The sequence below is a fragment of the Micromonospora qiuiae genome, from assembly GCF_016863555.1.
GTDB lineage: Bacteria > Actinomycetota > Actinomycetes > Mycobacteriales > Micromonosporaceae > Micromonospora > Micromonospora qiuiae.
The window spans coordinates 1-55,469 of record NZ_BOPC01000041.1; the positions used below are offsets into that span (position 1 = coordinate 1).

The 55,469-nt window shown below is 72.7% G+C and carries 58 protein-coding genes (1 of these 58 running past the window's edge); 21 read left to right on the plus strand and 37 right to left on the minus strand.

The annotated features are described in order from the left end of the window. On the minus strand, positions 1-582 hold a 582-nt coding region (locus tag Vqi01_RS15785; RefSeq protein ID WP_204035554.1), incomplete at its 3' end, for a GNAT family N-acetyltransferase. 71 nt (positions 583-653) lie between these two features. Between Vqi01_RS15785 and Vqi01_RS15790 the strand changes: the two genes are divergently transcribed. The 4 genes from Vqi01_RS15790 to Vqi01_RS15805 all read left to right on the plus strand — a co-directional run bounded on the left by Vqi01_RS15790 (position 654) and on the right by Vqi01_RS15805 (position 4,666). Continuing rightward, on the plus strand, positions 654-1,925 hold the full coding sequence (locus tag Vqi01_RS15790) for a sensor histidine kinase (protein ID WP_239098424.1): 1,272 nt from the start codon (positions 654-656) through the stop codon (positions 1,923-1,925). Beyond that, positions 1,922-2,641: a response regulator gene (locus tag Vqi01_RS15795; protein ID WP_204035555.1), complete on the plus strand. Its 720-nt coding sequence runs from the start codon at positions 1,922-1,924 to the stop codon at positions 2,639-2,641. Before Vqi01_RS15790 ends, Vqi01_RS15795 begins: the two co-directional genes overlap by 4 nt. 82 nt (positions 2,642-2,723) lie before the next feature. Then, positions 2,724-3,617: an ABC transporter ATP-binding protein gene (locus Vqi01_RS15800; protein ID WP_204035556.1), complete on the plus strand. Its 894-nt coding sequence runs from the start codon at positions 2,724-2,726 to the stop codon at positions 3,615-3,617. After that, positions 3,614-4,666, plus strand: coding sequence for an ABC transporter permease (locus Vqi01_RS15805; RefSeq protein WP_204035557.1), 1,053 nt, complete (start codon positions 3,614-3,616; stop codon positions 4,664-4,666). The genes Vqi01_RS15800 and Vqi01_RS15805 overlap by 4 nt, the downstream gene beginning before the upstream one ends. 78 nt (positions 4,667-4,744) lie before the next feature. On the opposite strand, the gene Vqi01_RS15810 is transcribed toward Vqi01_RS15805, so the two are convergent. The 5 genes from Vqi01_RS15810 to Vqi01_RS15830 form a co-directional block, all read right to left on the minus strand. Beyond that, the gene (locus Vqi01_RS15810; RefSeq protein WP_239098425.1) at positions 4,745-5,332 is read right to left on the minus strand and encodes a ribonuclease FAU-1 family protein; all 588 of its coding nucleotides are present in this window, start codon (positions 5,330-5,332) and stop codon (positions 4,745-4,747) included. Positions 5,333-5,373: 41 nt separating this feature from the next. Next, the gene (locus tag Vqi01_RS15815; RefSeq protein ID WP_204035558.1) at positions 5,374-5,562 is read right to left on the minus strand and encodes a hypothetical protein; all 189 of its coding nucleotides are present in this window, start codon (positions 5,560-5,562) and stop codon (positions 5,374-5,376) included. A 609-nt stretch (positions 5,563-6,171) separates the two neighbouring features. Further along, positions 6,172-6,921: a YebC/PmpR family DNA-binding transcriptional regulator gene (locus Vqi01_RS15820; RefSeq protein WP_204035559.1), complete on the minus strand. Its 750-nt coding sequence runs from the start codon at positions 6,919-6,921 to the stop codon at positions 6,172-6,174. A gap of 222 nt (positions 6,922-7,143) precedes the next feature. Next, a complete protein-coding gene (locus Vqi01_RS15825; protein WP_204035560.1) occupies positions 7,144-7,440 on the minus strand; it encodes a hypothetical protein in 297 nt (98 codons plus the stop codon). A 2-nt stretch (positions 7,441-7,442) separates the two neighbouring features. Then, positions 7,443-8,057 (minus strand): NADPH-dependent FMN reductase, encoded by a 615-nt coding sequence (locus Vqi01_RS15830; protein WP_204035561.1) that lies wholly within the window; start codon positions 8,055-8,057, stop codon positions 7,443-7,445. 105 nt (positions 8,058-8,162) lie between these two features. Between Vqi01_RS15830 and Vqi01_RS15835 the strand changes: the two genes are divergently transcribed. After that, the gene (locus Vqi01_RS15835; RefSeq protein ID WP_239098429.1) at positions 8,163-9,050 is read left to right on the plus strand and encodes a helix-turn-helix transcriptional regulator; all 888 of its coding nucleotides are present in this window, start codon (positions 8,163-8,165) and stop codon (positions 9,048-9,050) included. A gap of 59 nt (positions 9,051-9,109) precedes the next feature. Here Vqi01_RS15835 and pdxT read toward each other — a convergent pair whose 3' ends face one another. From pdxT to pgsA, 6 genes are all read right to left on the minus strand, one after another. Further along, on the minus strand, positions 9,110-9,715 hold the full coding sequence (gene pdxT / locus Vqi01_RS15840; RefSeq protein ID WP_204035563.1) for a pyridoxal 5'-phosphate synthase glutaminase subunit PdxT: 606 nt from the start codon (positions 9,713-9,715) through the stop codon (positions 9,110-9,112). A gap of 115 nt (positions 9,716-9,830) precedes the next feature. Then, the gene (gene pdxS / locus Vqi01_RS15845; protein WP_204035564.1) at positions 9,831-10,748 is read right to left on the minus strand and encodes a pyridoxal 5'-phosphate synthase lyase subunit PdxS; all 918 of its coding nucleotides are present in this window, start codon (positions 10,746-10,748) and stop codon (positions 9,831-9,833) included. A gap of 133 nt (positions 10,749-10,881) precedes the next feature. Then, positions 10,882-11,379, minus strand: a complete 498-nt coding sequence (locus Vqi01_RS15850; protein ID WP_204035626.1) for a hypothetical protein — start codon at positions 11,377-11,379, stop codon at positions 10,882-10,884. Between the two features lie 35 nt (positions 11,380-11,414). Beyond that, on the minus strand, positions 11,415-12,575 hold the full coding sequence (locus Vqi01_RS15855) for a glycosyltransferase family 4 protein (protein WP_204035565.1): 1,161 nt from the start codon (positions 12,573-12,575) through the stop codon (positions 11,415-11,417). Positions 12,576-12,588: 13 nt separating this feature from the next. Then, the gene (locus Vqi01_RS15860) at positions 12,589-13,467 is read right to left on the minus strand and encodes a phosphatidylinositol mannoside acyltransferase (RefSeq protein WP_204035566.1); all 879 of its coding nucleotides are present in this window, start codon (positions 13,465-13,467) and stop codon (positions 12,589-12,591) included. A gap of 13 nt (positions 13,468-13,480) precedes the next feature. Continuing rightward, positions 13,481-14,113 (minus strand): phosphatidylinositol phosphate synthase, encoded by a 633-nt coding sequence (pgsA, locus tag Vqi01_RS15865; protein WP_204035567.1) that lies wholly within the window; start codon positions 14,111-14,113, stop codon positions 13,481-13,483. A gap of 245 nt (positions 14,114-14,358) precedes the next feature. Between pgsA and Vqi01_RS15870 the strand changes: the two genes are divergently transcribed. Further along, positions 14,359-16,509 carry an elongation factor G-like protein EF-G2 gene (locus Vqi01_RS15870; protein WP_204035568.1) on the plus strand — a complete coding sequence of 717 codons (2,151 nt, stop codon included), beginning with the start codon at positions 14,359-14,361 and terminating at the stop codon, positions 16,507-16,509. 38 nt (positions 16,510-16,547) lie between these two features. On the opposite strand, the gene Vqi01_RS15875 is transcribed toward Vqi01_RS15870, so the two are convergent. The 3 genes from Vqi01_RS15875 to thrS form a co-directional block, all read right to left on the minus strand. Then, positions 16,548-17,606: an aldo/keto reductase gene (locus Vqi01_RS15875; RefSeq protein ID WP_204035569.1), complete on the minus strand. Its 1,059-nt coding sequence runs from the start codon at positions 17,604-17,606 to the stop codon at positions 16,548-16,550. A 389-nt stretch (positions 17,607-17,995) separates the two neighbouring features. Then, positions 17,996-18,508 carry an HIT family protein gene (locus tag Vqi01_RS15880; RefSeq protein ID WP_204035627.1) on the minus strand — a complete coding sequence of 171 codons (513 nt, stop codon included), beginning with the start codon at positions 18,506-18,508 and terminating at the stop codon, positions 17,996-17,998. Positions 18,509-18,570: 62 nt separating this feature from the next. Next, a complete protein-coding gene (gene thrS, locus Vqi01_RS15885; protein ID WP_204035570.1) occupies positions 18,571-20,574 on the minus strand; it encodes a threonine--tRNA ligase in 2,004 nt (667 codons plus the stop codon). Between the two features lie 200 nt (positions 20,575-20,774). Here thrS and Vqi01_RS15890 point away from each other — a divergent pair, with 200 nt between their 5' ends. Further along, positions 20,775-21,575, plus strand: coding sequence for a DUF1775 domain-containing protein (locus tag Vqi01_RS15890; RefSeq protein ID WP_204035571.1), 801 nt, complete (start codon positions 20,775-20,777; stop codon positions 21,573-21,575). Here Vqi01_RS15890 and Vqi01_RS15895 read toward each other — a convergent pair. Further along, positions 21,555-22,475 (minus strand): ADP-ribosylglycohydrolase family protein, encoded by a 921-nt coding sequence (locus tag Vqi01_RS15895; protein WP_204035572.1) that lies wholly within the window; start codon positions 22,473-22,475, stop codon positions 21,555-21,557. The two genes, Vqi01_RS15890 and Vqi01_RS15895, sit on opposite strands and share 21 nt — an antisense overlap. Positions 22,476-22,548: 73 nt before the next feature. Between Vqi01_RS15895 and Vqi01_RS15900 the strand changes: the two genes are divergently transcribed. Together Vqi01_RS15900 and Vqi01_RS15905 are read left to right on the plus strand one after the other, a co-directional pair. Further along, the gene (locus Vqi01_RS15900; protein WP_204035573.1) at positions 22,549-23,238 is read left to right on the plus strand and encodes a response regulator transcription factor; all 690 of its coding nucleotides are present in this window, start codon (positions 22,549-22,551) and stop codon (positions 23,236-23,238) included. Positions 23,239-23,267: 29 nt separating this feature from the next. Further along, a complete protein-coding gene (locus Vqi01_RS15905; protein ID WP_204035574.1) occupies positions 23,268-24,668 on the plus strand; it encodes a HAMP domain-containing sensor histidine kinase in 1,401 nt (466 codons plus the stop codon). 261 nt (positions 24,669-24,929) lie between these two features. On the opposite strand, the gene Vqi01_RS15910 is transcribed toward Vqi01_RS15905, so the two are convergent. Together Vqi01_RS15910 and Vqi01_RS15915 are read right to left on the minus strand one after the other, a co-directional pair. Further along, positions 24,930-25,952 carry an adenosine deaminase gene (locus tag Vqi01_RS15910; RefSeq protein WP_204035575.1) on the minus strand — a complete coding sequence of 341 codons (1,023 nt, stop codon included), beginning with the start codon at positions 25,950-25,952 and terminating at the stop codon, positions 24,930-24,932. A 31-nt stretch (positions 25,953-25,983) separates the two neighbouring features. Then, entirely contained in the window at positions 25,984-26,769 is a 786-nt protein-coding gene (locus tag Vqi01_RS15915) for a trans-aconitate 2-methyltransferase (RefSeq protein WP_204035576.1), read from the minus strand. A gap of 93 nt (positions 26,770-26,862) precedes the next feature. Here Vqi01_RS15915 and Vqi01_RS15920 point away from each other — a divergent pair, with 93 nt between their 5' ends. Then, positions 26,863-27,846 carry an aldo/keto reductase gene (locus Vqi01_RS15920; RefSeq protein WP_204035577.1) on the plus strand — a complete coding sequence of 328 codons (984 nt, stop codon included), beginning with the start codon at positions 26,863-26,865 and terminating at the stop codon, positions 27,844-27,846. Beyond that, positions 27,840-28,082: a hypothetical protein gene (locus Vqi01_RS15925; RefSeq protein ID WP_204035578.1), complete on the plus strand. Its 243-nt coding sequence runs from the start codon at positions 27,840-27,842 to the stop codon at positions 28,080-28,082. Before Vqi01_RS15920 ends, Vqi01_RS15925 begins: the two co-directional genes overlap by 7 nt. Before the next feature lie 122 nt (positions 28,083-28,204). Here the strand turns inward: Vqi01_RS15925 and Vqi01_RS15930 are convergent, their stop codons facing one another. The 6 genes from Vqi01_RS15930 to Vqi01_RS15955 all read right to left on the minus strand — a co-directional run bounded on the left by Vqi01_RS15930 (position 28,205) and on the right by Vqi01_RS15955 (position 32,108). Next, on the minus strand, positions 28,205-28,408 hold the full coding sequence (locus tag Vqi01_RS15930) for a cold-shock protein (RefSeq protein WP_013732668.1): 204 nt from the start codon (positions 28,406-28,408) through the stop codon (positions 28,205-28,207). A 296-nt stretch (positions 28,409-28,704) separates the two neighbouring features. Further along, on the minus strand, positions 28,705-28,977 hold the full coding sequence (locus Vqi01_RS15935) for a DUF4235 domain-containing protein (RefSeq protein WP_204035579.1): 273 nt from the start codon (positions 28,975-28,977) through the stop codon (positions 28,705-28,707). Beyond that, the gene (locus Vqi01_RS15940) at positions 28,974-29,303 is read right to left on the minus strand and encodes a DUF3618 domain-containing protein (protein WP_204035580.1); all 330 of its coding nucleotides are present in this window, start codon (positions 29,301-29,303) and stop codon (positions 28,974-28,976) included. Before Vqi01_RS15940 ends, Vqi01_RS15935 begins: the two co-directional genes overlap by 4 nt. Next, positions 29,300-29,734, minus strand: a complete 435-nt coding sequence (locus Vqi01_RS15945; RefSeq protein ID WP_204035581.1) for a phage holin family protein — start codon at positions 29,732-29,734, stop codon at positions 29,300-29,302. The genes Vqi01_RS15940 and Vqi01_RS15945 overlap by 4 nt, the downstream gene beginning before the upstream one ends. A 244-nt stretch (positions 29,735-29,978) precedes the next feature. Continuing rightward, on the minus strand, positions 29,979-31,175 hold the full coding sequence (locus tag Vqi01_RS15950; RefSeq protein ID WP_204035582.1) for a mechanosensitive ion channel family protein: 1,197 nt from the start codon (positions 31,173-31,175) through the stop codon (positions 29,979-29,981). 111 nt (positions 31,176-31,286) lie between these two features. After that, entirely contained in the window at positions 31,287-32,108 is an 822-nt protein-coding gene (locus Vqi01_RS15955; RefSeq protein WP_204035583.1) for a DUF1206 domain-containing protein, read from the minus strand. 124 nt (positions 32,109-32,232) lie between these two features. Between Vqi01_RS15955 and Vqi01_RS15960 the strand changes: the two genes are divergently transcribed. Then, positions 32,233-32,514 (plus strand): GNAT family N-acetyltransferase, encoded by a 282-nt coding sequence (locus tag Vqi01_RS15960; protein WP_239098431.1) that lies wholly within the window; start codon positions 32,233-32,235, stop codon positions 32,512-32,514. On the opposite strand, the gene Vqi01_RS15965 is transcribed toward Vqi01_RS15960, so the two are convergent. Next, entirely contained in the window at positions 32,498-34,006 is a 1,509-nt protein-coding gene (locus Vqi01_RS15965; protein ID WP_204035585.1) for a glycoside hydrolase family 3 protein, read from the minus strand. The genes Vqi01_RS15960 and Vqi01_RS15965 overlap by 17 nt on opposite strands. A 197-nt stretch (positions 34,007-34,203) precedes the next feature. On the opposite strand from Vqi01_RS15965, the gene Vqi01_RS31310 reads away from it, so the two are divergent. The 5 genes from Vqi01_RS31310 to Vqi01_RS15980 all read left to right on the plus strand — a co-directional run bounded on the left by Vqi01_RS31310 (position 34,204) and on the right by Vqi01_RS15980 (position 38,038). Continuing rightward, a complete protein-coding gene (locus tag Vqi01_RS31310) occupies positions 34,204-34,326 on the plus strand; it encodes a hypothetical protein (protein ID WP_275408814.1) in 123 nt (40 codons plus the stop codon). Positions 34,327-34,600: 274 nt separating this feature from the next. Next, entirely contained in the window at positions 34,601-34,723 is a 123-nt protein-coding gene (locus tag Vqi01_RS31315) for a hypothetical protein (RefSeq protein ID WP_275408815.1), read from the plus strand. Between the two features lie 73 nt (positions 34,724-34,796). After that, positions 34,797-35,747 (plus strand): TIGR03557 family F420-dependent LLM class oxidoreductase, encoded by a 951-nt coding sequence (locus tag Vqi01_RS15970; RefSeq protein WP_204035586.1) that lies wholly within the window; start codon positions 34,797-34,799, stop codon positions 35,745-35,747. Between the two features lie 57 nt (positions 35,748-35,804). Beyond that, a complete protein-coding gene (locus Vqi01_RS15975) occupies positions 35,805-37,436 on the plus strand; it encodes a RecQ family ATP-dependent DNA helicase (RefSeq protein WP_204035587.1) in 1,632 nt (543 codons plus the stop codon). Between the two features lie 98 nt (positions 37,437-37,534). Further along, on the plus strand, positions 37,535-38,038 hold the full coding sequence (locus Vqi01_RS15980) for a hypothetical protein (protein WP_204035588.1): 504 nt from the start codon (positions 37,535-37,537) through the stop codon (positions 38,036-38,038). A 56-nt stretch (positions 38,039-38,094) separates the two neighbouring features. Here the strand turns inward: Vqi01_RS15980 and Vqi01_RS15985 are convergent, their stop codons facing one another. Together Vqi01_RS15985 and Vqi01_RS15990 are read right to left on the minus strand one after the other, a co-directional pair. Beyond that, positions 38,095-38,859, minus strand: a complete 765-nt coding sequence (locus tag Vqi01_RS15985) for an ABC transporter permease (RefSeq protein ID WP_204035589.1) — start codon at positions 38,857-38,859, stop codon at positions 38,095-38,097. After that, positions 38,852-39,814: an ATP-binding cassette domain-containing protein gene (locus tag Vqi01_RS15990; protein WP_239098427.1), complete on the minus strand. Its 963-nt coding sequence runs from the start codon at positions 39,812-39,814 to the stop codon at positions 38,852-38,854. Before Vqi01_RS15990 ends, Vqi01_RS15985 begins: the two co-directional genes overlap by 8 nt. Positions 39,815-39,909: 95 nt before the next feature. On the opposite strand from Vqi01_RS15990, the gene Vqi01_RS15995 reads away from it, so the two are divergent. Further along, positions 39,910-40,689 carry a TetR/AcrR family transcriptional regulator gene (locus tag Vqi01_RS15995; protein WP_204035590.1) on the plus strand — a complete coding sequence of 260 codons (780 nt, stop codon included), beginning with the start codon at positions 39,910-39,912 and terminating at the stop codon, positions 40,687-40,689. A 473-nt stretch (positions 40,690-41,162) separates the two neighbouring features. On the opposite strand, the gene Vqi01_RS16000 is transcribed toward Vqi01_RS15995, so the two are convergent. The 8 genes from Vqi01_RS16000 to Vqi01_RS16035 form a co-directional block, all read right to left on the minus strand. After that, complete coding sequence (locus Vqi01_RS16000; protein WP_204035629.1) at positions 41,163-42,146, minus strand: DNA topoisomerase IB; 984 nt, start codon at positions 42,144-42,146, stop codon at positions 41,163-41,165. Further along, complete coding sequence (locus Vqi01_RS16005; protein WP_204035591.1) at positions 42,130-43,083, minus strand: glycosyltransferase family 9 protein; 954 nt, start codon at positions 43,081-43,083, stop codon at positions 42,130-42,132. The genes Vqi01_RS16000 and Vqi01_RS16005 overlap by 17 nt, the downstream gene beginning before the upstream one ends. Then, entirely contained in the window at positions 43,080-43,766 is a 687-nt protein-coding gene (locus Vqi01_RS16010; protein ID WP_204035592.1) for an SDR family oxidoreductase, read from the minus strand. Before Vqi01_RS16010 ends, Vqi01_RS16005 begins: the two co-directional genes overlap by 4 nt. 64 nt (positions 43,767-43,830) lie before the next feature. Beyond that, complete coding sequence (locus Vqi01_RS16015; protein ID WP_204035593.1) at positions 43,831-45,267, minus strand: PfkB family carbohydrate kinase; 1,437 nt, start codon at positions 45,265-45,267, stop codon at positions 43,831-43,833. Between the two features lie 10 nt (positions 45,268-45,277). After that, positions 45,278-45,952 (minus strand): D-sedoheptulose-7-phosphate isomerase, encoded by a 675-nt coding sequence (locus Vqi01_RS16020; protein ID WP_204035630.1) that lies wholly within the window; start codon positions 45,950-45,952, stop codon positions 45,278-45,280. Continuing rightward, complete coding sequence (locus Vqi01_RS16025) at positions 45,949-47,166, minus strand: glycosyltransferase (RefSeq protein WP_204035594.1); 1,218 nt, start codon at positions 47,164-47,166, stop codon at positions 45,949-45,951. Before Vqi01_RS16025 ends, Vqi01_RS16020 begins: the two co-directional genes overlap by 4 nt. Then, positions 47,157-48,128 carry a glycosyltransferase gene (locus Vqi01_RS16030; protein WP_204035595.1) on the minus strand — a complete coding sequence of 324 codons (972 nt, stop codon included), beginning with the start codon at positions 48,126-48,128 and terminating at the stop codon, positions 47,157-47,159. The genes Vqi01_RS16025 and Vqi01_RS16030 overlap by 10 nt, the downstream gene beginning before the upstream one ends. Then, positions 48,125-49,831 (minus strand): HAD-IIIA family hydrolase, encoded by a 1,707-nt coding sequence (locus Vqi01_RS16035; protein ID WP_239098432.1) that lies wholly within the window; start codon positions 49,829-49,831, stop codon positions 48,125-48,127. The genes Vqi01_RS16030 and Vqi01_RS16035 overlap by 4 nt, the downstream gene beginning before the upstream one ends. Positions 49,832-50,153: 322 nt before the next feature. On the opposite strand from Vqi01_RS16035, the gene Vqi01_RS16040 reads away from it, so the two are divergent. Next, on the plus strand, positions 50,154-50,921 hold the full coding sequence (locus tag Vqi01_RS16040) for a polyprenol monophosphomannose synthase (RefSeq protein ID WP_204035597.1): 768 nt from the start codon (positions 50,154-50,156) through the stop codon (positions 50,919-50,921). 7 nt (positions 50,922-50,928) lie between these two features. Here Vqi01_RS16040 and Vqi01_RS16045 read toward each other — a convergent pair whose 3' ends face one another. Next, positions 50,929-52,542: a phytoene desaturase family protein gene (locus Vqi01_RS16045; protein WP_204035598.1), complete on the minus strand. Its 1,614-nt coding sequence runs from the start codon at positions 52,540-52,542 to the stop codon at positions 50,929-50,931. 69 nt (positions 52,543-52,611) lie between these two features. Between Vqi01_RS16045 and Vqi01_RS16050 the strand changes: the two genes are divergently transcribed. Further along, positions 52,612-54,045: an aldehyde dehydrogenase family protein gene (locus tag Vqi01_RS16050; RefSeq protein WP_204035599.1), complete on the plus strand. Its 1,434-nt coding sequence runs from the start codon at positions 52,612-52,614 to the stop codon at positions 54,043-54,045. 225 nt (positions 54,046-54,270) lie between these two features. Here Vqi01_RS16050 and Vqi01_RS16055 read toward each other — a convergent pair whose 3' ends face one another. Next, positions 54,271-54,672 carry a ChaB family protein gene (locus tag Vqi01_RS16055; protein ID WP_204035600.1) on the minus strand — a complete coding sequence of 134 codons (402 nt, stop codon included), beginning with the start codon at positions 54,670-54,672 and terminating at the stop codon, positions 54,271-54,273. 152 nt (positions 54,673-54,824) lie between these two features. On the opposite strand from Vqi01_RS16055, the gene Vqi01_RS16060 reads away from it, so the two are divergent. Further along, positions 54,825-55,469, plus strand: the 5' portion of a protein-coding gene (locus Vqi01_RS16060; protein WP_204035601.1) for a YihY/virulence factor BrkB family protein. It continues 333 nt past the right edge of the window; 645 of the gene's 978 nt are visible here — the first part of the coding sequence; the start codon lies at positions 54,825-54,827; its stop codon lies beyond the right edge, outside the window.

Genomic DNA, 55,469 nt, shown 5'->3' on the forward strand with positions numbered 1-55,469 from the left:
ATCGGCCGGGCTCGCGGCGGTGCGGCTGGCCCGCCACTCCCGGGCCAGTTGCGCGTAGATCACCTCGTCGGCCCATTCGCCCTTGACGAACTCGTTCTCCCGCAGGTGCGCCTCGCGTCGCATCCCCAGCCGCTCCAGCACTCGCGCCGACGCCGTGTTGCGGGCGTCCAGCCGACCGACGATGCGATGCAGGTCGAACTGCTCGAAGCCGAGCGCCAGCATCGCCGCCGCGGCCTCGGTGGCATAGCCGTGCCCGCGGCACTCGGGGTGCAGCAGGTAGCCGATCTCGCCCTGCCGGTGCTCCGGGCTGACCCAGGCCAAGAGCACGTCACCGACCAACCGCCCGGTACGCCGCTCCACCGCCGCCAGTTGGATCGCGTCGCCCTGGTCGCGCAGGACGGTCCGCTCCTGCCGCCGGACCAGCACCTCTCGCGTGCCGTCAAGATCCGCCGATGCCTCGGTGTAGAGGTAGCGGTGCAGGGCGGGGTCGGCGAAGTAGGCGTGCAGGTCGGCGAGATCCGACGGCTGGAACGGCCGCAGGTCCAACCGTTCGGTCCGCAGCGGGAGGTCGGGCGTCAACATCAGGGCAGGCTACCGCCCACCCGTCGGCCCGTGCCCGACGGCGGCGGGTGACGGGATGGCATCCTCACCTGGTGACCACCGACGACTGGCGGCGGCCGGGCCCCACTGGCGAGCAGCAGCGGCTGGACCTCTACGCCGGGCTGGCCGCGACGGTTCTGGCCCTGCTCAGTCTCACGCTGGCCCGCAGCACCGGGGCGTTCCTGCTCGGGCCACCGCCGTCCGGCTTCGAACAGCTCCTCTGGACCGTCGCGGTACCCCTGCCGCTGATCTGGCGGCGGCGTTTCCCGTCCGCCACCGCGCTGGTCGTGTCGGCCGCGTTCATCGGTTCGCAGGTCCGCGCCGTCCCCGAGTGGCAGCTCTCCGGGTGGGCGTTGTTCGCCGCCATCTACACCCTCGGCGCCTGGGGCCGGGACCGCCGGCTGTCCCGGCGGCTGCGGATCGGCATCATTGCCGCCATGTTCGGCTGGCTCGCGATCGCTTATGCGATCAACTACGACGTCATCACCGCGGAGACCTTCGCGGGGGCGGTCGGGCCGGTGCCGCCGGTGCTCGCCGCGATCGTCACCGGTCTCCTGGTCAACGGGCTGTACTTCGCGTTCGCGTACTTCTTCGGGGAGATCGCCTGGGTGGCCGCCCGACGCCAGCACGAGTTGGCCGAGCAGGCCGAGCGGCTGCGCCGCTCGCAGGCCGAGATCCGGGAGCACGCCGTGGTCAGTGAGCGGGTCCGCATCGCCCGCGAGCTGCACGACGTGGTCGCCCACCACGTGTCGGTGATGGGGGTGCAGGCGTCGGCCTGCCGCCGGGTCTTCGACAAGGACCCGGCGAAGGCCCGGACCGCGCTGACCGCGATCGAGGAGTCCGCCCGTACCGCCGTGGACGAGCTGCGCCGAATGCTCGGCGTGCTGCGCGCCCGCGACGGTGACCCGGAGCGCGCCGAGCAGCCCGCCGGGGTCGACCAGATCGCCGCCGTGGTGGACCGGGCGCGCGAGGCCGGGCTGCGGGCGACCCTCGGGGTGTACGGCGAACCGACGCCGCTGCCCGAGTCGGTCTCCCAGGCCGCGTACCGGGTGGTGCAGGAGGCGGTGACGAACGTGCTGAAGCACGCCACCGGCGCGACCCTGATCGACGTGCGGATCCGCTATCTGGCGCGGGAGATGGAGGTCGAGGTGACCGACGACGGCCGGGCCGCCGGCCCGGCGAACGCCGACGGGCTGGGGCTGATCGGAATGCGGGAACGGACCGCGACCCACGGCGGTGAGCTCGAGGTCGGCCCACGTACCGGCGGCGGCTGGCGGGTACGGGCCCGCTTCCCGCTGCCGGTCCCGTCGGGACGGCCGGCATGAGCGCGGTCACCCCGGACGACGCCGTGGCCGGGGCCGGTCGGCCGATCCGGGTGCTGCTCGCCGACGACCAGCATCTGGTGCGTACCGGCTTCCGGGTCATCCTCGAAGTGGAGGACGACATCGAGGTGGTGGGCGAGGCCGCGGACGGCGAACGGGCGGTCGGCATGGCCCGGGCACTGCGCCCGGACGTGGTGCTGATGGACGTGGAGATGCCCGGGGTCGACGGCCTGGAAGCCACCCGGCGGATCAGCGCGGACACGGACAGCCCGGGCGGGCCGGCGGTGCTGATCCTCACCACCTTCGACCGGGACGACTACCTGTTCGCCGCGCTGCGCGCCGGGGCCAGCGGCTTCCTGCTCAAGAACGGCACACCGGAGGCGCTGGTCGAGGCGATCCGGGTGCTGGCCCGCGGCGACGGTCTGCTCGCCCCCGAGCTCACCCGGCGGGTGATCGCCACCTTCGCCCGTCCGGGCGGTCCCGGCGTCGGTGCGAGCACGCCGGAGGTGGCACTGCGCGACCTCACGCCCCGGGAACGGGAGGTGCTGGTCCTTCTCGCCGGGGGTGCCAGCAACGCCGAGATCGCCGGCGCCCTGCACCTCGGCGAGGCGACCGTGAAGTCACACGTCAGCCGGGTGCTGGCCAAGCTGGGCCTGCGCGACCGGGTGCAGGCGGTGGTCTTCGCGTACGAACACGGGGTGGTCCGCCCCGGCGGGTGAGCGACCTCCGCCGCGAGATGGAGGCGCGATCTCCGTCGGCGTGGGGACGGCAGCCGATGATCGTCCACCTAGCGTTTACGCCGTGACCAGTGTGCTCCGCCTCGACGGTGTCGACCGCAGCTTCGGCGACCGTCAGGTACTCAAGAACGTTTCCTTCGACGTCGCCGCCGGCCGGATGACCGGCTTCGTCGGCGGCAACGGTGCCGGCAAGACCACCACCATGCGGATCATCCTCGGCGTCCTCGCCGCCGACGCGGGCCAGGTGACGTGGCGGGGGGCGCCACTGAGCCGGGAGGTCCGGGGGCGTTTCGGCTACATGCCCGAGGAGCGCGGCCTCTACCCGAAGATGAGCGTCCGCGAGCAGGTGGTCTACCTGGGCCGGTTGCACGGGCTGACCGCCGAGGGCGCCCGACGCGCCACCGAAACGCTGCTGGAGCGGGTCGGGCTCGGCGAGCGCGGCGACGACCTGCTGGAGACGCTGTCGCTGGGCAACCAGCAGCGGGCCCAGATCGCCGCCGCGCTGGTGCACGAGCCCGAGGTGCTGGTGCTCGACGAACCCTTCTCCGGCCTGGACCCGCTGGCCGTGGACACCGTCGTCGCCGTGCTGCGCGAGCGGGCCGCCGCCGGTGCCCCGGTGCTCTTCTCCAGCCACCAGCTGGACGTCGTCGAACGGCTCTGCGACGACCTGGTGATCATCGCGGACGGCGCGATCCGCGCCGCCGGCAGCCGGGAGGAGCTGCGCGCGACGTACACCACGCCCCGCTACGAGCTGGTGGTGGAGACCGACGCCGGCTGGCTGCGGGACCAGCCCGCAGTGAGCCTGGTCGACCTCGACGGCGCCCGCGCCGTGTTCGACCTCGCGCCCGGCGCGGACGAGCAGCCCGTGCTGCGTGCGGCGCTGGACCGTGGCCCGGTGCGCGCGTTCCGCCCGGTCAGCCCGTCCCTCGCCGAGATCTTCCGAGAGGTCAGCCAGTGAACGCTTTCGAGGCCACCCGCCTGGTCGCCGCCCGGGAGATCCGGGTCAAGCTGCGCGACCGTACCTTCCTGATCAGCACGCTGATCTTCTTCCTGATCGCCGCGGCGGCGACCTTCCTGCCGCCGCTGCTGGCCGGCGGGCCGCCCAACGTGGCGGCGACCGAGGCGGTGGCCGGTCCGCTGCGCGGGGCGGGCCTTCAGGTGCGTACGGTCCCCGACGACGCCGCCGCCGAGCAGGCGGTCCGCGACGGCGAGGTGGACGCCGCGGTCGTCGCCGGCCCGACCGTGCTCGCCATGACCGAGGCTCCTCGCGAGGTGATCTCCGCGCTGAGCAGTGCACCTCTGGTCCAGCTGCTGGATCCCGACGCGACGGATTCGACGCTGGCGTTCATCGTGGCGTTCGCCTTCGCCTTCGTCTTCTTCCTCACCTCGCAGACCTTCGGCGTGCAGATCGCGCAGAGCATCATCGAGGAGAAGCAGACCCGGATCGTGGAGATCCTCGTCGCCGCGGTGCCGGTCCGGGCGCTGCTGGCCGGCAAGATGATCGCCGGCACGCTCCTGGCGCTCGGTCAGATCGGGCTGGTAGCCCTGGTCGCGGTGGCCGGCGTGGCGTTCGGCGGCGACAACGGGCTGCTCTCCCTGCTCGCCCCGGCGATCGGCTGGTTCATCCCGTTCTTCCTGCTCGGCTTCGTGCTGATCGCGGCCATGTGGGCGGCGGCCGGCGCGCTGGTCAACCGGCTGGAGGACATCGGCGGCGTGTCGATGCCGGTGCAGCTCGCGGTGATGCTGCCCTTCTTCGCGGTGATCTTCCTCAACGACAACGTAGTTGGCATGCGGGTGCTGTCCTACCTGCCGTTCTCCTCGCCGACGGCGATGCCGATCCGGCTGTTCACCGGGGACGCCGCCGCCTGGGAGTTGTTCGCCTCGCTGGCGTTGCTGCTGGTGGCGGCAGTCGGGTTCCTGCTCGCCGGAGCCCGCGTCTACGAGGGGTCGTTGCTGCGCACCAACGGCCGTACCTCCCTCCGCACCGCCTGGCGCGAGCGCGGCTGAGCCTTGCCTGTCTTTGCTTGATCGTCTGCGCTTCAGTGCCTCGACACGCCGCTGTCCTGGTCACTGAAGTGCAGACGATCACAGGTGCGGCGGGACCGCTGCCCAGCCGGCAGGCAGGCGCGGGGTCGACCAGACCGGGTCGGGCTGCCAGGCCGCCCAGGACTCGTCCCACCAGCGCTCACCCGCGTCCAGCAGCGCAGCGATCCGGTCGCCCTCGGCGCGGATCGCCTCCCCCATCCCCGGGTAGCGCCCCTCCACCAGCCGCTGGGCGAAGATCTCCACATCCTTGAAGACGTACCGGTCGGCGTCCGCCGCCCACCACAGGTCCAGCTCATGATCGAGGGTGTCCACCCCGATGGGCGTACGCCGGAACGGGTCCTGGAGATTGAAGTACCAGCCGGCGAAGGCGCGCTGCGGGCCGGACCAGAACACGTCGACCGAGTGCGCCTCCCCGGGGCGCTGAAGCATCAGCTTGCCGTGCCCGCTCCAGGCGGTGTGCCCCGCCGTCTGCCACGGGTGTCGCCCACACGGGAAGCTGCCGGTGTCGGGAAAGCCGAACTCGGCGCCCGGCGGCAGGTAGAGCGCGAGCAGATCGGGCGAATCCTCGACGCAGATCGTCGGGCAGCCGAACCACACCTCGCCGCGCAGGATCTCCCGCCGGACCACCACGTCACCTGGCGCGAAGCGACCTTGGGCCGGTTTCGGGGTCACTCCCCCGCCAACGCGGGCCGGTGCTCCCTGATCCACGCCTCCACATCCGACTTCCGCCACACCTTGCCCATGGCCAGTACGGCCAGGGGTTCGGGAAAGTTCCGCTGGTTGGCGATGACGGAGGCACGCTGCCGGGAGACGTTGCCCAACATCTCCCTGATCTCCGACACACCCACCAGTTCCATAGGTTGACAATGGCAGCGCCGACCCCACTCGACTGCGACAACGGCACAGTCTATTGACATGGACAACGGACTACGACGACACTTGGCGGTGACCTGGCAACCGTCGAATACTGGGCGGTCACCTACCCGTACGGCAGGCCGCTGACGACGTCCGGCTGCACCGTGCTCCGCTTCGACGCCGACGGCCTGGTCACCGAGTCCCGCGACTACTCCCATGCCGAGGAGGGCCACCTCCCCCCACCCTCCACTCTTTTCCCCTGACCGCATACCCGGACCCCACTCCCCCTCTGCTCCCGCGAGCATGCGCTTCTGGTCGCCGTAACGCCTCTTTTGCACCACTTACCTCGACCGAAACTGCAAGTCACCCGGTCTCTTTGGGACGCCTCGCAGGCGTGACGACCCGGCTGCGTCCCACTCCTAGCAGGCAATCTTGGGCACTTCCTACCCCTATGGGGGCCTTCCGGGTCCAAGATCTGCTGAAGCGGGGTGACCTTCGGGATATATCGGGCGAGGCGGGTTCGTTCTACCAGTCAGATCGGCGGTCTCTGTCCAACAAGAAACGCCTCCCGAACGAGAAGATGCCCGGGAGGCGTTTCACGTTACCGATCGTCAGCCGACCGCCTCCATGATCTCGTCGCTGACGTCGAAGTTGGCGTAGACGTTCTGCACGTCGTCGCAATCCTCCAGGACGTCGATCAGCTTGAAGACCTTGCGGGCGCCCTCCTCGTCCAGCGGCACATTGACGCTGGGGATCAGCGAGGACTCGGCCGACTCGTACTCGATGCCGGCGTCCTGCAGCGCGGTCCGCACGGCGATCAGGTCACCCGGCTCGGAGACCACCTCGAACGCCTCGTCCAGGTCGTTGACCTCCTCGGCGCCCGCGTCCAGGACCGCCAGCATCACGTCGTCCTCGGTGGTGCCCGCCTTCGGCACGATCACCACACCCTTGCGAGCGAACAGGTACGACACCGAGCCGGCGTCGGCGAACGAGCCGCCGTTGCGGGTCAGCGCGGTGCGCACCTCGGTGGCGGCGCGGTTGCGGTTGTCAGTCAGGCACTCGATCAGCAACGCGACGCCGTTCGGGCCGTACCCCTCATACATGATCGTCTGGTAGTCGGCGCCGCCGGCCTCCAGGCCGGAGCCGCGTTTGACCGCGCGGTCGATGTTGTCGTTGGGGACCGAGTTCTTCTTGGCCTTCTGGATGGCGTCGTAGAGCGTCGGGTTGCCGGCCGGGTCACCGCCGCCGGTCCGCGCCGCGACCTCCACGTTCTTGATCAGCTTGGCGAACATCTTGCCGCGCTTGGCGTCGATGACCGCCTTCTTGTGCTTGGTCGTCGCCCACTTTGAGTGGCCGGCCATCTGTTACCTCCGTTGCTACCCGCCGTCTGCATCGACCGCACCTCGCCCGCCCCGCTTCGCACCGGCGCACACGGTGGTGCCGGTCAGCTCTGGTGGAAGCCGTGGCGGCCAGATGGCCCTGCCGAATCTCGACAATCCTATCGAGGTGCGGCGGGTGACCATCACCCGCCGCACACCACCCGCCACAGCAATCACTACAGAACGGCCTGTAACGGACGAAGGCTATTCCCCCATGCCGTACGACCCCAGCACGGTGAACTCCGAGACGTCCCGCTGCTCGCAGCTCTCCTCCAAGGCGGCCCGGTAGCTCCGGAACGACTCCAGTGTCGCCAGCGGCCCCGGTAGTTCCGGCCCCATCGCCACGTCGACGAAGCTGTGCTCGTCGTCGAGCCGCAGCGTCAGGTAACGGAACCCGGGCGGTCCGAGCCGGGCCAGTTCATCGTGCACCGCACCGAGCAGGGAGAGGTGCTCGTCGAGCCGGTCCGGGCGGACCCGATACCTGATCAGGATCGTCTCCATGCTCACGCCACCGCAACCACGTCGCGGACGGCGTCGAGGAGGTCGGTGAGCAGCGCGATCACCGCTGCGGCCCGGTCCTCCCCGGGCGCGATCCGCGCCACGGCCATCGGGTCGGACAGGTCCTCGCCCGGCCACTCGAAGTCGACGAAAAGCCCCAGCTCAACGTGATCGTTCACGACCCTCGCCCCCACCTCGGTGAGGATGTCCCGCAGGTGTCCGGCCGCCCGGTCGCCGCCGCGTACGCCATAGCTGAGCACTCCGGCGGGCTTGCCGCGCCACTCGGCGTCCAGGTAGTCGATGCCGTTTTTGAGGACCGCGGGAATCGAGTGGTTGTATTCCGGCGTGACGAAGACGAAGGCGTCGCACGCCGCCACCACCGCCGACCAGCGGCGGGTGTGCTCGTGCCGGTAGTCGCCGAACCGCGCCGGGACCGGTTCGTCGAGCAGCGGCAGGCGGTGCTCCGCGAGGTCGATCAGCTTGATCGTCACCTCACCGGCCCGTAGCGCCGGGTGCTGGGCCATCATCTCGGTCACCCAGCCCGCCACCGCCAGCCCCCGTCGGCCCGGACGGCTGCTGCCCACGATCACGCCGATGACGAAAGGTTGTTGCTCTCTCATGAGTCCACCTCACCGGCGGACCGGTGTTCCGGGAAGGCCGGCGGAAGGGTAGCCCTGGCGGGGCCACGCTTGCCTGCGGTCGGTCGCGGCAGACTGGGAGGCGTGATGGATGGAGAGTTGGGCGCGTTCCTGCGCAGCCGGCGAGAGGCCCTGCGGCCCGAGCAGGTGGGGCTGCCCGCCGGCCCCCGACGTCGTACGCCGGGGCTGCGCCGGGCGGAGGTCGCGACGCTGGCGCAGGTCAGCGTGGAGTACCTGACCCGGCTCGAACAGGGCCGCGACAATCGTCCCTCAGCGGAAATCCTCGCCGCGTTGGCCAACGCGCTGCGTCTCGATCACGCCGACCGGCGGCACCTGCAACAACTGGCGTCGGTCGACCACCACCGGCAGTTGTGTACGGGACGGCGTCCGGCGGTCTCGCGTACCGTCCGCCCCGAGATCCGCAGTCTTCTGGACGCGCTGCGGGACCGGCCCGCGTACCTGCTCAACCGGATCGGTGACGTGCTGGCCTGGAACGGTCCGTTCGACCGGCTGACCCGCCCGCTCGGGCTGCTCGACGGCGACGGCCCCAATCTGGTGTGGTTCGTCTTCGCCGACGGACGCGCCCGGGAGCACTTTCCCGACTGGGCGGAGCTGGCCGACCAGCAGGTCGCCGAGCTGCACCGGCTGCGCCAGGGCGACCCGGCCACGGATGCCTTCGCCGAACGGCTCGGCCGCACCGTGGGGACCGCGTTCACCTCGCGGTGGCAGCGCCGCCCGGTCGCGGCCCCGCCCAGCGTCGTGCGCCGGTTGCGGCATCCGGAGGTCGGCCTGCTGCGCCTGGCGTACGAGACCCTGGAACTCCCCGACGACCAGCAGCGACTGGTCGTCGGCCTACCCGCGGACGCCCCCACCACAGCGGCCCTGGCCCGCCTCCTGGCCCCCCACCTCCGCACCCTCCGCCCCCTCCGCCCCCCTCGCCAGCTGACCCCGTTGATCATGAAGTTGTTGTCCTGACACGCCGGATCGGGTGACAACAACTTCATGGTCAACGGAAGGGTGACCGTGAGGGCGGGTCAGGCGGTGGTGTGAACGAGGTGGGTGAAGTAGTGGTGCAGGCGTCGGTCGTGGGTGAGTTCCGGGTGGAAGGAGGTGGCCAGGAGGTTGTTCTGGCGTACGGCGACGATGCGGCCGGCGGCCGGGCCCTCGGTGATGGTGCCCAGCACCTCGACGTCGGGGCCGACCCGCTCCACCCAGGGGGCGCGGATGAAGACGGCGTGCAGTGGTCCACCGTCGATCCCGCTGATCTCCACCGGCGCCTCGAACGAGTCGACCTGCCGGCCGAACGCGTTGCGTCGGACGGTCATCGCGATGCCGTCGAAGCCGCGCTGGTCCGGCCGGCCGTCGAGGACCTCGGCGGCGAGCATGATCAAGCCGGCGCAGGAGCCGTAGACCGGCATGCCGGCGGCGATCCGCTTGTCGATCGGTTCGCGCAACTCGAAAATGTCGACCAGCTTGCTGATCGTGGTGGACTCCCCACCCGGGATGACCAGGCCGTCGACCGCGTCCAACTCCGCCGGGCGGCGCACCGGGCGGGCCTGGGCGCCCACCGCGGCCAGCGCGGCGAGATGTTCGCGGACGTCGCCCTGCAGGGCGAGCACACCGATCACGGGTGCCGTCATTCGCCCTCCTTCCCGGGCGCCACCGCTCACCGCGTCGCCCGCGCCGGGCTTCCCGAGTGTTAAGAAGGGGCCCTTCCTCTACCGCAGGCGTTAATAAGGGCCCCTTCCTTACACATCACCAGCCGCGGTCGGCGAGGCGGTGGGGGACGGGGATGTCGTCGACGTTGATGCCGACCATCGCCTCGCCGAGGCCGCGGGAGACCTTGGCCAGCACGTCCGGGTCGTCGTGGAAGGTGGTCGCCTTGACGATCGCGGCGGCCCGCTGCGCCGGGTTGCCGGACTTGAAGATGCCGGAGCCGACGAAGACGCCCTCCGCGCCGAGCTGCATCATCATCGCCGCGTCGGCCGGGGTGGCGATGCCACCGGCGGTGAACAGCACCACCGGCAGTTTGCCGGTCTCGGCAACCTCCTTGACCAGCTCGTACGGCGCCTGAAGCTCCTTGGCCGCGACGAACAGCTCGTCGGCCGGCAGCGACGCCAGCCGGCGGATCTCCTGGCGGATCTTCCGCATGTGGCCGGTGGCGTTGGAGACGTCACCGGTGCCGGCCTCGCCCTTGGAGCGGATCATGGCCGCGCCCTCGGTGATCCGGCGCAGCGCCTCGCCCAGGTTGGTCGCCCCGCAGACGAACGGGACGGTGAAGGCCCACTTGTCGATGTGGTTGGCGTAGTCGGCCGGGGTGAGCACCTCGGACTCGTCCACGTAGTCGACGCCGAGGGCCTGGAGGATCTGCGCCTCGACGAAGTGACCGATGCGGGCCTTGGCCATCACCGGAATGGAGACCGCGTTGATGATGCCGTCGATCATGTCGGGGTCACTCATCCGGGACACCCCGCCCTGGGCGCGGATGTCGGCCGGCACCCGCTCCAGCGCCATCACCGCGACCGCGCCGGCATCCTCAGCGATCTTGGCCTGCTCGGCGGTGACCACATCCATGATCACACCGCCCTTGAGCATCTCGGCCATGCCCCGCTTCACGCGGGCGGTGCCGACGACCGGGGTGACGCCGGCGTTCGGGGAAGTCGTCTCGGACACGGGACATTCTCCTCGGGCTGTTCGGGACGGGCAGCGACATGCTACGTCCGGCCGGCCGCCGTGCCGACAGCCAATCGGACCCGCGGTGGCCTGCCCTGTGGCCGCCGTCACCGAGGGCGACGAGCGCCGAGGATCACCTGGTGGTGGCGTCCACGGTCGGCACGGAGAGAGTGGGGTCGTCGATGTCGAAGTAGCGCGGCCAGGTGTGCCGCCGCCCCATCCGCAGCAGGCGCACCAGCGGTCGGCCACGGGCCGTGCGCGCGTCCCGGACCAGGTCGGTGTGCACCTGTCGGGCCAGGGCCAGGCGCCGGCTGGCGGCGATCACCGCCTCGCAGTCGGGGTCGGTGGGGTCCAGCTCGACCGTGCGCAGCTGGCGGGTCAGGTCGTTCTCGGCGGCTTCCCGCTCCTCCGGCCGCGCGTCGAGCGCGATGCGCGCCGCCGCATACAGCTCGACGCCGTAGCGGCGTTCGGCCAGCACCGCCGCCGCGGCGGCCCGGCGCAGCAGGTGGGCGTCCAGGGCGCGGGCGGCGAGCTGCGCGCGGGCCTGGAGCCGTTCGACCCGGCCGGCCGTCCAGATCAGGTACGCCGCGACCAGGGCGACAAGCACCGTCGCGCCCACCACCCACCACATGCTCGGCATCGTAGTGCTGCTCACGTTCCTCCCGGTCAGTCCGGCCCCACCCACTCCTGGTCGATCACCCGCCCATCGGTCGCCTCGATCGCCGCTGCGTATACCTCCAGAACCCGGCGGGCAACCACGGGCCAGTCGAAATTTGCCACCACCTGGTTACCGCAGGCGGTCAACTCCGCCCGCTGGTCCGGATCGTCCAGTAGTTCGGCGATTGTCTGCCGGAGCGCCACCGCGTCACCGGTGGGAAACAACCGGCCGGCCCGGCCGCCGTCGAGCACCCGGCGGAAGGCGTCGAGATCGCTGGCGACCACGGTGGTGCCGGCGGCCAGCGCCTCGGTGAGAATCATGCCGAACGACTCGCCACCGGTGTTCGGCGCGACATACAGGTGCACGCTGCGCAGCATGCGCGCCTTCTCCTGTTCGGGTACCAACCCGAGAAAGGTGACGCGGTCGCGCAGGTCGGCCGGAAACCGGTCGAACAGGTCATCGGGGTCACCGGGGCCGGCCACGAGCAGACGCAGCCCGGGGCGCTGCCGGGCAAGCTCGACGAAGGCGTCGCGCAGGATCGGGAACCCCTTGCGGGGCTCGGTGAACCGGCCCAGGAAACCGAGGGTTCCGCCGCTGCCCGTACCCACCTCGCCCGGCCAGCCGGGCAGCGGCTCGACGCCGGCGAACTTGGCCACCGCGACCCCGTTGGGGATCTCCACCGCGCCGCCGTCCAGATGCTCGACCTGCACCTTGCGGGCCAGCGCGCTCACCGCGATCCGCGCGGTGATCCGCTCCAGCACGATCTGGAGTACGCCCTGTGCGGCGGCGAGCACCCGGGAGCGGGTCATCGCGGTGTGGAAGGTGGCCACCACCGGCCCCCGGGCGGAGAGCACGGCAAGCATGGACAGGCTCAGCGCCAGCGGCTCGTGCACGTGCAGCACGTCGAAGTCGCCCCGGGTGATCCACCGGCGTACCCGGGCGGTGGAGACGGGGCCGAACGCGATCCGGGCCACCGAGCCGTTGTACGGCAGCGGCACCGACCGGCCGGCCGGCACCACGTACGGCGGAAGCGGCGAGTCCTCGTCCGCGGGGGCGAGCACGCTCACCTCGTGTCCGAGCCCGATCAGCGCCTCGGCGAGGTCCATGACGTGGTTCTGCACCCCGCCGGGTACGTCGAAGGAGTACGGGCAGACGATGCCGATCCGCATTGCGCCCGTCCCCTCAGTCCAGCCACATCCGCTGCAACATGTGCCAGTCTTGCGGATGCCGGGCGATGCCCGCCGCGAGACCGTCGGCGATCCGCTGGGTCAGCGACCGGACCCGCGCGTCCAGCGCGCCCTCCTGCGGCCCCGGCACCGGCAGCGGGCCCTCGATCGAGGCGCAGGCCGCATCCGGTTCGTACCACATCGACGCCACGTACAGCGGCGCGCCGGTGCGCAGCGCGAGCAGGGCCGGGCCGGCCGGCATCCGGGTCCGGCCGCCGAAGAACTGCACCTCGACGCCACGGGCGGACAGGTCCCGGTCGGCGAGCAGCGGCACCACCGCCCCGGCGGTCAGCCGTTCGGTGAGCACCTCGAGCGGCGGCCGATCACCACCGGTGGCGGGCAGGATCTCCATGCCCAGGCTCTTCCGGAACGCCACGAACCGCTCGTAGACGCCCTCCGGCTTGAGCCGTTCCATGACCGTGGACAACGGCCACTCGTTGGCCACCACCCACGCACCGGCCATGTCCCAGTTGCCGGCGTGCGGCAACGCCACCACCGCGCCCCGGCCGGCCGCCACGTCGGCGGCGAGCAGTTCGGCGCCGTCCAGCCGGAACCCGGCGAGGATCTGGTCGCGGCTCAGCGCGGGCAGCCGGAACGCCTCCATCCAATACCGGGCGTACGACCGCAGGCCCCGGCGGACCAGTTCGTCGAGTTCGGCTTCGGGCAGTTCCGGGCCGACTACCCGACGCAGGTTGGCTCGCAGCCGGGTGGCGCCGGCCCCCCGTCGGCGGTGCGCCCGGTCCGCCACGGCGGTGAACGCCGCCGCGGCTACCGGGCGGGGCAGCGTGCGGATCACCCGCCAACCGGCGGCGAAGCCGAGTTCGGTGAGGTTCACGGGCAGGTACCGCTCACCTGGGGCCCCCCGGCACGTCGACCTGCCGGGCCTGCCGATGGACGTGCCGTATCCGCTGCCCCACCGTGAACAGCGACACCGCCGCGAGCAACCACAGCGCGATCGGCAGCGCCGGCCCGAGCCCGAGTCCGGCGAGCAGCCCGCCGACGCCGACGATCAGCAGCCGTTCGGTGCGTTCGGCGATACCGACGTTGCAGCTCATGCCGAGCCCTTCGGCACGGGCCTTGACGTAGGAGACGAGCCCGCCCGCGGCCAGGCAGATCAGCGCGGCGGCCATGCCCGCGCGATCGCCCTCGGTGGCCAGGTAGAACGCGACCGCGCCGAACACCGCGCTGTCGGCGACCCGATCCATGCTGGAGTCGAGGAAGGCGCCGAACCGGGTGGATCCGCCGCTCATCCGGGCCATCGTCCCGTCGAGCAGGTCGGTGAGCGCGAAGACCGTCACGATCAACGCTCCGGCGACCAGGTGGCCGCGGGCGCCGAAGCCGAGCGCACCGACGAGCACCCCGAGGGTGCCCGCGACGGTGACCGTGTTGGGGGACACGCCCGCGCGCAGCAGGCGGCGGGCGATCGGCTCCACGACACGGGTCATCCCCGCGCGAGCCGACACTTGGAAGATCTTCGCCATGGCGGTCCCACGATATCGGTCGGCACCTGCTCCGGCGACAGCGCCGGTCCGAGCGGGGAGGGTTGTGTCGGTCCGTCATCGGGTGTGAGATCGAGCCAGGCGGGTGACGCGAATCACCCGACCGCCAGTTGATCGCCCGGTTCGAAGCGAAGCACCGGAGGATGTCGCCGCAGCACCTGCCCGGGCCACGTCCCGTCGCGCGCGGCGGTCGCCACCCACCCACCACCGGCTGAGGAGGTGCGCCGATGGCGCAGAAGAATCAGGACAGGGGGGTCACCGGTGTACCGGCGGTGACCGATCCCGCGAGGATCCGCAATGTCGTGCTCGTCGGGCACTCGGGGGCAGGTAAGACCACCATGGTCGAGGCGCTGCTGGCGGCGACCGGCACGATCGCCCGGGCCGGCTCGGTGACCGAGGGCACCACGGTCTGCGACCATGACCCGGCGGCCGTACGCCAGCAGCGCTCGGTGTCGCTGGCCTGCGCTCCGCTGCAGCACGACGGCTTCAAGGTCAACCTGCTGGACACTCCCGGTTACGCCGATTTCGTCGGGGAGCTACGCGCCGGCCTGCGCGCCGCGGACGCCGCGTTGTTCGTGGTTTCCGCCGTTGACGGGATGGACGCCGCCACCGCCGCGCTATGGGAGGAGTGTGCCGCGGTCGACATGCCCCGGGCGGTCGCGGTCTCCCGGCTGGATCATCCGCGCGCCGACTTCGACGAGGCGGTGGCGCTGTGCCAGCGGGTCTTCGGCGACAACGTGCTCCCGCTCTACCTGCCCATGCTCGGCGACGACGGGGTGTCCACCGTCGGCCTGCTCGGGCTGATCACCCGGCGGGTGTTCGACTACACCGACGGCCTGCCGCCGCAGGTCCGCGAACCCGACCCGGAGCATCTGCCGGCCATCGTCGAGTCCCGCAACGAGCTGATCGAGGGGATCATCGCCGAGAGCGAGGACGAGACGCTGATGGACCGGTACCTCGGTGGCGAGGAGCTCGACGCCGACCTTCTCATCGAGGACCTGGAGAAGGCCGTCGCCCGAGGGCACTTCCACCCGGTGGTGCCGGTCTGCGCGGCGACCGGGGTCGGGCTGGACGCGCTGCTGGAGGTGCTCACCGCCGGTTTCCCGGCACCGCCGGAGCACGCGCTGCCCGCAGTCACCGGGGTGGAAGGTACGCCCCGCCCACCGCTGACCTGCGACCCGGCCGGGCCGCTGGTCGCCGAGGTGGTGAAAACCACCATCGACCGGCACGTCGGGCGGGTCTGCGTGGTCCGCGTCTTCTCCGGCACGCTGCGCCCCGACCAGACGGTGCACATCTCCGGGCACGGACTGGCCGAGCGCGGCCATCCCGACCACGACGCCGACGAGCGGATCGCCCACCTGTACAGCCCGCTGGGCGCCACCCTGCGGGAGGTCGGCGTCGCGGTGGCCGGCGACATCTGCGCGATCACCAAGTCCGGCAGCGCGGAGACCGGCGACACCATCTCCGCCAAGGACGACCCGCTGCTGATCGCCCCGTGGGAGATGCCGGAGCCGCTGCTGCCGGTGGCGATCGTGGCGAAGTCCCGCGCGGACGAGGACGCCCTGGCCCGCAACCTGGCCCGGTTGGTGGCCGGCGACCCGACGATGCGGTTGGAGCGCAACCCGGAAACCCACCAGCTGGTGCTCTGGTGCATGGGTGAGGCCCACGCCGACGTGGTCCTGGACCGGCTGCGCGCCGGCGGCGTGGAGCTGGACACCGAGCCGGTGAAGGTGGCGCTGCGGGAGACCCTGACCGTGCCGACGCGGGGCCACGGCCGGCACGTCAAGCAGTCCGGCGGGCACGGCCAGTACGCCGTCTGCGACATCGAGGTGGAGCCGCTGCCGCGCGGCGCCGGCTTCGAGTTCGTCGACCGGGTCGTCGGCGGCGCGGTCCCGCACAACTACATCCCGTCGGTGGAGAAGGGGGTACGCGCCCAGATGGAGCGCGGCCTGGTCGCCGGCCATCCGGTGGTGGACCTGCGGGTGACCCTGGTCGACGGCAAGGCGCACAGCGTGGACTCCTCCGACGCGGCGTTCCAGACCGCCGGGGCGCTGGCCCTGCGCGACGCCGCCGAGCGGGGGCAGCCGACGCTGCTGGAGCCGATCGACGAGGTGACCGTGCGGGTGCCCGACGGCAACGTGGGCGCGGTGATGGGCGACCTGTCCGGCCGGCGTGGCCGGGTGCTCGGCACCGAGCCCGATCCGCGCTCCGAGGGCCGCACACTGGTCCGCGCCGAGGTGCCCGCCCTGGAACTGCTGCGCTACGCCGTCGAGCTCCGCGCGATGACCGCCGGCGCGGGCACCTTCCGCCGTCACTTCGTCCGCCACGAGCCGCTCCCCGGTCACCTGGCCGACCAGATCGTCAAGTCCGGCAGCTGAGCGCCGCGAGAGTCGGGGGCGAGACTGCCCGACACCGCTCAGGGGCGGGCGGTGGGAAGCATGGGACTGGGCCAGTACGGTCGATCGACCTCGCGCAGGGCGGCGGCGCGCAGGGCGGCGAGCTGCCGCTCCACCTCGGCGAAGTGGTCGGGGCGCAGCGGCCCGAGGGCCAGCGCGGCGGCGTTCTCCTCCACCTGGTCGACGCTGCGGCAGCCGGGAATCGGGATCGCGCGCCCGCTGCGGGCCCAGATCCAGCCCAGGGCGCCCTGGGCCAGAGTACGCCCGTCGGCGGTCAGTGCCGCCCGGACGGCCTGCACCCGGCGCAGCCACTCCGGGGCGGGCCGGCCACCGCGGAACCACTCCAGCCAGCCGGAGGTGATGCCCCGCACGTCGTCGTAGGGCAGGGTCGAGGCGGGGTGGTACTTGCCGGTGAGCAGCCCCATGCCGAGCGGGCCGCAGCTGATGCTGGCCAGGTCGTACTTCTCGCACAGGTTGAGCAGATCCGGGGCGTCGCGCAGCACCGACAGGCTGTGCTGCACGGCGGTGGCGCGCGGGGCGTCCTGGCCGAAGGCGGCGGCCCGGTCGGCCCGGTCGGTGCTCCAGCCGTACGCCCGGATCAGGCCGTCGGCCACCAGTTCCTCGAGGGTGCCGACGAGCGCCTGCGCCCGGGAGACCGGCAGGTCGGCCAGGTGCAGCTGGTAGAGGTCGATCCGGTCGGTGCCGAGACGACGCAGCGAGTCCCGCACGGCCCGGCGCAGGTACGCCGGTGAGGCGTCCGCCCCGGTGGCCTGCCGGGTCCGCTCGTCGAACGTGTAGCCCCACTTGGTGGCGATGACCGCCTCGTCACGCCGGCCCGCCAGCGCCCGCCCGAGGACGCGTTCGCCGTGCCCGGCCCCGTACGTGTCGGCGGTGTCGAAGAGGGTGACGCCGAGGTCGAGCGCCCGGCGGATCGTACGGGCGGACTCCTCGTCGTCGACGGCGCCCCAGCCCAGCGGGGTCTGTCTCTCCGCCCACGGGCCGGCGATCGCCCAGCACCCCATGCCCAGGGCACTCACCTCGATGCCGCTGCGGCCCAGGGTCCGCGTCGACTGCGCCATCGGCGCATCGTGCCATGTCGCCGGCCGGGTGTGGCAGAGATCCATCACGATCATCCGTACGGGTCGCCCGGCCCGCCGGATCACCGGCGAACCTGCCCGTTTTCGCAGCGGTACCGGCCAGGCCGTGCCGTCGCAGCTCAGGGCCGTTGGTGCACGCCCGGAGGATCCGCGCTCCCCCCATGACCCCTGAATGCAGTATTCACACAGCCCAACGGCAGCCCAGGGTAGGGGCGCGGGAGACTTTGCTCTGCTTCAACGGACGCAACGGTTTTGACGGCAGACCCTTGCGCCGGTTGAAGCAGAGCAAAGGGACGCAAGGGGGTCGGTGCCCGCCGGCACGGCACGCCGATTCGCCCGCACGGCAACGGCAGACCCGCCGGCCGGGCAGCTCAGTCGGGCCAGGCGCGGACGAGCAGATCGCGGGTGTCGACGAGCAGTTGCGGGAGGACCTTGGTGCGTCCGATCACGGGCATGAAGTTGGCGTCGCCGCCCCACCGGGGCACCACGTGCTGGTGCAGGTGGGCGGCGATGCCGGCGCCGGCCACCCCGCCCTGGTTCATCCCCAGGTTGAAGCCGTGCGCGTTGCTGACCTTGCGGATCACCCGCATGGCGGTCTGGGTGAACGACGCCAGCTCGGCGGTCTCGGGCCCGTCCAGGTCGGTGTAGTCGGCCACGTGCCGGTAGGGGCAGACCAGCAGGTGACCCGGGTTGTACGGGTACAGGTTGAGCACCACGAAGACGTGCCCGCCCCGCGCGACCACCAGGCTCTCCTCCGGCGATCGGTGCGGGGCCAGGCAGAACGGGCACCCGGACGGTTTGTCGTAGCCGCCCTCGGGCCGGTCCTCACCGGAGATGTACGTCATCCGGTGGGGCGTCCAGAGCCGGTCCAGCCCGTCGGTCATGTCCCTGTCGGTGTGCCCCTGCGCCCCAGTCACACCGGCGATCCTACGACCCGCGCCCTTCCTCACATCTCGGCGGATGGGCCGACGTTGGTGCGGGAGCGGATCACGTCGAGGACGTGGGTGACGGCCTCGGCGAGCGGTACGCCGTTGCGCTGGGAACCGTCGCGGTAACGGAACGAGACGGTGCCGGCGGCCACGTCGTCGTCCCCGGCGATCACCATGAACGGGATCTTCTGCTGCTGCGCGGTGCGGATCTTCTTCTGCATCCGGTCGTCACCGGCGTCGACCTGGGCGCGGATGCCCTCGGCGCGCAGCGCCGCGACGAAACCATGCAGGTAGTCGGCGTGGTCCTCGCGGATCGGGATGCCGACCACCTGCACCGGGGCCAGCCAGGCCGGGAAGGCGCCCGCGTAGTGCTCGGTGAGCACGCCGAAGAAGCGTTCGATCGAGCCGAAGAGCGCCCGGTGGATCATCACCGGCCGCTGCCGGGTGCCGTCGGCCGCCTGGTACTCCAGGCCGAAGCGCTCCGGCAGGTTGAAGTCGACCTGGATGGTCGACATCTGCCAGGTCCGGCCGATGGCGTCCTTGACCTGCACGGAGATCTTCGGACCGTAGAAAGCCGCGCCACCCGGGTCGGGCACCAGGTGCAGGCCGGACTCCTCGGCCGCCGAGCGCAGCGCCTCGGTGGCCCGCTCCCAGTTCTCGTCGGTGCCGACCGACTTGTCCGGGTTACGGGTGGACAACTCCAGGTAGAAGTCGTCCAGACCGTAGTCGCCCAACAGTTCGAGCACGAAGGCGAGCAGCGCCTTCAGCTCGCCGGCCATCTGCTCCTCGGTGCAGAAGATGTGCGCGTCGTCCTGAGTCATGCCGCGCACCCGGGTCAGGCCGTGCACCACACCGGACTTCTCGTACCGGTAGACCGTGCCGAACTCGAACATCCGCAGCGGCAGCTCCCGGTAGGAACGACCACGCGAGCGGAAGATCAAGTTGTGCATCGGGCAGTTCATCGGCTTGAGGTAGTAGTTCGCGCCCTCCATCTCCATGGGCGGGAACATCCCGTCGGCGTACCAGTCCAGGTGCCCGGAAACCTCGAACAGGTGGCTCTTGGTGATGTGCGGGGTGTTGACGAATTCGTACCCGGCCTGCTCGTGCTTGAGCCGCGAGTAGTTCTCCAGCTCGCGGCGGATGATGCCGCCCTTGGGGTGGAAGACCGCGAGACCGGAGCCGAGCTCGTCGGGGAAGCTGAACAGGTCCAGGTCCGCGCCGAGCTTGCGGTGGTCGCGCCGGGCGGCCTCCTCCAGCAGCTTCAGGTACGCCTTGAGCGCGTCGCGGGTCGGCCAGGCGGTGCCGTACACCCGTTGCAGCTGCGGGTTCTTCTCACTGCCCCGCCAGTACGCCGCGGCCGAGCGCATCAGCTTGAACGCGCCGATCAGCCGGGTGTTCGGCAGGTGCGGGCCACGACACAGGTCCGACCAGCAGACCTTGTCCTCGTCGGCGGCCAGGTTGTCGTAGATGGTCAGCTCGCCCCCGCCGACCTCCATCACCTGCGAGGAGTCCAGCCCTTCGCCCTTGACGTCGATCAGCTCCAGCTTGAACGGCTCGGCAGCCAGCTCGGCCTTGGCCTCGTCCAGGCTCTCGAAACGGCGGCGGCGGAACCGCTGCCCCGACTTGACGATCTCCTGCATCCGCTTCTCGAGCTTGGTCAGGTCGTCGGGCTGGAACGGCCTGTCCACCGCGAAGTCGTAGTAGAAGCCGTTCTCGATCGGCGGGCCGATGCCGAGCTTCGCCTCGGGAAAGACGTCCTGCACGGCCTGGGCGAGCACGTGCGCCGCCGAGTGACGCAGCACGTTGAGCCCGTCCGGAGAATCCAGCGCGACCGGCTCGACGACGGTCTCCTCGGCGGGTTTCCAGTCCAGGTCGCGCAGCACGCCCTGCGGGTCGCGGACCACCACGATCGCCTTGGGGCCGGCGTTGGGCAGCCCGGCCGCGGCCACCGCGTCGGCCGCCGTCGTCCCGGCGGCAACGACGACGGGGTCGGCCACGGCGGGGGTACGGGGTGCGGACACGGGTGACTCCTCTGGCAGATGTGACGGTAGGTGCCGACGTCGGCTTACCGCGATGCTATCGGTCGCCCGTCGGGCGCTGCCGCCCGATATCGGCGGCACCGGATCACCGCCGGCGTTGAACCTTTCCGGCCCGGCATCCGAACTACCGGGTGTGGCCGGAGCCCGTTCCGGCCCTGCCGACGCAGGATGGGGAACCCAGGATGGCGATGACGTGCGGCGGGAGTCGTCGACGCCGGGGCGGGCTGGTGGCCGCCCTGGCCACGGCCGGGGTGTTGCTCTGGCCCGCTACGGCGTGGGCGGACGGCGTGACCTTCACGCCGACCGAGGCCCAGCAGGGCAACTCGGTCAAGCTCGAGTTCGTGGTGCCCGACGAACGACCGGGGGTCCGTACCGAACGGATCGACATCCGGATGCCGACGGACACACCCATCGCCGAGGTGTGGCCGCTGTCGGTTGAGGGGTGGGCACCGGCGATCACCACCCGCAAGCTGGACACGCCGGTGACCGGCATGCACGGACCTGCCACCGATGTCGTGACCGCGGCACTGACCTGGACCCGCGCCGGGGATCAGGAGGACGACGGCCCCGCCCGGCTGGTCTTCTCGATGGCCCCGCTGCCGCAGACCGACCGGCTGGCCTTCGAACTGACTCAGACGTACGCGGACGGCCTTCAGGTGCACTGGGGAGAGCGCCCCGGTCAGCGTCCGCTGCCCGCGCTGACGCTGACGCCGGGCGACCCGGCCTACCCCGGCGCCGGCCACGCTGGGCACGGCGCGGCCCCCGGTGGCGGCGGTGGGCCGGCCGACACCCCGCCGGCCACGGCCGCCACCGACAGCGGCCCGAACGCCAACAGCCTGCTCGCCGCCGGCCTGGTCGCGGGTCTCGGCGGCGGCGCGGTGGTGGGCTGGCTGATCAGCCGGCGACGCCGGGCCACCGCCGAGGAGATCGACCGCTCGGTGCTCGACGCGCCGTCGACGGGGTCAGCCGGCCCAGTCGGGTAGCGGCTCCCGGGCGGCCAGCCAGTCGGTGGGCACCCCGCCGGGTGTGCCCACCCCGACGTACGCGGCGACCACCCCGCCGGCGATCGCGGCCGTGGTGTCCACGTCTCCGCCCGCCTCGACGCAGGCGCGCACGGCCGCCGGATAGTCCTCCAGGTGGGTGGCGGCCACCCAGCAGGTGAAGGCGACGGTGTCCTGGGCGGTGACCCGGGAGCCGTTGCCCACCGCGGCCACGATTTCGTCCAGCGGGCGACCGAGCAGGCCGGCGACCCGGCGTACGCCCCGGTGCACCTCGCTGGCCGGGTCCAGCGCGGCCGCCACGCCGGCGAGCAGGCGGCCCGGTTCGGGCCGGTTGCCGTCCAGACGGGCGCGGGCCGCCAGCGCGGCGGCCACCGCCACCGCCACCGCCCCGGCAATCCCTTCCGGGTGGGCGTGGGTCACCTCGGCCGACGCCCGGGCCTGGGCGGCGGCCCGGCTGGTCGAGTCGGCGAAGTACGCACCCAACGGCGCCACCCGCATCGCCGCGCCGTTGCCGCAGGAGCCCTGCCCGTCGAAGGCGGACGCGGCGGCGACCGGCCACGGCGTGCCGGTGCGGATCAGCCGCAGGATCTGCACCGCTCCGGGGCCGTACCCGCGGTACGGCTCGCAGCGCTCGGCGAAGGCCAACGCGAGGGCGTCCCGGTCGATCCGGCCGGCCTGGGCGAGCGCCGCCAGCACCGAGCAGGCCATCTCGGTGTCGTCGGTCCACTGCCACGGCGCGGGTGGCAGCCGGCCGGCGACCAGGTCGGGCGGGCGGCTGCCCGGCACGAAGAACTGGGATCCGAGGGCGTCGCCGACCGACAGACCGGCGAGCGCGTCGCGGGCCAGGGCCAGCCGGGTGTCCGGATAGAGAGTGAAAGCCATGTCACTGCCATCTTGTGCAGATCCTCGGGTGGGCCGCAATGACGCCGCCCGCCGCTGCGAGTACCGTGCGTGGGTGGCCACCGTCCTGCTGGTCGAAGACGACCACGTCGTACGCGGCGCGATGCTTCGGTCGCTCACCGACCGGGGTCACGCCGTGCACGCGGTCGGCACAGCGCTGGACGCGTTGCGCCGGGTCGCCGCGGAAACCCCCGACCTCGTCGTGCTCGACCTCGGCCTGCCGGACCTGGACGGGTCCGACGCTCTGCGGATGCTGCGCGGGATCACCGACGTGCCGATCATCATCGCCACCGCCCGCGACGACGAGCAGTCCGTGGTCCGGCTGCTGCGGGCCGGTGCCGACGACTACATGGTCAAGCCGTTCACCGGTGCGCACCTGGATGCCCGGATCACCACCGTGCTGCGTCGGGTCGGCCGGGCCAGCCGGGCGGCCCAGCCGGCCGTGCACAGCGTCGGCGGGCTGCGGGTGGACGTCGGCGAACGCAGCGCTCACCTCGACGGGGCCGCGCTGGCGCTGACCCGCAAGGAATTCGACCTGTTGGCGTATCTCGCCGCCCGTCCTGGCCGGGTAGTGTCCCGGCGGGAACTCTTGGAGGAGGTATGGCGGCAGCCATCGGTCGGCGAGGACCAGACCATCGACGTTCACCTGTACTGGCTGCGCCGCAAAATGGGCGAGTCCGCGGCGAAGCCGCGCTACCTGCGCACCGTGCGGGGAGTGGGTTTCCGGCTGGTGGCGCCGGACTGAGGCGGACGCTGGCCCTGCTGACGGCCGGCGTGGGCGCGCTGCTGGCGCTGGCCTTCCTGGTCCCGCTCGGGCTGACCCTGGACGGTCAGGCCCGCGAGGAGGCGATCGCGGACGCGGCCCGCCGCAGTGCCCTGGTCACCGGCGCGCTCGCGGTGAGCACCGAGCCGGCGGTGGTGGCCCGCGCCATCGAGGCCAGCGGCGACGACCCGGTCACCCGGCCGGTCGTGCACGGCCTGACGGTGGACGCCGCCGCCGGCCGGGCCGACGCCGGGCAGTTGGAGCAGGCCCGCACGCAGGGCCGGTCGTTGATCGTCGACGTCGACGGTGGCGCGTTACGGCTGGACCCGGTGGTCCTCGGCGATCAGACCGCGGTGGTGGAGGTCTTCGTCCCGGACTCCGCGCTCGGCGGTGACCGCAACAGCTGGCTGCTGCTGGCCGGGGTGGCGCTCGCCCTGGTGGGCGCGGCGGTGCTGGTGGTGGACCGGGTCGCGGCCCGGACGGTGGACGCCATCCGGGGCCTGGTCGCGGCGGCACTCGCGGTGGGCGACGGCGACCTGGGCGCACGCGTCGAACCGAGCGGCCCGCGCGAACTGGCCGAGGCCGGTCACGCCTTCAACCGGATGGCGGAACGGTTGGTCGCGGCCCGCACCGAGGAGCGGGAACTGGTGGCGGACCTGTCGCACCGGCTGCGGACCCCGCTGACCGTGCTGCGGCTGGACGCCGAGGCGTTGGAGTCCGACGACACCAGCGTGGGCGCGTTCAGTCAGGCGGAGCTGGACTACCGGCGCGGCATCCGGCGGATCCGGCAGGCGATCGTCACCCTGGAGGGTGAGATCGACACCCTGATCAAAACCACCCGCAAAACGGTGGCCACCGAGGCGGGCCCGGCGATCTGCGACGTGAGCGAGGTGGTCCGGGACCGGATGGTCTTCTGGGCGGCCCTGGCCGGCGACCAGAACCGTCCGCACCGGGTCAGCGGTGCTCAGCTGCGCATCCCCGCGCCGGTGCCCCGGGCCGAGCTGGCCGCCGCGTTGGACGCGGTGATCGGCAACGTCTTCCGTTACACGCCGCAGGGCACCGCCTTCGAGGTGGCGGTCTCCCGCCGCGACGGGTACGTCGCCATCCGGATCGACGACGCCGGTCCCGGCATCGCCAACCCGGATCGTGCGCTGCGTCGCGGCGCCAGCGACCAGGGCTCCACCGGGTTGGGGCTGGACATCGCCAAGCGGGTGGCGTTGCAGGCCAACGGCTCGGTCAGCATCGACCGGGCCCGGCTGGGCGGAGCGAGTGTGGTGATGCTGCTCGCCGACCCGGAGGCGACGCCGCGCCAGGTCAGCCGGTTCGGCCTGGTGGGCCGGATGACCCGGGAGGCTCGGGAGTCGAAGAGCAGCGGGCGCCGGTGGCCCCGGCAGCGGCCGTCGGACGATTGACCAGCGGCGCGCCGGTTACCCGTGGTGCGCCCGCCGGCGCGGGCTGTGCCCCGGCACAAGTCTTCCTTAGATCCGAGTTAACGCCGCCCCACAGACGGCATTCGGCTGCCAGGATCGTCGGTGAACCCAGTAGTTCCACCGGCCTTCGCTCCAGCGCGTACCGGCCGGTGGAGCCGTGCGCGCGGCGGGAGACACGGTCCCCCCACACCACACCTCCCGCCGCGCCACTTCCGGTCCGTCCCGCGAAGGTCGCCCGACGTCTCAGCGGTGGGTGGCCAGGTGGGCGTCGATCTCGGCGGTGATCCGTCGCTTGGCGGCCTCGTCCAGGAACGAGGCGGTCACTGCGTTGCGGGCCAGTGCCGCCAACTGCGCCGGGTTGGCGTTGAGCAGGTTGGCGGCGATGGCGTACTCGTCGTTGAGGGTGGTGCCGAACATCGGCGGGTCGTCGGAGTTGATGGTCACCAGCACCCCGGCGTCGATCAAACGGGGCAGCGGGTGCTCCTCGATGCGGGCCACCGCACGGGTCCGCACGTTGGAGGTCGGGCAGACCTCCAGGGGGATCTGCCGCTCGGCGAGGTGGGCGAGCAGTTGCGGATCCTCGACGGCGGAGATGCCGTGGCCGATCCGCTCGGCGCCCAGCTCGCGCAGCGCGTCCCAGATGGTTTCCGGGCCGGTGGTCTCCCCGGCGTGCGGCACGGAATGCAGCCCGACCGCCCGGGCCCGGTCGAAGTACGGCTTGAACTGCGGCCTCGGCACGCCGATCTCGGGGCCGCCCAGGCCGAAGCTGATCAACCCGTCGGGGCGCTCGTCGAGGCAGATCCGCAGCGTCTCCTCGGCCGCCGACAGGCCTGCCTCGCCGGGGATGTCGAAACACCACCGCAGCTCGATACCGAAGTCCGCGGCGGCGCGCCGGCGGGCGTCCTCGATCGCCTCGCAGAACGCCGGTGCGGGGATGCCCCGCTTGACGTGCGAGTACGGCGTGACCGTCAGCTCGGCGTAGCGGACCTGCTGACGGGCCAGTTCCCGGGCCACTTCGTGGGTGAGGATCCAGACGTCCTCCGGGTCTCGGATGAGGTCCACGACGCTGAGATAGAGCTCGACGAAATGGGCGAAGTCGCGGAAGACGAAGTAGTCGGCCAGCAGCTGCGGGTCCGCGGGGACCGGAGTGTTTCCCTCGTGCCGAGCGGCCAGCTCGGCCACGATCCGGGGCGAGGCGGAGCCGACGTGGTGCACGTGCAGCTCCACCTTGGGCAGTCCGGCGATGAAGGTACGCAGTTCGGTCACGGGTTCTCCTGAGCGTGGGTGCGGCGGCGGCTCACCGGGGCGCGGCGCCGGCACGGGCGACGACGAAGATCCGGCGGAACGGAAAATACACCTGTCCGTTCCGCACCGGGTACGCCTCGGCGAGGCGTACTCCCAGGGCGGCCCGGAAGGCAGCCCAGCCGGCGGCGTCCAGCGCGGCCCGGACCGGCCGCAGCGCGGTGCCCTCCAACCAGGTCAGCACCGGATGATCCGCGTCGGGGCGGGCCGGCAGCAGGTGCACGTAGGTGCTCTCCCAGGCGTCGACCGCGCAGCCGGCGTCGGTCAGCGTCGTGGCGTACCCGACCGGGTCGGCGACCGGCTCCTCGCGTTGCAGCCAGTCCAGCTCTGCCCGCCACGCCGGACGCGCGGCCACCGCACGCAGCTCCCGGTGCGAGGGGGCGTCGAAGTTGCCGGGCACCTGCACCGCCAGCCAGGCGCCGGGGGGCAGCTCGCCGGCCCAGCGGGTGAGCAGCTCGCGGTGACCGGGCACCCACTGGAGCACGGCGTTGCTCACCACCACGTCGGTGTCCGGGTCGGGCCGCCAGTGACGTACGTCGGCGACGTCGAAGGTGACCGGCGCGTCCAGCTCGGCGGCGCGCGCGATCATCTCCGCCGAGGAGTCCAACCCCACGACCCGGCTACCGGGCCAGCGCTCGGCGAGGGTGGCGGTCAGGGTGCCGGGACCACAGCCGAGGTCGACCACCGCGCGCGGCCGTTCGGCACCCACCCGGGCGAGCAGGTCGTGGAAGGGCCGGGACCGCTCGTCGCCGTAACGCAGGTACGTCGTCGGATCCCACATTGTGCCTCCCGCAAACCAGCAAACCGTACGTTCGTCTTGTTTAGCGTACGGCCCGACCACGGGTGGGGCAAGGCTGATCACTAGGCTCACCGTATGAAGCAACGCACCTTCCCTCGACTGGATCGGCAGGTCGGCGTCGTCGGCCTCGGCGCCTGGCAGCTCGGTGCCGACTGGGGCACGGTCACCGAGAACGACGCGATGGCGGTGCTGAGCGCCGCCGTCGAGGCTGGCGTCACCTTTCTGGACACCGCCGACGTGTACGGCGACGGACGCAGCGAACAGCTGATCGGCCGGTTCCTCGCAGCGCACCCGGACGCCGGGCTGACGGTGGCGACCAAGATGGGCCGCCGCGTGCCGCAGACCCCGCAGGCGTACACCCTGGACAACTTCCGCCAGTGGACCGATCGGTCGCGGGCCAACCTCGGCGTGGACACCCTGGACCTGGTGCAGTTGCACTGCCCGCCGACGGTGGTCTTCGCCGACGACGCGGTCTTCGACGCGCTCGACACCCTGGTCGCCGAGAAGCGGATCGCCGCGTACGGCGTCAGTGTGGAGACCTGCGACGAGGCGCTCACCGCGATCGCCCGTCCCGGAGTGGCCAGCGTCCAGATCATCCTGAACGCGCTGCGCCACAAGCCGTTGGAGCGGGTACTGCCGGCCGCTGCCGCCGCCGGGGTGGGCATCATCGCCCGCGTGCCGCTGGCCAGCGGCCTGCTCTCCGGCCGCTACGACGAGCACACCACCTTCCCCGCCGACGACCACCGCTCGTTCAACCGGCAGGGTGAGGCGTTCGACGTCGGCGAGACCTTCTCCGGCGTCGACTTCTCCACCGGGCTGGCCGCCGTCCGTCGGCTCACCCCGCTGGCCGGCGACGACCGTACGACGGCGCAGTTCGCGCTGCGCTGGGTGCTCGACCAGGTGGGGGTGACCGTGGTCATCCCCGGTGCCCGGGACGCGGCCCAGGCCCGCGCCAACGCCGCCGTGGCCGACCAACCGCCACTGTCCTCGGCGGAGCTGGCCGAGGTGAGCGCCGTCTACGACGAGCTGATCCGCCCACAGGTGCACCACCGATGGTGAGCGGCGCAACCGCCGGCGGGACCCGGCCGAAGGGGGCCGCGATGAGTGGCTGGTTCCGGCTCGCCCTCGGCCTGCTGGCCGTGGTCGTCGGCGCGCTGTGGACGGTGCAGGGCCTCGGCCACATCGAGGGCAGCATGCTGACCGGCCAGCGGATCTGGGCGGTGGTCGGCCCGGTGCTGGTGCTGCTCGGCTTGGCGCTGCTCTGGCTGGGCGTGCGGGCCCGCAACCGGCGGTGAAGCCAGCGGGCGCGCACGCTGGTGGTGAACGCGGAAAGCCCCGCTTCCCGTGCGGGATGCGGGGCTTTGCTCGATCCGAGTGGTCGGATCACCCGTCGCCGGCGGTCGCCGGCTGACATCGCTCAGAGGGGGCGGACCTGCTCGGCCTGCGGACCCTTCTGGCCTTGGGCGATCTCGAACTCCACCCGCTGGTTCTCCTCCAGCGTCCGGTAGCCGCTGGACTGGATGGCCGAGAAGTGGACGAACACGTCAGCACCCCCGCCGTCGACGGTGATGAAGCCGAAGCCCTTGTCAGCGTTGAACCACTTCACGGTTCCCTGCGCCATGTGTATCTCCTTCTAAAACTGGCGGCCGAGCACGCCGTGCGGCCGGTTGGCCGTTTTCGAGCAGCGGCGCCTGAGGCGGCCCCCGGTGAAGGAGACTTCTCTCAACCCACGCCATCTCGCAACAGCGTGGAACAGCAAACCACGTACGCAAAAACTTCGCACAGCCTACCCGACGAAATTCTCCGACATGTGACCTGAAGGATGCGTCAGTTCGGCTGGGTGGCGGCGCACCGATACGACGAAAGGCCCCCACCAGCGAACCGGTGAGCGGCCCCTTGCCGCGTTTTCCCTGGTTGCTAATCCGGCCAGCGGCCGGTGAGCCGACGTACGCCGAGCGCTCCGCCCCGGTCCACGGCGGCTCGGACGACGGCGAAAATAGCCCCCTGCAACGCCGCCGCGGCGAGAATTTCGCCCCAGTGACGGTCCTCGTCGGTGGGGCTGGGGGCGTCGCCGTCGCCCGCGGTCACCTTCCACACCTGGCGGAAGATCGTGCCCGCAATCGCGCCGGCGGCGATGCCAGCCAGGATGCCGACCGGCCGGTAGGCGACCTTGCCGATCCCCTTGCTCACCCACGCCTCCCTCTGATGATCAGCAGAACCACCGCGGCGACCATCGCACCGGCCGCGAGAGCCACGAAGGGCGCCGGACCTCGCCGCGCCCCGATCCCGCCGGCCTGCGCCTGCTCATGGCGGAGCCCGGCCTGGGCGCGGACCCGTGCGAGCGTCTGCGCGGCCTGGTCCCGCATCCGCTCCCGGGCCTGGTCCGCCGAGGACTTCAGTCGCTTCTTGACATCGGCCTTGGCGGCCAGCGCCTCCATCGTCTCGCTCAACTCGACCCGGGTACGCCGGATCTCCTCCCGCAGCGCCTCGGTGTCGCCGCTGCTGTTGCGCGTCATGCCCGTCTCCCGTCCTTGACCGCGGCGCTGACCACGTCGACGTCGGCCCGCAGGCTGCGCACGGTCGCCTGCGGCACCGGCGGAATCGCCTGGCTGACCTGCCGCTTGCCGATCAGGGCGAGCACGCCGGCGACCAGGAACAGGGCCACCGCCACGATCAGGGCGGACGCCCACGCGGGCAGCACCAGGGCCAGCAGCAGGATCGCGGCGGTGATGAGCGCGCCGAGACCGAAGAAGGCGAGCGCGCCGCCGCCGGCGAGCAGACCGATGCCGATACCGGCCCGCCGGCCCTTCTCGGTCAGCTCCGCGCGGGCCAGCGCGAGTTCGTCGCGCACCAGGCGGGACACCTGCTCGACCGCCCGCTGGACCAGCTCGGTGGTGGACGGCTCGCTCCCGTTGCGGGAGGTGCGGGCGTTCGCCACATCAGCCATGCTGTCCCCCTCTCGTCGTTCCCGCGCTGTATGCCCGAAGTCGCCGCCCGGCAATCCTGTCCCGAGAACAGAAAACCAACCCCACCCCGCACACCGCCCCCCGCCATTCCCCCCAACCCCCACCCCAAACCCGCTCGCCGACCCCACATCCCGCGCAGCGTTGATCATGGGGTCAGCGGCAGTGGTTGATCTTCCGAGTGCCGCTAACTTCATGATCAACGGGGAGATCGGGGGTGGGTGGGAGTCAGGGGTGAGGGGTGGCGGGTTCTTCGGGGCCCACGAAGGCTTCGCTGCGGGCCTCGCCGTCGTCGCTGCCACCGAAGAGGCGGGCGTCGTCGGGGAGTTCGACGTCGGTGGGGCGACGGGAGGCGGGGCGGTGGGGGGCGGGGTGCCGGGGCAGGCTGCCAGCGCCGTCACCGACCTCGGTACGCAGCCGGGGCATCGCGGTGGGCCGCTGGTCGCGTACCCAGGCCACCAGATGTTCGCGGACCAGGCAGCGCAGGTCCCACAGCGCCCCCGCACTGGCGGCGCTGACCAGCGCCCGGATCTTGATCATGCCGCCGGTCGCGTCGGTCACCTGGAGCACGCAGACCCGACCGTCCCACAGCTCGGTGCTCTCCACCACGCGACGCAACTCCTCCCGCATCGGCTGCACCGGGACCGACCAGTCGACGTGGAACTCGGCCGTGCCGAGCAGCGCCGCCTCGGTACGCGTCCAGTTCTGGAACGGGGTGCTGGTGAAATAGGAAGTGGGCAGAATCAGCCGCCGGTCGTCCCAGATCTGCACCACCACGTAGCTGAGCGTCAACTCCTCGATCCGACCCCACTCCCCCTCGACCACCACCACGTCGTCGAGGCGTACCGCATCGCTGAAGGCCAGTTGCAGGCCGGCGAAGACGTTGCCCAGCAGGCTCTGCGCGGCCAGCGCGGCGACGATACCGACCACACCGGCGCTGGTCAGCACGCCGGCGCCGATGCCGCGTACCGCGGGGAAGGTCATCAGCATCACGCCGAGGGTCAGCACGACGATCACCACGATGGTCACCCGGCGCAGCATCACGACCTGGGTGCGTACGCGGCGGGCGTGCCGATTGTCCGGCACGTCCACCCGGAACCGGGCCAGCGCGGTGTCCTCGATCACCACCAGCAGCGAGGCGACCAGCCAGGCGGTGGCCGCGATGACGGCGAGCACCAGCAGGTGCAGCAGGGCCTTTCGCCATCCGGCGCCCACCGCGTACCCGGTGCTGAACCGGACGGCGAACTGCACGGCGAGCACGGTCGCGGCGATCTGGAACGAGCGGTGCGCGTGCTCCGCCAACTCGGTCAACAACAGTGACCGGTGACCCCACCGCCGAATGAGGCGATGGGCCACCTCGACCGCAGCAAGGGCGATCGCCGCCGCGGCGAGCACGGCGACGACCGCCACGAGGTAGCTGTGCACCTGTACTTCTCCTTCTGACCCGACGGCGATGTCCGCACCGGGCGGCAATCCTGCCTCGGATCATCCTCACCGGCCATTGCCGTTGCCGCCGCGGCGGATGGGGCAGAGGAGTCAGACCTTGCGGTAGCGGGACTGGAGGAAGCAGAAGACGCCGAAGGCGGCGATGCCGAGCGCGATCAGCGTGAGCAGGATGGCGCCGTACGACTGGTCGCGCAGGATCCGCAGCGCGGCGTCCAGGCCACGGGCCTTCTCCGGGTCGTAGCTGACGGCGGCCAGCACGACCAGCAGGCCGGTGATGGCGAACGCGCCGCCCCGGGAGATGTAGCCGGCCATGCCGAGCCGGCGTGCGAGCTGGGTGGTCCGGACGCTCATCTCGCCGGTCTTCAGGCGCTTCAGGAACTTCTTCCTGGCCCCGTAGACGACCATGCCGACGCCGACTCCGGCGAGGACCAGGCCGGCGAGACCGACCAGCCAGCGGCCACCCGAGGACTGCATCAACCGGGCGGTCAGCTCCTCCTGTTGGGAGGCGCTGTCGGAGTTGGCGTTGGCGAAGACCTTCCAGGCGGTCCAGGCCAGCCAGAGGTAGATGACCGTCCGGGCGCCCGAGACGATCCGCTCGTTGCGCCGGTCGCTACCGCGTTCGGCGCGGTGCCCGACGGCCGCCTCCAGGGCCTGCCAGATCGCCATCGCGAGCATGCCGACCGCGATGGCGACGACGAGGAAATTGCCCATCGGCTGGGCGGCGAGGGTACGCAGCGCGCCGGACTGGTCACCGTCGTCGGCGGAGTTGCCGAAGGCGATCTGCAGCGCCAGCCAACCGAACAACAGGTGCACGATCCCGTAGCCGATGAAGCCAGCCCGGGCGAGGAGTTCCAGCCACCGGCTGTCGGCCGTACGGGCGGCGGTGGCTTCGGCGTTACGGGTGAGAGACATGGGCCCTCAATCTCCGCACGCGAAGATTTCCAAACGCGACCACCGCCGACGCCGAAATCAGCCCGAGTTACGCGAGATCCTCACCTTGACCTCGGCGTCGGCCGGAGAGAATGGGCAGGTGAGCATGCTGGTCGAGGACGATCCCGCGAAACGCCGCTACGAGATCCTGGTCGACGACGCGTTGGCCGGGTTCGCCCAATACCTGCCGCGAGACGAGGTGCTGATCTTCACCCACACGGAGGTGGATCCGGGCTTCCAGAACAAGGGCGTCGGCTCGGCGCTGATGCGCGGCACGCTGGACCAGGTCCGCGCGCAGGGACAGCGGGTGGTGTCGCGCTGCCCGTTCATGACGGCCTTCATCAACCGCCATCCGGAGTACGCGGACCTGATCACCAGCCTGGACTGAGCGCGACGCCGCCGAGCAGCTCGGCGGCGGCCCGGCCGGCGGCCCGGGTGGCGCCGTGGGTGGCCACGTGCACCCCGCCGAGGACGAGCGCCGGAACTCCCAGCTCCACCACGACCGCGTCGGGCCGCTCGGCCAGCGCCCGGTCGACGGCGGCCCGCATCCAGCCGTGCCGGTGCACGTCGCGGACGACCAGGACCAGCGGGCGTCCGGCGGCCCCGACGCTCGGGTCGGCGGGCACCGTGGCCTGGGTCCAGCGGACGCTGGTGGTGCCCGGCACAAGCGCGGCCAGCGGAGCAGCCACGCCCCAGGGGGTCGCCGTCCCGATCGCGATGTTGTGCGGCGGTTCGAACTCCACCACGTGCGGCGGAGCGGCCAGCGGCAGTGCCGTGGCGCCGTCGCCGGTGGCGGTGACCCGGATCGCGCGCCGCGCCGCCATCAGCCCGATTGCCGAACCGTCGCCGGCCGGGGTGCCTGCGGCATCGGCTCGGGCCGCGCGGGCGGCGGCCGTCCACGCCGCGAGCTGCCCGACCCGCTTCGCCGCCTCGGTCAGTCGCTCCTCCGGCAGTTCCCCGGCGACCACCGCCGCCACGATCTCGTCCCGCAGGTACCGTGCCGTCTCCTCGTCGGCGTGCTCCCCGCCGACGCAGATCGCGTCCGCCCCGGCGGCCAGCGCCCGCACCGCCGCACCGGCGAAGCCGTACCGGTCCGCGACCGCGCGCATCTCCACCGCGTCGGTCACCACCACACCGTCGAAGCCCATCTCCTCGCGGAGCAGGCCGCCCAGGATCCGCTCGCTCAGCGTGGCCGGCAGCCGGGGATCCAGCGCCGGCACCAGCAAGTGCCCGGTCATCACCGCCTGCACGCCCGCCGCGACGGCGGCCCGGAACGGGCCCAGTTCGACGGCGTGCAGCCGATCCCGGTCCGCGGTGATCCGGGGCAGGTCGTGGTGGGAGTCGACCCGGGTGTCGCCGTGGCCCGGGAAGTGTTTCGCGCAGGCGGCGACACCGGTCGACTGCAGGCCGCGCACCCAGGCGGTGGTGTGCCGGGCGACCAGTGCCGGCTCGGTACCGAACGAGCGGACGCCGATCACCGGATTGTCCGGGTTCGAGTTGACGTCGACGTCCGGCGCGTAGTTCAGGGTGATGCCGGCGGCGGCGAGTTCGGCGCCGAGGTCGCGGGCCACCTCCTCGGTGAGCGCCGGATCGTCCACCGCGCCGAGGGCGAGGTTGCCCGGACGGGAGCTGCCCTGGCCCGACTCGATGCGGGTGACGTCGCCGGCCTCCTCGTCGATGGCGACGATCACATCGGGCCGCTCCGCGCGCAGTGCGGCGGTGAGCGCGGCCACCTGTGCCGAGTCGACGACGTTGCGGCTGAACAGCACCACCGAGCCGAGCCCGTCGCCGAGCCAGCGGCAGACCCAGGCCGGTGGAACGGTGCCGACGAAGCCGGGCTGCAGGACCGCGGCGGCCAGCCTCGCCAGGTTTCCGTTCAATGCGCTCCCCCGTCTTCTCCGCCGCGCCGGCTTGCCCGCCACCCGGCGGTCAAGACATGGTCACACCGGGCCACCCAATTAGTCAATAAACCTTACAGTTGCCTTGGGCGCGCTACCCCGCGACAGTGCGGGGTGCCTGCTGCTGCGTGTCGGCGCCCTGTAGCGCTCTATGGGTTTGTAGGGTGATCGGGTGAACTTTGCCCGCGCTGCGCAAGGCGTGGAACGCCGTGAAGGACGAGGTCGCGCCGTGGTGGCGGGAATGTTCCAAGGAGGCGTTCAACACCGGCCTGGACGCTCTGGCTCGTGGGTTGAAGAACTGACCGGCTGATCGTGGCCGACCGCTGGTACCCATCCTCGAAAACCTGTTCCGGCTGCGGCGCGCCGCACGCAACCTCGCCGCACTCGCGACCGAGGTGGAGCCCGCCGGGAGTGGCCCGGTGGCAGGACGTGGAGCCGACCATAAGACCCGCGTACGCGGGCTGGTGGCTATGAAGCGTCAACCCGGCACGGCGACCGCCGATCAGACCGGGACCGTCCCACCGCAAGGTAGGACTACCGATCACATGCTCACCAGAGCGCACTGAAAGGTAACGGATGGACCCGCTGCTGCTGGCCGACGCGACGAGCCCGGCCGACATCCCCGGCGTACGCCTGCTCGGCCTGGTGGTCGGCGGCCTGCTGCTGCTCATCGCGATCCGGGCGATGTTCCGGCGCTGAGCCGTCCGGGGTGTGACCCACGCTCACCCGGGTACCGCCTGCGCGCAGGCACCACCACGGTGAGGGGTGAAAGGTGAAAATCGGCTACTTCCTGTCCACCGAGGAGTACCCGCCCGCCGAGTTGCTGGCGCAGGCGCGCGCCGCCGAACGGGCCGGGTTCCAGTCGCTGTGGATCTCCGATCACTACCATCCCTGGATCGACGCGCAGGGGCAGAGCCCCTTCGTCTGGTCGATGATCGGCGCGCTCAGCCAGGCCGTCACGCTGCCGGTCACCACGGCGGTGACCTGCCCGACCACGCGCATCCACCCGGCGGTGCTGGCCCAGGCGGCGGCGACCAGCGCGGTGCTGCACGGCGGACGGTTCGTCCTCGGGGTGGGCTCCGGCGAGGCGCTCAACGAGCACATCCTCGGCGACCCGTGGCCGCCGGCCGACACCCGGCTGGAAATGCTGGAGGAGGCCGTCGAGGTGATGCGGAAACTGTGGCGCGGACGCTTCGTCAACCACTACGGCCGCCACTACCGGGTGGAGCACGCGCGAATCTACACGCTGCCCGAGACGCCCCCGCCGATCTACGTCTCCGCGTTCGGCCCCAAGGCGATCCGGCTCGCCGCCCGCATCGGCGACGGCTTCATCAACACCACGCCCGACGCCGAACTGGTACGCCGGTTCCGGGAGGAGGGCGGCGGTGACAAACCGTGCCAGGCCGGCTTCAAGGCCGCGTACGCGCCGACCGAGGAGGAGGGTGTACGGCTGGCGCACGAACGCTGGCCGACCGAGGCGATGCCGGGCGAACTGGGGCAGGTGCTGCCCTCGCCACGGCACTTCGAGCAGGCCGCCCAACTGGTCGCCCCCGAGGCGATGCGCGAGCAGTTCGTCTGCGGCAGCGACGCCGAGGCGCACCTGGCGAAAATCGACGCGTACGCGAAGGCCGGCTTCGACGAGGTCTATGTCGCCAACACCGGACCGCACTGGCAGGGGCTGCTCGACCTGTACCAGCGCGAGGTGCTGCCCCGGATTCGCTGAATCGGTTGCCGGCCGGCGGGTTTGGCCGCCGGAGCACCCGGGTACGTGCCGCCCTCGATGAAGCTCACCACGCACTCGATGTCGTTGCGCCGCGCCGCGCGCAACCTGTTCGGTTGGAGCACGCTGCGCCCCAACCAACTGGCCGCCATGCGGGCCGTGATGAAGCGGCGCGACGCCCTGGTGGTGCTGCCCACCGGCGCCGGCAAGTCGGCGATCTACCAGATCCCGGCCAGCCTGATCCCCGGCCCGACGGTGGTGATCTCGCCGCTGCTCGCGCTGCAACAGGATCAGGTCGCGGCGCTCAACGAGCGGCAGCGACCGGAACTGCGGGCGGTCCGGATCTCCTCCGACGAGGGGCCGGCCCAACAGGCCGAGGCGATCGCCGAGATCCGCGACGGACGGGCCGAATTCCTCTTCATCACCCCGGAGCAGTTGGCCAACCCGGACCGGCTGGCGGAGGTGCGCTCCCTCTCCCCGGCCCTGGTCGCGATCGACGAGGCACACTGCATCTCCGCCTGGGGGTACGACTTCCGCCCGGACTACCTGGCACTCGGTCAGCTCGTCGAGGGCCTCGGCCGCCCGCCGGTGGTGGCGCTGACCGCCACCGCCTCCCCGCCGGTACGCGACGACATCATCGCCCGGCTGCGACTGCGCCGGCCGGAGGTCGTGGTGTCCGGGCTGGACCGGCCCAACCTCTTCCTCGAGGTGACGCACTGCCCCACCGAGGACTACCGCTGGCGACGGCTGATCGCGCTGCTGCGCGAGGACGAGCGGCCGGGCATCATCTACGTGCCCACCCGCCGGGCCGCCGAGGAACTGGCCGCCCGGCTCACCGAGGCCGGCTTCCCCGCCCAGCACTACCACGGCGGGATGTCGGCGGGCGCCCGCGCCCGGCTGCACGAGGACTTCCTCGCCGACCAGGTGCCGATCATGGTGGCGACCTCGGCGTTCGGCATGGGAATCGACAAACCGAACATCGCCTGGGTGGTGCACATGGCGCTGCCGGACTCCCCGGACAGATACTTCCAGGAGATCGGCCGCGCCGGGCGCGACGGCCAGCCGGCCCGCGTACTGCTGCTCTGGCAGGCCGAGGACGTCGGCCTGCAACGCTACTTCAGCGGCGGCCTGCCCGACGCCACCGAGCTGCGGGACCTGGCAGCGCTGCTGCGCCACGGCCCGAGCACCCGCAAGGAGTTACGCGAGACCACCGGACTCGGGCCCCGCAAGCTCGGGCAGTACCTCGCCCTGCTGGAACAGGTCGGCGCCGCCCAGCCCCGGGCGGGGCAGCGCGTGGGCGCCCCGCGCTACTGCCCCGCTCCGGTCGACGCCGCCGCGGCCGCCGTGGCGGAAGCCGAGCGCCGGCAGAACCTGACCCGGTCGCGGACCGACATGATGCGCGCCTTCGCCGAGACCACCGCCTGCCGAGGGCAGACGCTGCTGGCCTACTTCGGCGAGCAGATGAAGGGGACCTGTGCACACTGCGACAACTGCCACGCCGGCACAAGCGTCCCCGACGCCGGGGCGGTGGGGCCGTTCCCCGTACACAGCCAGGTCCGGCATCCGGAATGGGGCACCGGCCTGGTGCTCAGCTACGAGGAGGGTCGGATGACGGTCCTGTTCGACGAGGTCGGGTACAAGACCCTGTCGGTCAGCGTGGTGTCCGAGCAGGGGCTGCTGACGCTGCACTAACCTGGGCCGGCCGCCTGCGGCGGCTCAACTAACCTGGGCCGGCCGCCGCCGCGACGTGCGGCCGGCGAGGGTGGACGACGAGCGGGAGGGACACAGCCGTGATCGAAGAACCGGCGTACACCGGTTTCGGTTTCTCGGACGAGGAGTGGGGGCTGCTGGTCGGCCTGCCGCAGTCGGTGCTCACCGCGGCGAGCGCCGCCGAGTCCGACGGCACCCGGGCGACGAGGGCCGAGGGTGCCGCCGGCCTGGAGAGCATCTCGGCCGGGCGGGAGTCCGCCAGCCGGCTGGTGGCGGCCGTGGCCGGGGAAATCGTGCTCCGGGTGGGCGACCCGGAGGCCGGCGAGGAACTGCCGGTCATCGCACCCGAGGACCCCCGCGCCTATGCCGAGGACGTGCTCGCTCGGGCCAAGGAGGCCGCAGCGCTGCTGGCGGCCAAGGTGGACGAAGGCGAGGCCGGCGCGTACCGGCACTGGCTGGTGGAGATTGCCGAGCAGGTGGTTGGCGCAGCCAGCAGCGGCGGAATCCTCGGCCTCGGCGGCAGCACGGTCAGTCCCTCGGAGCGGCGCTTCCGCGACCGGCTGGCACAGGTCCTCAACGACTGAAGCGGTAGGGGCGGCGCCGGCCGGCGCCGCCCCTCATCTACGCGAGGGCTCTGCCGTCAGGCGATGCGGCGGCGGAACAGCACCGCGGAGAGCAGCACCGCGACCGCCAGGAGACCGAGGCACCAGGCCGCCGCCCGGGCCGGCGCGGAACCGACCGGGGTGTTCAGCAACAGCCCGCGCAGCGACTCGATCACCGGCGTGATGGGCTGGTGCTGCGCGAAGCCGCGCAGCCAGCCGGGCATGGTCTCCACCGGCACGAAGGCGCTGCTGGGATAGGGCAGGAACATCACCATGAAGGTGTATCCGTTGGCGGCCTCGGGAGTGCGGGCGAGCAACCCGAACGCCGCCGACAGCCAGGACATCGCCAACAGGAACAGCAACAGCACTCCGGCGGCGGCCAGCCAGCGCAGCGGCTCGACGGCCGGCCGGAAGCCGATGGCGACCGCCACGCCCAACACCAGCACGGTGGACACGATGTTGCGCACCATGCTCGCCACCACGTGCCCGCCGAGAATCGGCGTGGCGCCCACGTCCATCGTGCGCAGCCGCTCGATCATGCCATTGGTCAGATCCGTGGTCACGCTCACTGCGGTGCTGGCGGCGCCGAACCCGGCGCACAACAGCAACACGCCGGGAACCACATAGGTCACGTACGCCGAACCGGTCTGGATCGCCCCGCCGAAGAGGTAGACGAAGAGCAGCATCAGGATCACCGGCAGCAGCAGCGAGGTGAGTATCGCGTCGATGTTGCGCCGGGACAGCCGGACGCAGCGACCGATCATCACTGCGGCATGGGTGGGACGCATCGCCAGCTCAGACATTCGCCACCTCCCGCACGCCGGGCCCCGGACGGTCGGTGAGGGCGAGGAAGACGTCGTCGAGGGTTGCCTCCCGGACGTTGAACCGGACCACCCCGCGCCGGTCCGGATCGACCTCGTCGAGCAGGCTGCGTACCTGTGGCGCGCTGCCGTCGGTGGCCACCGACAGTTCCCGCCGGGCCGGCTCGCGGTGGGTCACCCGCTCGTTCAGCCGGCGTGCCGCCTCGGCGAAGCTGGCCGCGTCGCGCCAGGTCAGCTCCAGCCGCTGCGCGCCGAACCGGCGCTTGAGCTCGGCGGCCGTCCCCTCGGCGGCGAGCCGCCCACCGTGCAGCACCGCGATCCGATCGGCGAGGCGGTCGGCCTCCTCCAGGTACTGCGTGGTGAGCAGCACGGTCACCCCGGCCCCGGCCAGTTCACCGATCAGCTCCCACAGCCCCTGCCGGCTGCGCGGATCCAGGCCGGTGGTGGGCTCGTCCAGGAAGATCACCGACGGCGTGCCGACCAGACTCGCCGCCAGATCGAGGCGACGCCGCATACCGCCGGAGTACGTCACCACCCGTCGGCCAGCGGTGTCGGTCAGGTCGAAGCGTTCCAGTAGCGCGGCGGCGCGGTCGCGGGCCGCCCGCCCGGAGAGCCCGGCGAGCCGGGCCAGCATGATCAGGTTCTCCGCGCCGGTCTGCTCGTCATCGAGGGCCGCGTGCTGGCCGGCGAGGCTGATCGTCCGGCGTACCCGCCGCCGGTCGCGCACCACGTCGTGGCCGGCGACCCGGACGCTGCCCGAGTCCGGCCGGGTCAGCGTGGCCAGGATCCGCACCGTGGTGGTCTTGCCGGCGCCGTTCGGGCCGAGCAGGGCGTGCACCCCGCCGCTCGGCATCCGCATGGACAGCCCGTCGAGGACGACGAGATCAGCGAAGGATTTGCGCAGGTCGACTAGTTCGACCGCGGGGGGTTCGAGCACAGTTGGACTCCCTAATCTGCGTACGGCATACGCTCTAATGCGTAGACGATACGCAGAAGCTAGGATGATCGTCAAGAACGGCCCTGGGAGGCGAAGTGGGCGACCCCGACGGCGACCTGCCGAACGGCTTCGAGCTGCCCGAGAACGTGGCGCTCGCCTGGGGGCTGCGCGACCGCCCGTCCCGGGGCCCGAAGCGCAGCCTCAGCCTGGAGCAGGTGGTCGCCACCGGCATCCGAGTGGCCCAGGCCGACGGGCTCTCCGCCGTGTCGATGAGCCGGGTCGCCAGCGAGTTGGGCGTCGGCACCATGTCCCTCTACCGGTACGTACCGACCAAGCACGATCTGCTCGACCTCATGGCCGACACCGCGTACGGGCCACCACCCCCACCGCGCGCCCCCGGCGAGGGCTGGCGGCCGGCGCTGGTCCGCTGGGCCGAGGGGAACCTCGCCGCGCTCCGCCGCCAACCGTGGATCCGGCACGTGCCGATCGGCGGCCCACCGATCAACCCGAACGCGGTGCGCTGGATGGAGTACGGCTTCCTCGCGCTGCGCGGCACCGGACTGCGCGCCACCGAGCGGATCTCCACCATCCTGCTGGTCAGCGGGTACGCGCGCAGCTGGGCCACGACCACCGGCGACGCCGCCGAGGCCGCCGCCCGGACCGGGCTGACGCCGGACGAGGCGAGTCAGCGCTACTGGCAGCAACTGGGCGTGCTCACCGCAACCGGCCCGTACCCGGCCATCCACGAACTGATGGCCGAGATGGGCGAGGACGAGGAGACCGACGAGGCGGAGTGGCGGTTCGGGCTCGACCGGATCCTCGACGGCATCGAGGCGCTGATCCGGGCCCGCGCCGCAGGCCAGACGCAGCCGTGAGGCCGCGCTGCCGCGCCCGGCCGACCTCGGCAGCTCACGGGTGGGCGGCGCGGGATGCGGCATCTCGTGCGCAGACCACGAGTTGCGGCGTCCTGCGGCTCAATTGAGGGGGATCACCCTGGTCACGGTCTCCTATGACGAGGGACGTGCGCCGAAGTACCCCGGATGCGCGACCGTTCAGCCCCTCGCAGGCGACCTCAGGCGCCTCGGTCGCCCCGGTGCACCCACCACTTGAGCCCAAGGGGTCGGGGCACCACCATCACGGCGAAACGGCGATGATCAAGCGCCTGGGTCGGGCGATCAGGCCGCCGGGCGCAGACGCGGAACAGGGCCTGCGATAGCGTGCGCGGCTCAGCTCGACAGCAGCTGAATCCGGCCCTACTGACCTTCGGGCAGTATTCCTGGCCGGCGTGTCGGCACCGATCGTACCGGCGCCGACTCCCGGCCGGAGCGACCCGGACACGTCGCGTGGCTCAGGCCCGCTCCAGCAGGGTCAGCACCGCCCGCTCGGCCTGCTCCCGGGGCGTGTCCGGGGTGATTGGCGCCACCACCCCGTCGTGGAACAGATCCACCACCCGTGGGTCCACGTAGGACGTACGCGCCACCGTCGGGGTGTTGCCCAGCAGCTCCGCCACCTCCCGCATCACCCCCGCCACCGCCCGCCGCCGCGCCGCCACCGACCGCGCCACGGTGAGCGCGGCCAGTTCGGTGGCCGCCCGCACCGTCGCGTGCCAGGTGCGGAAATCCTTCGCGGTCATCTCCCCACCGCTGGCCGTACGCAGATAGTCGTTGACCTCGTCGGCGCGCACGTCCCGCCAATCACGCCCGTCCCAGTAACCGAACAGGCGCTCCGCGGCTCGCCGCCGGCGGCGCAGGTCGATCAGCACCCGGCACAGCTCGGGGTCGTCGACCAGCCGCACCTGCTCGATGCCGCCCTTGGCCGGGAACTCGAAGACCACGCAGCCGCGCCGGGACCGGGCGTGCTCGGGGCGCAGCGTGGCCACCCCGAACGTCGGGTCGTCGCCCACCGCGTACTGGTCGCTGCCGACCCGGAAGATGCCGGTGTCCAGCAGTCGGGTCACCGTCGCCAGCACCCGCGCCCGGCGGAGTCCCCGCCCGGCCAGGTCGTGATCGACCCGTTCCCGCAGCGCCGGCAGCCGGCGAGCCACCTCCAACACGTGATCGAACTTCGCCTCGTCCTGCCGTTGCCGCCAGACGGGGTGGTAGAGGTACTGCTTGCGGCCCGCGACGTCGATCCCGGTGGCCTGGATGTGCCCGTTGGGGTACGGCGAGATCCAGACCTCGCGCCACGCGGGCGGAATGACCAGCGCCCGCAACCGGGCCAGCTCGTCAGGATCGCGTACCGGCTCGCCGCGCTGGTCCAGAAATGACCAGCCCGAACCGCGCCGGCGCCGCGCGTACCCCGGCCGGCCCGGATCGCTACGCCGCAACCGCACGGTCGGCACGCACCACCCGTTCCACCTCGTCCACGGCCGCCAGCACCTCGTCGACGGCGAGGGCGGCCATCGCCGGATGGCTACCTACCCCGTCCCAGCCCGGCCATACCCCCGGCCCTGCCCAGAGCACCCGGTGACGCCGGCGCTCCGGCGGCGGCCCCCATCGGCTCGGCGGTACCGGACCGAACAGCACCACCGAGGCGACCCGGTAGCCGGTGGCCAGATGCGCCACCCCGGTGTCCCCGCTGATCACCAAACGGGCACCCGCGACCAGGGCGGCCAACCGGCCGAGGTCGGTCCGCCCGGCCAGCACCGCGTCGGGCGGCAGCCCGGCGTCGGCGGCGACCCGCGCGCCGATCTCCCGCTCCCCCGCGCTGCCGGTCAGCACCACCCGGTGCCCCCGGGCCGTCAACTCCCCGGCCAGGGCCGCGTAGCGGACGGCCGGCCACCGCTTTGCAACGATCTTGGAGCCGGGATGCAGCACGGTGACGCCGGTGGGCACGTCACCGGGCTCCGGGCGGCGCAGGTCCAGGTCGGTCGGATCGGCCGGAATGCCGTACGCCGCCAGCAGCCGGCACCAGCGCGCCACCTCGTGCTCGTCGTCGTCCCACGGCGGCCCGTCGACGTGCCCGACATCGGCGTTGGCGAAGGCGAGCAGCCGGCCGGGCCGGGTGGCGGCGAGCAGCCGGTGCGAGTCCGGTCCCCGGCCGTGCAGGTTGACCGCGACCTCGACCGGGCCGGCGAGGCGCTCCAGCCGGTCCAGCCCTTCGGTCGGCAGCAGCCGGTCCACGCCGCCGACCAGCTCGACCAGCGGCCCCAGCCAGGCCGGCGTGGCGAGCACCAGTTCCCGCCCGGGGTAGGCCACCCGCAGCGCCCGCAGCGCCGGGACCGCGGTGGCGAGGTCACCGACGCCCAGGGCACGCAGGGCCAGGATCACGGGTACGAAGTCTCCTCCTCGGCGCAGACCACCAGTTCCCGTACCGCGCAGCCAGCGGGCTGGGAGAGCGCGAACAGCACCGCGGCGGCGGTGTCCGCCGGGTCGTTGAGGACAGCGTCCGGCCCCGGGCGGTACCGGGCATCGCGGTCGTCGAAGAAGCCGGTACGCATCCCGCCCGGCACCAGCAGGGTGACGCCCACCCGGCCGGCCAGTTCGGCAGCGAGCGCCCGGGTGAACCCGACCACCCCGAACTTGGCCGCGCAGTAGGCCGTCGCGTCGCTGACCGCCTTCAAGCCCAGCGTGGAGGCCACCGTGACGACGCTGCCCCGGGACGCCTCCAGGAACGGCAGGGCGGCCCGGATCACCGCCGCGGTGGCGAGCAGGTCCACCGCGACGATGCGGTCCCACGTCTCGCCGGGCACGTCGGCGAGCCGCCCGGGCACGTCGATGCCGGCCGCCGTGACCACGGCGTCCAGCCCGCCGACCCGCTCGACGAGCCGCCGGGTGGCCTCCTCCGCGCCCCGGGTGTCGGCCAGATCACACTCGATCCACGGCACCCCGTCGGCCGGTGGCCGCCGGTCCAGCACCAGCGGCCGGCCGCCGGTACCGGCCACCGCGGCGACCACCGCCGCGCCCAGGCCGCTGGACCCGCCGGTGACCAGCACGGTCCGCGCGCCGCTCACGCCGGCTCTCCGCCGCGCCGCGGCACCGCCGCCCGGCCAGGGCGATCCACACACCGCTGCGCGCTCATCGGGCCACCTGCGCGTTCCGCCGGCCGGCCGTCGCGGCGATCATCTGGCTGGTGGAGCGCCCGTCCAGGTACGGCACCACCACGGTGTGCCCGCCCCAGCGGCGCAGGATCTCCGCCTCGGGCAGGGCGTCACCGTCACCGCCGCCGGTGGCGTAGTCCCCGCCCTTGACCCAGATGTCCGGCCGTAGCCAGGACAGCGCCGCCGCCGGCGTCGGCTCGTCGAAGATCATGACCGCGTCGACGCAGCTCAGCGCGGCCAGCAATCGGCTCCGGTCGTCCTGCCGCATGACCGGGCGGTCCGGGCCCTTCAGGCCGCTGACACTGGCGTCGGAGTTGAGGCACACCACCAGGCAGTCACCGAGTTGCCGGGCGGCCTGCAGAGTCGCCACGTGACCGGCGTGCAGCAGGTCGAAACAACCACCGGTGGCGACCACCGTCCCGCCGGCGGCCCGGACCCGGGCCACCACGGAGGCGGCCGCGGACACCCCGACCCGGTCACCGGCCACCGCGGCATGCACCGCGTGCGGCACCCGGCGCACGGCCGGCGGCAAAGCGCTCGCCACCCCCCCGTCCGCCACGTACGCGGAGGCGTCGGCCACCGCCTCCTGCACCGCCTCGGAGACCACCGCCCCACGGGCCAGAGCGAGCCCCGCGGTGGCGGCGAAGCGGTCCCCGGCACCGCAGGTGTCCCCGTCGGCGGCGAACGGGGCAGGCACCATCAGCGGGGTCGATCCGGCGTGGCTGAGCAGCGCGCCGTCGGCGCCCAGCGTCACCGCGACCGCACCCGCCCGCCATCGCCGCCGAAGCCGCTCGGCGCACTCGGTGGCCGTGGCCAGCCGGGTGGCGGCGGCCGGCACCTCCACCAACTCCCGCACCTCCGCCTCGTTCGGGGTGACCAGGTGCACTCCCGGCACCGCCGCCGGCCCGCGCGGATGCGGATCCCAGACCAGTGGGGCCCGGGTCGCCGCCATGGCCACCCGCAGCGCCGGCTGGCGTGCCACCCCCCGGCCGTAGTCGCTGACCAGCAGCACCGACGCCTGCTCGATGATCCGCAGCACCGCCTCGGCGGGCTCCCCGGGCTCGCTGGCGCCACCGCCCCGGTCGTGCCGCAGCAGCACCCGGCCCCCGGCCCGCAGCCGGATCTTCTCCGGAGTGGCCCCGGCCAGCGGCAACGGATACACCTGCACCCCCGCGGCGGCCAGCAGCACGCCCAGCCGGGCTCCGCCCGCGTCGTCGGCCAGCGCGGTGACCAGCACCACCTCGACGCCGTGCTGCGCGGCGAAGATGGCGGCGAGTCCGGCGCCGCCGGGCCGGTCGACGTGCGCCATCTCGTCGAGCACCGGTGCCGGCGAGTCGGGGCAGAGCCGGTTGACCATGCCCTCGACGTCCCGGTCGAGCAGGGTGTCGCCAACCACCACCACGGGTCCCGTCACGCCTTCCTCCTCACGCCTCGACCGGTCGGCTGGCGCCACCGTCCAGCACCACCTCGACCCCGGCCCGCACCGGTCCAGCGGCCGGCGCGGCCGGGACCGTCGATTCGAGGTTCTCCGGCAGCGCCTGTTCGACGTACTCGCAGAGCAGGTGACTGGAGACCAGGTGCAGCTCCTGGACGACCTGGCTGTCCGGTGACTCCACGGCCAGCACCTCGTGGCAGGCGTCGGCGAGCGGATTCGGGGCCGGCCCGGTGAGGGCCCAGCAGCGCAGCCCGACATCCCGCCCCGCCCGCGCGGCGGCGAGCAGGTTGCCGCTGCCGCCGCTGGTGGAGAGCAGCAGCAGCACGTCGTCGCGGCGGCCGTGGGCGCGGACCTGGCGGGCGAAGACCTCGTCGTAGCCGTAGTCGTTGCCGATCGCGGTCAGCGCCGAGGTCTCGGCGTGCAGCGCGATGGCGGACAGCGGCTGGCGGTCGTCGCGGAGCTTGCCGACCAGTTCGGCGGTGAGGTGCTGCGCCTCGGCGGCGCTGCCGCCGTTGCCGGCCACCAACAGCCGGCCGCCGGCGGTGAGCCGACGCGCCAGCGTGGCGCCCCAGCGGGCGAGCAGCGGCTCGCACCGCCGGTACGGCGGCAGCGCCGCCGCCAGCTGCGCCAGGTGCTCCTCCAGCAGGGTCGGCGCCGGCATCAGGCCACCACTCGGCTCGGCCGGTGCACGGCGGCCACCTCGTCGTAGACCTCGGCGAGCCGCTCGGCGGTGACCGTCCAGGAGTAGTGCTGCCGGGCCCGGGCGCGGGCCGCGCCCGCGTAGGCGAACCGTCGGATCCGGTCGTCGAGCAGCCGCTGCAGCGCCTGGCCCAACGCCCTCGGGTCCCGGGCCGGCACCAGATCCCCGGTCACGCCGTCGACCACCGTGTCACGCAGCCCGCCGACGGCGGTGGCCACCACGGGCACCCCGCACGCCATCGCCTCCAGCGGAGTCAGACCGAACGGCTCGTACCAGGGTGCGGCGACCAGGACGTCCGCCGAGCGGTACCAGCGGCCCATCTCCTCGCGGGGCACCGCGCCGACCAGGCGGACCCGGTCGGCCACGCCGCAGCTGCCGGCCAGGGCGCGCAGCCGACGGGCGTACGGGTCGGTCTCCAGCAGGCCGGCCGGCGGGCCGCCCACCACCACGCACTCCGCGTCGGGTACGTGCGTCATGGCCCGCACCACGGTCTGAAAGCCCTTGCGTTCGACCAACCGGCCGACGGTGAGGATCCGGGCCCGTCCGGGTTCCCGTTCGGCGGCCGGTCCGAGCGGGGCGAAGGTGCCCAGATTGACCCCGGACGGGATGACCGTGATCCGGGACCGGGACACCCCCATCCGGACCAGCTCGCCGACCTCGTCGCGGCACTGGGCGATCACCCGGTCGACCGTACGGCCCAACTGGAGCTCGTAGCTGATTCGCCGGGCCGGGCTGGTGTCCTGCACGCCCTGGTGGCGACGCTTGACCGTGCCCAGCGCGTGGTACGTCTGCACCACCGGTATCCCGGTCTGCCGGCTGGCCTCCAGCGCGGCCAGCCCGCTCATCCAGAAGTGCGCGTGGATCACCTCGGGTGCCCAGTCCCCGCCCCGCCAGCGGTCCAACAGCCATGCGCTGAACGGCGGCATGTGCGGCAGCAGAGCATCCTTGGCGACCGGCTCGGCGGGACCGGCCGCCACGTGCACCACGTCGTAGCCGTCCGGGCTGCGTACGGTCACCGGCAGGTCGACCGCGTCGCGGCGGGTGTAGACGCGTACGTCGTGCCCGGCGGCGGCGAGCGCGGCGGAGAGTTCCGCGACGTGCGTGTTCTGGCCGCCGGCGTCCTCTCCACCGAGGATGGCGAGCGGGCTGGCGTGCTCCGAGATCATCGCTATGCGCATACTTCCTCCTCCAGGAGCCGGTCCCAGTCGGCGAGGAAACGGTCGAGGCCGTAGCGTTCGCGGGCGGCGGCGCGGGCCTGTGCACCCGCCCGCCGCGCCCGGTCCGGTTCGGCGACGAGCCGCCCAGCGGCCGCCAGCAGGGCGTCGACCCGGGTGGACAGGGCACCGGCATCGGGCGGGACCGCCATCACCGCCTCGGTGGTGGCCAGCGCCACCACCGGCATGCCGATGCTCATCGCCTCGATCAGGCTCAACCCGAGCGAGGTCCACCGGCACAGGTGCAGGTACGCCCGCCGCCTGGCCAGCTCGGCGTGCATCCGATGCTGCGGCACGTCGTCATGGCTGATCAGCCGGTCTGCGGGCAGCCCGAGCTGTTCGGCCAGCCCGGTCACTTTCAGGCCGAAGACGTCCAGCGGGGCGATCTCGGCGAACCGGGGCAGCAGATCGGTGCCGGTGACCCGCCACCGGCGTACCGGCTCGTTGATCACCACAGCCAGCCGGTCCAGCTCACCGGTGTAGGCCACGGCCGGTGGCACGATGCCGTGGTCGATGACGGTGGTCCGGGTCGAGCCGGTGTCCCAGAAAAGTTCGTTGAACGCGGTCACGTGGGCGATGAGCAGGTCGTCCCGGTCGGCCATCGGGTGGCGGCTGTGCGGGACGTCGCCGTCCTTCGGGGTGTTGTGCTCCACGTAGATCGCCGGCAGGTCCCGGCCCGGGCGGCGGCCGAGCCACTCGGCCGCCAGGTCGATCTCTTCGGGGCGTTGCAGGATGACCACGTCGACCTCGGCGCTGCGCAGCTGCTCGGGGCTGATCTCGGCCGCGCTCTCCGGCCAGGTGTAGGTGCGCGCGCGGCCGAGGCCGTACGGACCCCGGTCCGGGGTGGCCGGCACCAGGTAGCGGTGCTTGCCGTGCACGAACGAGGTGGTCCAGGAGCCGTGCACGTGCCAGAGGAGGATGTTCATCGTTTCCTCCCACCGCTGGCGGGCACCGGCGGCGCGGCCCGCGACACCGTGCCGAGCAGGGCCGCCGGGCGACGCGCCGGCGGTACGCCCAGCAGCCGCAGGGCGTCGAGAACCGTGTCCGGCTCGACGCCGCCCAGGCAGGGGTGGCCGGGCACCGGGCAGTGCGCGGCACGGGTGTCGCGGCAGGCGGCCGTGGCGTCTCCCAGGCGTACCGTCGGCACCCGCCACGGTCCCCACTGCCCGAACGGGACGGTGGGAGCGAAGAGGCTGACCACCGGCACGCCGTGCGCGGCGGCCAGGTGCGCCGGGCCGGTGTTGCCGACCACCACCGCGGCGGCGGCGGCCACCACCGCGGAGAGCTCGGCCAGCCCGGTACCGCCGCCCAGGTCCACGGCGTGCCGGCCGGCGACCCGGGCGGTGAGATCGCGCTCCTGCGGGCCACCGGTGACGACCACGCGGTGCCCGGCGGCGGTCAACCGCCGGGCGATCCGCTCGGCCACCTCCGGCGGGCAGCCCCGGGCCGGCGCGGCCGACCCGGGATGCAGCACCACGTACCCCGGATCACCTGCCTGCGCCGGAGGTGACGGCACCGGACGCAATCGAAGGCACGGCTCGTCACCGGCGGGCAGCGCGTAGCCGGCGGCGGCAGCCAACGACAGGGCGCGTTCGGCCTCGGGGACTCCGGCCGGCACCCGGTGCCGTACGTCCAGCAAGCTGCCCGGGTAGTCGTCGCTGATCGCGGCGATCCGTCCGATACCGGCCATCCGCAGCAGCAGCGCCAACGGCAGCGGCGACTGGTGGAACGAGGTGAAGACGACCGCCTCGTCGGCGGCGACGGCGGCGAGCCGGGTGGTCAGCGCCGCCAGCTGAGCCGGATCGACCGGCCCGGGCATCGGGTCGATCCACGGCAGCGCGTGCTCGACCACCTCGTCGACGCCGGGCAGCAGTTCGGCGGCGGCCCGGCCGCGCGGGCCGCAGAGCAGCACCACCCGGTCCGCCCCGGCCGCGACCGCCCGGATGCCCGGCCCGGTCACCAACACGTCTCCCGTCGAGTCCGACCGCACCACCAGCACTGTCCGCTTTCCGCCGGCACGGGTCCCGGCGGGGGCCCGGAGCCTGTCGGGCGGCGCCGAAGCCGGTCGCAGCGCATCCCGGCGACGCAGCAGTTCCACAACCGCCGACGGCAGGTCGCCGGCCACCCAGGGCGCGGCGGCGATCTCCTCGGCCCGGGTCACCGGCGTCGGCACCAGAAGGCCCGCGGCACCGGCGGCCAGCGCGGCCGTGACATCGCGTCCGATGTCGCCGATCAGCACGCAGCGGGCGGGCACGGTACCCAGCGCCTTGGCGGCGGCGTGCACCAGCCCCGGCGCCGGCTTACGGCAGGCACAGCCATCCCCGTCGTCGTGCGGGCACACCTGCCAGGAGTCGAACGGGCCGAGCAGAGCGTCGATCCGGCGGTGCACCCGATCCAGTTGCCGCTCGGTGAACAGGCCCCGGGCGAGCCCCGACTGGTTGGTCACCACGGCGAGCTTGAAGCCGGCCGCCCTCAGCCGGTCCAGGGCGGAGCGAGCCCCCGGCATGGGGCGGACCTTGTCCGGATCGCCGTTGTACGGCACGTCCTCGATGAGGGTGCCATCCCGGTCCAGCAGGACCGCGTCGAACAGGACCGGCCCCGATCCGGCCTGGCCGGCAGCGGCCAGCACCCCGGCTGACCTGCGCTGATCCGGCTCCCCATGGTCCTGTCGCACGGGCGGCGGGTTCCCGGCGCCCAGGGGAGTAAACGTCGGCCGCGGCGCGGTGGGCGTCGACCGCGCGTCGGCACCCCACGGACGCCGCCGCGGTGGCCTTACCCACGGCCCCGGAGAAGCTAACCCGCCCGAGCGGTTAGCCGAGACCGGGGCGAGGGTAGGGCGAAGACGGCGCACTGACGACGCCGCCACGACGGGGCAGTGGGAGCCATTTCCCCCCGGAAGGGACAACTGGCTACGCTCTGGGGGACCCTTTCCGCCGACCGAGGATGTCCCCATGATCGAACCCGTCCAGTTGCCCTCGCCGTGGCGGGACGTGCGGCTGACCGTCGTGGTGCCGACCTACAACGAGGCGGGCAACCTGCCGGTGCTGGTCGAGCGGCTGCTCGCCCTTCCACTGCCCGGCCTGAAGGTGCTGGTCGCCGACGACAACTCCCCCGACGGCACCGGCGAGGTCGCCGACAAGCTCGCGATCGAGCATCCCGAGCGGATCGAGGTGGTGCACCGGCCGGGCAAGGAGGGCCTCGGCCGCGCGTACGTGGACGGGATCAGCCGGGCACTCGACGGCGGCGCCGAGTACGTGGCCCAGATGGACGCCGACCTGTCCCACCCGGCGGAGGCTCTGCCGGGCATGCTCGGCGCCCTGCTCTCCACCCAGGCCGGGGTGGTCATCGGCTCACGGTACGTCCCCGGTGGCGAGTTGGACGAGAACTGGCCGCTGTACCGGCGGGCCCTCAGCGGCTGGGCGAACCTCTACGTGCACACGCTGCTGCGGGTGCGGATCCGGGACCTGACCGCCGGCTTCAAGATCTGGCGGGCCGACGCGCTGCGCGACATCGGGCTGGAGCGGGTCCAGTCCAACGGCTACAGCTTCCAGGTCGAGATGCACTACCTCGCCACCAAGCTGGGGCACACCATCCTCGAGGTGCCGATCCGGTTCGAGGAGCGGCGTGACGGCGCCTCGAAGATGACCACCGCCACGAAGATCGAGAGTGCGCTGATGCCGTTCAAGCTCCGCAGCCGGCACCGCAACATCCAACGCTGAGACCGCCTCAGCGGTAGATGACGTGCTGGGCGGCGGCCACCGCCCGGTGGTAGACCTCGCCGGTGAGGGCCCGGTCACGGGCCAGCGCGGCCCGGGCCGCGTTCGCTCCCGGCGCGCCGTGCACCCCGCCGCCCGGATGCGCCGACGCGCTGGCCAGGAAGAGCCGGTCCACCGGTGTGTCGGCCCGCCCCAGGCCGGGGATCGGGCGCAGGAACAGCTGTTGGTACGGCGCGGCGGTGCCGCCACCGAGAGCACCGCCGACCAGGCTGGGGTTCTCCTGTTCCAACTCGGCCGGGCCGGCCACGTGCCGGCCCACGATCAGGCTCCGGAACCCGGGCGCGGCGGCCTCCAGCACCGCCTCCATCCGCTCGACGTGCCCGGCGATCTCCTCGGCCCGCCAGTCACGACGGAACGGTAGGTGGGTGTACGACCAGAGCGACTCGGTGCCCGGCGGGGAGTGGCTGGGATCGGCCACCGACATCTGCCCGAGCAGCAGGAACGGCTCACGGGGCAGCTCACCACGGGCCAGCGCGGCGGCGTAGTCGGTGAGCCCGGCGAGATCCGCGCCGAGGTGCACGGTGCCAACGGTGGCCAGTCGCGGGTTGCGCCACGGCACCGGTGCGGACAGCGCCCAGTCGACCTTCACCGTCGAGCCGTCCCAGCGGAAGTGCTCCAGGTCGGCGACCAGCCGGGGCGGCAGCGCCGCCGCGCCGACCAGGTCCAGGTAGAGCGCGGGCGCCGGCACGTCGGCCAGTACCGCCCGGCGGGCCCGCCACAGCCCTCCGCCGACCGTGCGTACGCCCACCGCCCGGCCCCGGGCGACCAGCACCCGGTCCACCCGGGCGCCGTAGTGGATCCGGCCGCCCCGCTCGGTCAGCCGCGCCACCAGGGCATCGGTGATCCGCTGTGCCCCGCCGGTCGGCACCGGCCAACCGACCTGCTGGCCGAGCATGGCCAGTAGCCACCCGTACAGCCCGGAGCCGGCCTCCTCGGGCGACAGGTCGGTGTGCAGGGCGCAGCCGGCCAGCAGCGCCGGTCCGCCCGCACCGGCGAACAGTTCCGCGCCGAGGCGGCGTACCGGCAGCACCATCCGCCGGGCCAGCCGCAGCCCGCCGCCGACGCGCAGCCGACGCAGCAGCCGCAGGCCGCCGCGCACCGGCGGGAACGGGGTGGTGATCAGTTCGGTCAGCGGTTCGCCGATCTGCCGCCACTGTTCGTACGCGGCCAGCCAGCGCTGGCCGTCACCGGGCGCGAACGTCTCCAGCGAGGCCGCGGTGACCGTCGGGTCGCGGTTGAGCAGTGCCGCGCGACCGTCGGGGAACAGGTGGGCCAGCACGTCGGGGGCGTGCCGCCAGGCGAGCCCGTGGCGGTCCAGTTCCAGCCCGCGCAGCACGGGTGAGACGTAGCCGAGCGGATAGAAGGAGCTGTACAGGTCGCTGAGGTAGCCGGGCGCGGTCACCTCGGCGGAGCGCACCGCGCCACCCGGGACTCCCGTCGCCTCCAGCACCACCACGTCCCAGCCCGCGTCGGCGAGCAGGTTCGCGGCGACGAGGCCGTTGTGTCCGGCGCCCACGACCACGGCGTCGGTCCGGTCGGAACCGGAAGAACCCCGTGAGATCACTCAAGGACGCTACCCCAGCGGCGACCGGGCGAAACGTTTGTCTGCGGCGGGTCGGGGCATCCACCGCCCATGTACACGGTTGCGCAGCTCATGGGTGGCGTGTGGGGGGCCGGCGGCGAGGCCGGTGAACTGGTGGTGCACGACCCGGCCGACGGCGCCCCGGTGACCCGCGCGCCGATGGCGACCCCCGACGAGGTGGGCAAGGCGGTGGCGGCGGCCCGCGAGATGGCGGCGGAATGGGCGGGCAGCGCCGTGGCCGAGCGCGCCGCCGCGCTGCACCGGGCGGCCGACGCGGTCGCCGAGGCCGCCGACGAGCTTGCCCGGGCCACCACCGCGGAGATGGGCAAGCCCCTCGCCGACGCGCGCGGCGGCGTCGAGGCCGGCATCGCGACTCTGCGGCAGTACGCCGAACTCGCCCCGGCCCGCGGCGGACGCACCCTGCACGGCGATCCCGCCGCGCTCGACTTCATGGCACCGCAGCCGCGGGGCGTGGTCGCCGTCATCACCCCGTGGAACGACCCGGTCGCCGTCTCGTGCGGGTTGCTCGGCGCGGCCCTGGTCACCGGGAACGTGGTGGTGCACAAGCCGAGCGAGCGCACCCCGGCGACCGGCTGGTTGCTGGCCCGCGCGCTCGACTCCGCGCTGCCGGCGGGGGTGCTGTCGCTGCTGACCGGCGGGCCGGAGACCGGTGCGGTGCTCGCCGCCGCGGAGGTGGACGTGGTGGCGCAGGTGGGTTCCACCGCCACCGGCCGGGCGATCGCCACCGCTGCCGCCGGGACCGGCGCGAAGGTGCTGCTGGAGAACGGCGGCAGCGACCCGCTGATCGTGGACGCCGACGTCGACCCGGTCTGGGCCGCCGCGCAGGCGGCCCAGGGCGCGTTCGCCAACGCGGGGCAGATCTGCGTGGCGGTGGAGCGCATCTACGTCCACCGCGACATCGCCGAGGACTTCGTGGCCGCGCTGGTCGACCGGGCCGCCGCGCTGCGGGTCGGACCCGGACGGGACCCGGGCACCGAGATGGGCCCGCTGGTCGACCGGCGCCACCGCGACGGGGTGCACGGGCAGGTCACCGCAGCGGTGGCCGAGGGGGCGCGGATCCGCGTCGGCGGCACACTGATCGACGGTCCGGGCGCCTTCTATCCCGCCACAGTGGTCGACGACTGCCGGCACGACATGGCGCTGGTCCGGGAGGAGACCTTCGGCCCGGTCGCGCCGGTGGTGGTGGTCGACTCGTTCAGCGAGGCGTTGCGATGCGCGGCCGACTCGCCGTACGGGCTGGCCGCGACCGTGCTGACCGGTTCGATGAGCCACGCCCAGCGGGCCTGGCGGGAACTTCCGACCGGCACCGTCAAGGTCAACGCGGTCTTCGGTGGCGCCCCGGCCGGTGCCGCCCATCCGCGCCGCGGCAGCGGTCAGGGCTTCGGTTACGGGCCGGAACTGCTCGACGAGTTCACCGCCGTCAAGGCGGTGCACATCGAGGCGCCCGGCGGCGGGCACTGGTGAGGCACCGCGCTGGCCGGACGGCACCCGACACGGGCGCACCCGGCCCCGCGCCGCAGATGATACCTACCCCCGCACCGCCTTTGCTCTGCTTCACCGCACGCAACGAGAACCGGCCGAAACCATTGCGTGAGTTGAAGCAGAGCAAAGGCAGCGAGACGGGGACCTTCGGTCGGCCCCTGATCCGACCCGTACGCTCGGATCAGGGGCCCATCGGCCCACGGCGAGTCAGTCGCCGCGGGCCTTGCGGGTCTGCCGGTCGTTGGCCTTCTGGATGGCCTTGACCAGTTCCGGCTTGGACATGCTCGATCGTCCCCGCACGTCCAGCTCGCGGGCGACCTCCATGAGGTGCGCCTTGGGGGCGTTCGCGTCCACACCCCCGGCGGTGGGCGCCCGCCGCTCCGGGCCGCCGCCCGCGGCCTGGGGATCACTCGGCCCCGTGCGGCCCTTGGGCTCCCAGTGGTCGCCCACCTTCTCGAACTTGTGCTTGACGGCGGCGAACGCGGTCCGGTGCGCCCGCTCCCCCTCGCCGTACGTCTCGACCGCGGAATCGTGCGTCTTCTCCCAGGTCCGCTGGGCCTTCTCCGGGGAGCGCCGCAGCGTGCTGGGTAGTACCTCGCGCCCGGGCATCTCGAACCTCCTCCGTGTGCGAGCGATTCCCTGTGGCGTTCCCGCTGCCGTCGCCGGCAAACCTCTGGGCCGGTTTGCCCGAGGTCGGGGCCGGGTACCGGCGCCGACACCGGCGCGCGGCGCAGGCGCCGGCCGCACGACAGGAGACCGCTATGACGACGACCGACCCCGAGACCACGACCGCCGACGCGCCGGTGTCGCCGCTGCCCGACATCCGCCAGTTGCGCTGGCGGACCTGGCGGGGTGTGCTGGTCCGCAGCGGGCGCAACTATCTGCGGGACAACTGCACCGACTGGGCCGCCGCGCTCACCTACTACGGAGTGCTGGCGCTCTTCCCGTCCGCCGTCGTGGTGGTCGCCCTGGTCGGGCTGGTCTCCGACGGCGAACGCACCGTCGACACGGTGCTGGACCTGGCTCGGGACGTCGGTGCCGGCTCGGTGGTGGCGAACGAGAGCTTCGTCGGGGTGACCCGGAGGGTGGTGGACCAGAACAGCTCGGCCGGGGTCCTGCTCAGCTTCGGTCTGCTCGGCGCCCTCTGGTCGGCCTCGAATTTCATCGCCTCGTTCACCCGCGCGTCGAACGCGATCTACGGCGTGACGGAGGGGCGGCCGGTGTGGCGGCTGCGCCCGATCCAGATCGGCCTCGCGGCGCTGTCGCTGGTGTTGCTCGCCACGGTGGCGGCCGGCCTGATCGTCAGCGGCCCGGTCGCCGACGCGGTCGGCAACCTCGTTGGAGCAGGTGACGCGGCGCGTACGGCCTGGGCCGTGGCCAAGTGGCCGGCCCTGGCGTTGATCGCG

Bases quoted from the DNA above. Each gene is read 5' to 3' on its own strand.
- Vqi01_RS15880 (WP_204035627.1), bottom strand. From the start codon at position 18,508: ATGACCGACGGGCTGGACCGGCTCTGGACGCCCCACCGGATGACGTAC.
- Vqi01_RS15820 (WP_204035559.1), bottom strand. From the start codon at position 6,921: ATGGCCGGCCACTCAAAGTGGGCGACGACCAAGCACAAGAAGGCGGTC.
- Vqi01_RS15930 (WP_013732668.1), bottom strand. From the start codon at position 28,408: ATGGCGCAGGGAACCGTGAAGTGGTTCAACGCTGACAAGGGCTTCGGC.
- Vqi01_RS15815 (WP_204035558.1), bottom strand. From the start codon at position 5,562: ATGGAACTGGTGGGTGTGTCGGAGATCAGGGAGATGTTGGGCAACGTC.
- Vqi01_RS15925 (WP_204035578.1), top strand. From the start codon at position 27,840: ATGGTGAGCGGCGCAACCGCCGGCGGGACCCGGCCGAAGGGGGCCGCG.
- Vqi01_RS15855 (WP_204035565.1), bottom strand. From the start codon at position 12,575: ATGCGGATCGGCATCGTCTGCCCGTACTCCTTCGACGTACCCGGCGGG.
- Vqi01_RS15985 (WP_204035589.1), bottom strand. From the start codon at position 38,859: ATGTCTGAGCTGGCGATGCGTCCCACCCATGCCGCAGTGATGATCGGT.
- Vqi01_RS15795 (WP_204035555.1), top strand. From the start codon at position 1,922: ATGAGCGCGGTCACCCCGGACGACGCCGTGGCCGGGGCCGGTCGGCCG.
- pdxT (WP_204035563.1), bottom strand. From the start codon at position 9,715: ATGACGGCACCCGTGATCGGTGTGCTCGCCCTGCAGGGCGACGTCCGC.
- Vqi01_RS15870 (WP_204035568.1), top strand. From the start codon at position 14,359: ATGGCGCAGAAGAATCAGGACAGGGGGGTCACCGGTGTACCGGCGGTG.
- Vqi01_RS16040 (WP_204035597.1), top strand. From the start codon at position 50,154: ATGATCGAACCCGTCCAGTTGCCCTCGCCGTGGCGGGACGTGCGGCTG.
- Vqi01_RS15955 (WP_204035583.1), bottom strand. From the start codon at position 32,108: ATGTCTCTCACCCGTAACGCCGAAGCCACCGCCGCCCGTACGGCCGAC.
- Vqi01_RS15890 (WP_204035571.1), top strand. From the start codon at position 20,775: ATGGCGATGACGTGCGGCGGGAGTCGTCGACGCCGGGGCGGGCTGGTG.
- Vqi01_RS15875 (WP_204035569.1), bottom strand. From the start codon at position 17,606: ATGGCGCAGTCGACGCGGACCCTGGGCCGCAGCGGCATCGAGGTGAGT.
- Vqi01_RS15830 (WP_204035561.1), bottom strand. From the start codon at position 8,057: ATGAGAGAGCAACAACCTTTCGTCATCGGCGTGATCGTGGGCAGCAGC.
- Vqi01_RS15940 (WP_204035580.1), bottom strand. From the start codon at position 29,303: ATGACGCGCAACAGCAGCGGCGACACCGAGGCGCTGCGGGAGGAGATC.
- Vqi01_RS15975 (WP_204035587.1), top strand. From the start codon at position 35,805: ATGAAGCTCACCACGCACTCGATGTCGTTGCGCCGCGCCGCGCGCAAC.
- Vqi01_RS15825 (WP_204035560.1), bottom strand. From the start codon at position 7,440: ATGGAGACGATCCTGATCAGGTATCGGGTCCGCCCGGACCGGCTCGAC.
- Vqi01_RS15850 (WP_204035626.1), bottom strand. From the start codon at position 11,379: ATGTGGTGGGTGGTGGGCGCGACGGTGCTTGTCGCCCTGGTCGCGGCG.
- Vqi01_RS15920 (WP_204035577.1), top strand. From the start codon at position 26,863: ATGAAGCAACGCACCTTCCCTCGACTGGATCGGCAGGTCGGCGTCGTC.
- Vqi01_RS16050 (WP_204035599.1), top strand. From the start codon at position 52,612: ATGTACACGGTTGCGCAGCTCATGGGTGGCGTGTGGGGGGCCGGCGGC.
- Vqi01_RS16025 (WP_204035594.1), bottom strand. From the start codon at position 47,166: ATGCGCATAGCGATGATCTCGGAGCACGCCAGCCCGCTCGCCATCCTC.
- Vqi01_RS15895 (WP_204035572.1), bottom strand. From the start codon at position 22,475: ATGGCTTTCACTCTCTATCCGGACACCCGGCTGGCCCTGGCCCGCGAC.
- pgsA (WP_204035567.1), bottom strand. From the start codon at position 14,113: ATGGCGAAGATCTTCCAAGTGTCGGCTCGCGCGGGGATGACCCGTGTC.
- Vqi01_RS15835 (WP_239098429.1), top strand. From the start codon at position 8,163: ATGGATGGAGAGTTGGGCGCGTTCCTGCGCAGCCGGCGAGAGGCCCTG.
- Vqi01_RS15945 (WP_204035581.1), bottom strand. From the start codon at position 29,734: ATGGCTGATGTGGCGAACGCCCGCACCTCCCGCAACGGGAGCGAGCCG.
- Vqi01_RS31315 (WP_275408815.1), top strand. From the start codon at position 34,601: ATGGACCCGCTGCTGCTGGCCGACGCGACGAGCCCGGCCGACATCCCC.
- Vqi01_RS16055 (WP_204035600.1), bottom strand. From the start codon at position 54,672: ATGCCCGGGCGCGAGGTACTACCCAGCACGCTGCGGCGCTCCCCGGAG.
- Vqi01_RS16030 (WP_204035595.1), bottom strand. From the start codon at position 48,128: ATGAACATCCTCCTCTGGCACGTGCACGGCTCCTGGACCACCTCGTTC.
- Vqi01_RS15915 (WP_204035576.1), bottom strand. From the start codon at position 26,769: ATGTGGGATCCGACGACGTACCTGCGTTACGGCGACGAGCGGTCCCGG.
- Vqi01_RS15960 (WP_239098431.1), top strand. From the start codon at position 32,233: ATGCTGGTCGAGGACGATCCCGCGAAACGCCGCTACGAGATCCTGGTC.